We start from the raw sequence: 57671 nt of genomic DNA on the forward strand, positions 1-57671 counted from the left end.
TTATCTGCAAATTCAGTAATGAGAGGACGTGTAAACGCAATAAGGACGTTCAAGGGCTTAGTTGCGGATTTGAGGTTTTTGTTATTTCATGAACTATTTTTCAGTTATCTTTGTTGCAACTTAATTTAAAAGCAAAGCGAAAGATGGATATTTCAGCTTTATATAAGTGTTTTACGGAATGTGGCAAGGTAACTACCGACAGCCGTAACTGCCCCGAGGGTTCTATGTTCATAGCTCTGAAAGGGGAAACATTCAATGGAAATGCATACGCGCTTCAGGCGCTGGAAAAGGGTTGCCAGTATGCCGTAGTAGATGAAAAAGAATATGCCGCCGATGGGCATCCGCGTATCTTGTTAGTAGACGATTGCTTGAAAGCATTGCAGGAACTGGCTAATTATCACCGGCATAAAATGGGTACCCGAATCATCGGCATCACGGGAACCAATGGGAAGACTACTACCAAGGAATTGATAGCCTCAGTGCTGCAAAAAAGATATGAAGTGCTTTATACACAGGGTAACTTGAATAACCATATCGGTGTTCCTCTGACTTTGCTGAGGCTGACTCCCGAGCATGAACTGGCTGTCATCGAGATGGGAGCGAACCATCCGGGTGAAATCAAGGCACTGACCCGTATTGTAGAACCAGATTACGGTATGATCACTAATGTGGGTAAGGCGCATTTGGAAGGCTTCGGGTCTTTTGAAGGGGTCATCAAGACTAAAGGTGAGTTGTATGAGCATCTGCGTTACAATGGCAAGCATATTATTTTCATAGACAAGGACAATGAGTATCTCACAGCTATCTCTCAGGGCCTTACCCGTATTTGTTATGGTATGGAAGGAGGAGAGGGACTTTATATCAGCGGCAAGCTGGGCGCTTGTGCTCCGTTTCTTTCGTTTGAGTGGGAACACGAGGGACAGAAGTTCGAAGTGAATACCCACCTTATCGGCAGTTATAACATGAAGAATGCATTGGCCGCCATTACGGTGGGCCGGTTCTTCAGTGTACCGTCCCGGCAGATTTGTGAGGCACTGGAGGCGTATGTTCCTCATAATAACCGCTCGCAATTGACAGAAACCACGGATAATAAACTGATAGTTGATGCATACAATGCGAATCCTACCAGTATGATGGCGGCTTTGGAGAATTTCCGGTTGATGAATGTCGCTCATAAAATGGTTATTCTGGGTGATATGAAAGAACTGGGAGAAACCAGTCATGAGGAACATCAGAAGATTGCGGATTATCTGGATGAATGTAAATTTGACCGGGTACTTCTGGCAGGAGAGGAGTTTGGCAAAGTGATTCCGTCCTTTGAACATTTTCAAGATGTGGTTGCATTGAAAGAGTCGTTGGAAAGATATAAGCCGAAAGGATATTATATTCTGATTAAAGGTTCCAACAGTATGAAGTTGGGCCAGCTTCAGGAAATATTATAGTTAACCGGTTGGCAGTTTCATTCACAGTAGGAGGATGAATGTGTCAAAAGTCCAAAGTAACTATTAAATGTGCTGTTTGCACCTGTATAGGTATATTGTCCCACCTGGGTGGAACTGCCATTTCACAAAGGTGGAACTACGCTCTCACCTAGGTGAAATGCCCATTCCACCCAGGTGGGATTTCTATATATACTGTATGGAAACATGAATGGTAAAGATCCTTTTGGAAATGATCCTTCACATAGTCTGCCTCTATGGTAAATGTAATTTGGGGCGTGATGGCGTGTAGTGCAACCTGCCTTGCCTTTTCATAGAATCTTTCTTCTTTATTATTTCTCTGAATTTTTCTTTAAAATAGATATAATAATCGGTTTTGACCGTTTTCTGACTCCTTCCTGCCGAATTATTATCCCGTGTTATTACAGAAATCAGTTACTTTTGCAATGTTATCAATAGAATTGCTATGAGGAACTTATTTCTACTAATCGCATTATGCTGTGTGGCTTTTTCTGTTCGTGCCCAACGTCTGGTTGAAGTGGGGAAAGGCTTTAGCAGTACTTCGGTAAATACTACTGTATTCCGTAATAACTCCATTGTGACGCATGGAAACACACAATACATTTCTTATTATGACGCTGAAGGATGGCTGATGTTAGGCAAACGCCGTCTGGGCACTGGGGAATGGATTTTGCACCGTACCCAATACAAAGGACATGTAAAAGATGCACATAACATTATCAGTATGATGGTGGACGGCGACGGCTATCTTCATCTTTCTTTTGACCACCACGGACATAAACTGAACTATTGCCGCAGCATTGCCCCCGATACACTTGTTTTGGGAGATAAAGAGCCGATGATAGGCAACGAAGAAGAGGATGTGACCTATCCTGAATTTCATTTGTTGGCTGATGGCGGTTTGCTTTTTGTATATCGCTCGGGCGCTTCCGGAAGAGGAAATATGGTAATGAACCGATATGATGTGAAATCCCGTAAGTGGGAGCGTGTGCAGGATGTCCTTGTAGATGGAGAAAACGAGCGGAATGCCTATTGGCAGTTGTATGTGGACCAATCAGGAACCATCCATCTTTCCTGGGTGTGGCGTGAAACCTGGCATGTGGAAACCAATCATGATTTATGCTACGCCCGTTCTTTTGACGGAGGTAAAACCTGGTATAAGACCAACGGACAGAAATATGAGCTTCCTATCCGCCTGGGCAATGCCGAATATGCCTGCCGTATTCCTCAGAATGCCGAACTGATAAACCAGACCAGTATGAGTACGGATGCCGGAGGTCATCCGTACATCGCTACCTACTGGCGCAATCCCGATAGTGATGTTCCCCAATACCGCATCGTTTGGCACGATGGTGTGAACTGGCACAACCGACAGGTTTCCGAACGCAAGACCCCTTTCTCGCTCAAAGGGGGAGGAACCAAGATGATTCCCATGTCCCGTCCCCGGATGGTGGTGGACAATGGAGAAGTGTACTATCTGTTCCGTGACCAGGAACGTGGAAGCAAAGTTTCCATATACTATACCAAAGACGTACAGTTTGGTGAATGGCACGTGAAAGACCTGACGGATTTTGCCGTAAATGCGTGGGAACCCAGTCATGACACGGAGTTATGGAAAATGAAGAAGCAACTTCATATTTATGTACAGGATACCCGACAGGGAGATGGCGAGAAGCAGGTGGAAACAGAACCGCAAATGGTTTATGTGTTGGAATTGTAAATAATGTGCTGATTTGCCAATGACCATGCGGCATATAGCGCAAGCACATTAGTACATTAGTAAATTGGCAAATTGATAAATTATTAATATGATGAACAAATTATTGAAACAAACCCTTGTTTGTGCAGGTACCTTGCTGCTTTCCATGCAGGTTGTCGCCAAACCTTCTTCCGAAGCCAAGGAAGTACGGGGGATTATAGACAAGGTAAACACTTATTGGCAAACGCATAACAAGCCCGAAGTCCGTTCGTTTTGGGACAATGCCGCTTACCACACCGGAAACATGGAGGCATACTTTCTGACCGGTAATGAAAACTACCGTGCATATTCTGAAACCTGGGCTATACACAATGAATGGAAGGGAGCCAAGGAAAAGGATAAGTCTAAATGGAAATACTCTTACGGTGAGAGTGATGAATATGTATTGTTCGGAGATTATCAGGTTTGTTTTCAGACGTATATCGACCTTTATAATATTCTTCCGGACAACTATAAGATAGCCCGTGCCCGCGAAGTGATGGAGTATGAGATGAGTACACCCAATCATGATTACTGGTGGTGGAGCGACGGTCTGTATATGGTAATGCCTGTCATGACCAAACTGTATAAGGTGACGGGCAATCATCTCTATTTGGATAAATTGTATGAATATATTGTATATTCGGATAGTATCATGCTCGACCGGGAAACCGGCCTGTATTATCGGGATGCCAAATATGTTTATCCTAAACACAAGACTTCCAGCGGAAAGAAGGACTTTTGGGCACGTGGTGACGGATGGGTGCTTGCCGGACTGGCGAAGGTGCTGAAAGATCTTCCCGCTGATTACGAGCATCGTTCTTTTTTCGTAAACAAGTATGTGAAACTGGCCGAAGCAGTCGCAGCTATCCAGCAACCGGAAGGCTATTGGACCCGTAGCATGATGGATCCCACTCATGCTCCCGGACCGGAAACCAGCGGAACGGCTTTCTTTACTTACGGCTTCCTTTGGGGAATCAATAATGGCTATCTGGATGAGGCAGTGTATAAACCGGTGATAAATAAAGCATGGAACTATTTGGCAAAGACTGCTTTGCAGAAGAATGGCAAGATTGGTTACGTACAGCCGATTGGTGAGAAGGCTATTCCGGGACAAGTAGTCGATGCTGATTCTGAAGCTAATTTCGGGGTAGGCGCTTTTCTGTTGGCTGCTTGTGAATATGTTCGTTATCTGGAAGCTCCTGAAAATCAGGATCGTGCCTACTGGTGCAATCTGCTTTATAAGATGGCAGCTCCCGTACTGAGCAATATGGCGGAAGGTAATCTGAAAAAGAATATGCTGGTAGAGGTGAGTCCTAATTGGGATGGACGTAACAAAGGAGTGACTTATATGGAAACCTTCGGACGCCTTATGGCAGGTGTCGCTCCCTGGCTGACACTTCCCGATGATGATACGGAGGAAGGCCGGATGCGCAAGCAACTTCGTGAATGGGCTTTGAAAAGCTATGCCAATGCAGTAGACCCTGCCAATCCCGACTATCTGTTGTGGAGAGGACACGGCCAAGCTTTGGTAGATGCGGCATACGTGGCCGAAAGCTTTCTGCGTGCTTACGACCAACTCTGGATGCCTTTGGATGATACTACCAAGAAACGTTATTTTGAAGAATTTACCCAATTGCGCCGGGTAGATCCGCCTTACACCAACTGGTTGCTGTTTTCTTCTACCATCGAGAGTTTCCTGGCAAAGGCAGGGACGGAATGTGACGAATACCGTATCAATTCGGCTATCCGCAAGGTGGAGGAATGGTACACGGGAGATGGCTGGTATGCGGACGGCCCTTCTTTCGCTTTCGACTATTATAGCAGTTATGTCTTCCATCCCATGTATCTGGAAACGTTGCAGGGCATGAAGGATGCAGGGAAATACACTCGTATTCATTATAAAAAATATTATGACCGCGCCTTGAAACGTGCTAGGAAATTCAGCCTTGTACTGGAACGCTTGATTTCTCCTGAGGGTACTTTCCCGGTATTCGGCCGTTCCATTCCTTACCGTTTGGCCACTATGCAACCCTTGGCGCTGATGGCTTGGTATCAGCAGTTGCCCGAAGGGGTGAGCAACGGACAGGCGCGTGCCGCACTGACTTCTGTGATGCACCGGATGTATGACAACACCGAGAACTTCAATGAGGCGGGCTTCCTGACCATAGGTTTTGCAGGCCGTCAGCCCAATGTGGCGGATTGGTACACCAATAACGGCAGTCTTTATATGACATCACTGGCATTCCTTCCGCTGGGGCTTCCTGCCGCACATCCGTTCTGGACAGATGCCGCACAACCTTGCACACAAGCCAAGGCATGGGGCGGACAGCCTTTCCCGAAAGACCATCACTGGAGTGATGATATACGCACTTGGGATTTATTCTGATTGTTTTCAGATGCGAATGACGCAGAGGTGATACGAAGTTGTTTTTTATACTTATCCGTATCATCTGCGTTGTTCGTGTTTAAAAAATAAAAGCTTTGTGTCATCTGTATCTGAAAATGGCAAAAAGATAGTAGCTTTGTATCCATGAAAACAAAACTTCTCCCTATTCTGAGATATATAGTACTTGCATTGCTTCTTCTGTGCATTGTACTTTGCCGTTTTTTTCCCGTCATGGCCGAAGGGTATGCTCGTCATATTTATCCGTGGCTGTCGGCGGCGTTGTCCGCTATAGCTTCTGTTTTCCCTTTTTCTTTAGAGGAGGTGCTGGTGGTCGTAATCATTTTATGGATGATTATTTATCCTTTTCTTAAACGCCGGAAGAAGAAAAGCTGGAGATTCATTGTGGGCAGGGAAGTGGAGTTGCTGGCATGGGTCTATATCTGGTTTTATCTGGGGTGGGGTTTGAATTATTTCCGTTACGATATTTACTGGCGGATGGAGGTGGAACCTGCCGGTTACGATGAACAGGCATTCCGTCGTTTCCTTGCTTCCTATACAGATAGTCTGAATCAGTCCTATACGGCTGAGGTGAAAACGGATCCTGAAAGGATGCGGCAGGAGATAAAGGAGATTTACCGGCAGGTTCCGTCTATGTATGGTTTGGCTCTTCCCCAGGATTATCAGCATCCCAAGCAAGTGTGGTTCAATCCGCTTTATTCGGGTGTGGGAGTATTGGGATATATGGGACCTTTTTTTGCGGAGTCGCAATTGAATGAAGAATTGCTTCCTGTACAATTGCCATTTACGTATGCCCATGAACTGTCTCACCTGTTGGGGGTAAGTAATGAGGCGGAAGCGAATTATTGGGCTTACAGGGTTTGTCGCTCTTCAAAGCGGCCGGCGGTGCGTTATAGTGCCTATTTCGGTCTGTTGCCCTATGTGCTGGTCAATGCATCTTCTGTGTTGACGGAAGAGGAATTTCGTGAATGGATTAAGACGATCCGTCCCGAAGTGGTGAAGGATTATGAATATAAACGTATGTATTGGAATGAGCGTTATAGTACCCTGTTGGGTGAAGTGCAGAATAAAATTTATAACCTGTTTTTAAAGGGTAACAACATTCCTTCCGGTAGAAAGAATTATGCGGAAGTGATCGGGATACTGCTTTCTTTGGAAGAAAAATAGAAACAGAATGTTCAGGCTGGACTTGAATTCGATTGTGACAGTTATAACTTGATCCAAGAGTTCTATAACAAACGAGCTTTATATTGTTGCTCCACTGCTACCACTTTTCATCGGCATTTCAGCAGGAAGGGTGGTAGCAGTGGCAGCAGAAATATAAAACTCTAAAGAAGAACTGCTCAGGATGATTCCAAGCAATGATCAGAATCCGCCAGGGAGTCTACTGTTTCTGTTTCACATAATCCGAAGGCGACATTCCGTATTCGTCCTTGAAACATTGGCGGAAATAGGCCACACTGCTGAATCCTATCATATAGGCTATTTCTGAAATAGTATATTGTCCGGACATCAGCAGTTCCACTCCCTTGCGCATTTTTACCTTACGGATAAATTCGTTGGCGGACATATCTGTCAGTCCTTTTATCTTGCGGTAAAGGGTGGAGTGACTCATGCACATCTTGTCGGCAATGAAAGCGATATCCATCTTTTCCATTTCCAGATTCTCTTCGATTATTTGCGTGATTTTCTGCAGGAATTCATTATCCAGTTTGTTTAACGAACTCACGGCACTTTCCTGTTTGGGCTGCGTATCGGCCAGTGCCAGCAGAGAGGCTATTTTCTTACGGGTTTCCAACAGGTTGTTGATGCGACTGTGCAGCAGCTTGGCACTGAACGGTTTGGTAAGATAGGAATCTGCTCCGGATGCATATCCTTCTTCCTTGTCTTGTAAAGAATCTTTAGCCGTCAGTAAGATTACAGGGATATGGCTGGTGCGCATATCCTCTTTTATTCGCTTGCAAAGTTCGATACCGTCCATGACCGGCATCATGATATCACTGACAATGATGTTGGGAATTCGTGCCTGTGCCAGTTCCCAGCCTTCTTTACCATCCTTGGCAGTGATTACTTCATAGATATCTGTAAAAGAGCTCCGGATGTATTCCCGTATGTCGGCATTGTCCTCTACCACCAGTACAATGGGATGATTTTCGGTTGGTGTATCGGTAATGGTGGTTTCCTCTGCATCTATCGGCTTCTTTTCCATATCATGTTGGGCATGGATAGCGTTGGGATACGTATTCTCGGTGAGCAGGCGCAGCGTGAATGTGGTTCCCGTATCCACTGCGCTTTCTACTTTCAGGATTCCTTCGTGCAATTCGCTCAAACCTTTGACCAGAGCAAGCCCGATGCCCGAACCCGATGCCTGATATTTGCTTTTTGCCTGATAATAGCGATCGAAAATGTGTGGTAACGCTTCGGCGTCAATGCCATGGCCGGTATCACTGACACTGATTTCCGTGTATTTTATCTGGTTCTCTTCTACTGAACGGAGTGATAAGGTGATATCTCCCTCGGAAGTATATTTGGCAGCATTGCTCATCAGGTTGTCCAGTATGATGGTGATCATGTCCGCGTCATAGAAGATTTCCGTATCTTCTGTTTCGATATGAATGTGATAATTTACCTTGTTATTGGGATTCAACTCTTTGTAACGTAATCCCACTTCCTGTACCAATTGTCCCAGATCTCCCTTGGCCACAGATAATTTACGGTTCTGGGTCTCGGTCTTGCGGAATTCCAGTATGCGGTTTATCAGATTCAGCAGACGGGTGGCGCTATCATGAATGATGCTGATTTTGTTGGCGTGTTTGGGAGATAAGGTGGCATCACTCAACAGGTCTTCCAATGGACCTAGAATCAGCGTGAGCGGAGTACGCAGTTCATGGGTGATGTTGGTGTAGAAGCGCAGGCGTTCTTCATTCAGTTCTTGTTTGTTCAGACTTTGCTTGCGCTCCACTTCTAGTGAACTCTCTAAGTCCAGTTTACGTTTATAAAAACGGAGCAATGCATATAATGCGAAGATAAACAATATGACATAACCCAATTTGGCATACCAGGTAAGCCAAAGGGGAGGAGCAATTACCACTGTCAGTTGTGCTGCATTCTCGTTCCATTCCTGATTGCGAAATCGGGTTTTCACTTTAAACACATAGTTGCCGTGCGGTATGTTACGGAAGGTGACCTGATTATCTCCTTGGGTGCTGTACCATGCATTCTCAAGTCCTTCCAGCATATATGAAAATTCTACTTGTGAACTTTGTGTATAATCCAACACATTGAAAGATATGTTGAAAGTGTTTTGATTATAAGGTAGCTCAACAATTCTGTTACTGATTGGAACCGGTAACCGGGTATCCCTGCTTTCTGTCTGTTTATTATAGATAAAGAATTGGGTGATGGTAACAGGGGAAACTTCGCGTGGTGATGATAGTTCACGCGGATTGAAATAACATGCCCCGTTTTGGGAGCCGAAAAACAGAGTACCGTCTGGAGTGATGCAAGTGGAACCATCCATGAAATCACCCATAGGTATACCGTCATGATAATTATAATTGTAGAATCTTTTGTTTTTTTCATCTAGACGAGAAATGCCACCATTGGTGCTTATCCATATATAGCCGTCATGGTCTTCCTGTATGGCACGTACCTGTGTGTTTTCCAAACCTTCCTTTGCACCGAATGACACAAAGACATTAGGTTGACTTACATTTTTAAAAATAATAATACCTTCCCGGGTGGCAACAAGAATGCGTTTGCGAGAATCTTCCATCATATAATTCACGGCATTGGATGGAAATGAATGGTCTGTTGTGAAATTATAAAGCTTTTTATCATCTTCATCAAACACACATACTCCTTTGCCGAATGTTCCTACCCATAATTTCCCGTTTTTGTCCCGTATGATACCGTGTACCATAATATCGGGTAACTGGGCGTTTAATTCTTTCTCGTACGACAATTGGTTATTAAAATAAGAATAAATTCCCGTTTGGGTACCTATCCATATCTTGCCGTTTATATCCTCACTGAAGGAGCAGATATCGAGGAACTCCGAGCCTTTATCTCCTATCCGGGTGATACGTCCGTCTTTGGGAGTATAAAGCAATATGCCATTTTTATAAGTGCCTAGCCACAGTCGTTCTTGTTTGTCTTGGTAAATCACATTGATATGTGTTTGTGGGTGCAGCCGGCATTCGTGTAAAGAGAAGTTTTTGGTTTTCTTTCCTTTTTCATAAATTCCTAATTCACCTTCTCCTCCCAGCCATATTTGGTGATTATCTGCCCATAATCCCCATACTTGTTTATTATTGATCTTACCTTGTTTTTCAATAGTATAGGCAATGGTGTTGAATAATGGCTGTGCATAACTGATAAAATCCACTCCACCGCGGTAGTTGCCAATCCAAATATTTCCGAATGAATCTTGTATGATGCTTCGTGCATTGGGTCCGGATAATCCATGGTTGTCATTCGTTACCGTAATATTGGAGAATGTAATCTTTTCTGGAGATATAAATGTATTTTCCCTGAGATTGAGAATACTCACTCCTCCCATGTTGGTACATATCCATAGAGTGCCGTCTTTCATTTGTTTGATATCAAGAATCTGATCTGACAATAATGAGTTTTCATTTCCTTCTATGTGTTTGAATGTGATGAATTTTTCGCTTTGCGGATTGAAAAGTGCCAGACCGTTGTTGGTGCCTACCCATACATTCTTATTCTTGTCTATGCATAGAGCGCGTACTTCATTATCGGGAATGCTATAAGGATTATTGGGGTCATGCTGATAATTTTTTGCAGTACGGTCTTTAAGGGATACAATGCTTAATCCTCTGAGATGATGGCCAATGTACAGATTGCCGTTACCGTCTTCTTTTGATACCCAGTTATTACCTTCCAGACCTTTTACATTCTTAGAAGAATAGGGGGTAAACAGTTTGGTTTTCCGATCATAGTAATCAACTCCGAAATGATAATGTGTGATCCATAAGCCGCTGTCGGCAGCAACAGATAAGTCTGTGATATCATTACTGAGCATATAATTGCCCGTGGCAGGAATGCGTGATATGGTTTCTGTTTCATAATCAAAATAACAAAGTCCATCTCGTTGTGTGCCTATCCAGACTTTGTTTTCATAGGGGTCTGCAAGTACGACATTCAGTTCGTTACCACTCAATCCTGAATTATTCTTGGTATAGATGTTGAATTGACGTCCATCAAACCTGTTAAGACCAGATTCGGTTGCTATCCATAAGTAACCCTTTTTATCTTGAGTGACACTGACTACATAATTGCTGGACATACCGTCTTCCACTCCTAGGCGTTTGATAACATAAGGTTGTGCAGATGCATGGAACAGATAAATAAAACTTAATAATAATGAGATTGAAAATGAATATGTGTGTTTCATATAAAGGTACTTTTATGAGTACAAATATATAGTATTTTCTAAAATATTTCTGTTAATGTACATGACATATTCAGCATACGACAACTAAAAACTCGTTATGAACGATTTTTATATCCTTCTTGCTCAGTTTTTCTCTACTTGTCTTTTACAATATTTTTATATTTGTCTCGGGAAAATAAAACAGATTAAAAATTCTAATGCTTATGAAAACATAGACTTAGGTTCTTTGCAGGTTTGGTCCGGATGCCTTTATATACAATTCGGAGTTAGGAATGAGAGTTTATTACCTTAATTAAATCTAATTATAAAAGAAAGACGATGAAAGAAAATTCGTTTAAAAGAAATCGAAAGGCTATGATGGCTTTGCTGCTTTGCACAGGTTTCATTGTAACTCAGCCAATTAGTGTTATGGCTGAAGAGATTATGATTTTTGCTCAAACTGCTCAGCAACAAAAACAATCCGTTTCAGGAGTTATTAAAGATGCTACGGGGGAACCTGTAATTGGTGCTAGTGTGCTAGAGAAGGGGACTACGAATGGTACAATTACCGATTTTGATGGTAGATTTACGTTGAATGTAATTCCTGGCACTACACTAATAATCTCTTATATTGGTTATAAGACGATAGAAATGAAAACTGTAGCAGGACAACCAATAAATTTAACATTGATTGAGGACAGCGAAATGTTGGAAGAAGTGGTAGTGGTAGGTTACGGTACAATGCGTAAGAAAGACTTGACAGGTTCGGTAGTACAAATTAACCCTTCCAAGATTGCTGATCAAAATCCGACTTCTGTTCAAGATGTTTTGCGCGGTACACCAGGATTGCAAATAGGTTATGATGCATCGGCTAAAGGTAGTGATGCTTCTATTTTGCTACGTGGACAGAATTCTTTAGGTACCAATGCAAGCCCAATGATTGTATTGGACGGTATGGCTTTTTATGGTGAACTTTCTGAAATTAATCCTGATGATATTGCACAAATTGATGTGTTGAAGGATGCTTCTTCTGCTGCTATTTATGGTGCTAAAGCTGCTGCCGGTGTCATTATTATCACGACAAAGAAAGGTAAGGAGGGTAAGCCGGTTATTAATGTAGGTGCTAATCTTTCGGTTTCTAGAAAATCAGATTATCGCGATTATTTTGATGCGGCTGGTTATTTGAAATTTCATCAGGACTGGCGTAAAATGTATTATACGTATGGACAGGGTGAGGATGGTTTGTATGACTACTATCAAGCAAAAGATGGTAGTGGTAATTTGTTATATCCAGCTGGTTATTATGATGACCCCCGTACCTTGACAGAAGCAGAACAGAAAGCATGGGCTTCCAATATAGGTGTCAGTGGTATTGGTCTTAGTGAAGGTGAATCCATGCTTGGTCTGTTTGCCCGTCGTTTAGAATTCAATAATTCTCCGATGATGATGGAAAATTTTTTGAATGGTCGTATGGTTGATTGGAATGATGCTACTTTCCGCACTGGTTTCAATCAAGATTATAATGCAAGTATTTCGGGAGCTACTGAACGTGTGAATTATTACTTTTCATTAGGTTACATTAATAATGAAGGAGCTGTACAGGGTAATGAATACAATGCTTTCCGTTCTAACATGAAAATCAATGCGAAGATTACAGATTGGTTGGAGGTAGGAGCGAATGTTAATTTCCAGGACCGTTCGGATGGAGATATTCAAGTATCTCTTGGAAGTAATTATTGGGATAATAATATGTTGCGTAATTCTCCATATGCTTCCATGTATGATAACAATGGTAATTATGAGCAATATCCTATGTCTGGTTTGCCTACCAATGGTGGGTACAATTACTACTTTGATCGTCAGTATTACGATTTGGAAAAGGGGTATACCGTATTAAATACTATTTTTAATGCAAAAATTACTTTGCCAGCAGGTTTTTCTTATCAATTCAATATTGCTCCTCGTTATCAGTGGTTCTATGACCGTTATTGGATGTCTGCTGATTTGCCTAATGCATCTGCTGCTGATCGAGGTGTGAATCGTGGTTGGTCGAAAAATTTTGATTGGAATTTGAACAACACCATTACATGGGACAAGATATTTGGCGAGCATCATTTCACCGCAACCTTAGTACAAGAGGCTGAAGAACACCGATATTGGAGTGACAATGTTAATGCACGTAACATCACGCCGAGTGATGCTCTAGGTTTCCATTATACGCAAGGGGCTAACAAGACTCAGAGTGGCTTTAGTACTAATGATACTCATTATACTGCTGCTTCCTATTTGGGGCGTTTATTCTATAGCTTCAAGGATCGTTATATGTTTACAGGAACATTCCGTCGTGACGGTTATTCCGGTTTCGGTTCTAATAATCCTTGGGGTAACTTTGGATCTGTTGGGCTTAGCTGGGTATTCTCTGAAGAAAACTTTATGTCTGATGCTCACGATTGGATGGATATGGGTAAGTTGCGTTTGTCTTGGGGAACTAATGGTAACCGTGAATTTGGAGATGTTTACTCTACGTTGTCTAATTTGTCACTGGCAGGTGGAAGTATGGTATATTACCAAAATGGTAACTCGAACGTTGTCAATCCACTTTATATGAGTCGTTTGGCTGCACCTAATTTAGAATGGGAAAAGACTAAAGCGTGGAATATCGGTTTGGATTTTTCATTTTTGAATGGAAGACTTACTGCTAACATGGATTATTATTTGAAGAAAACAACAGACATGATAATGAGCCAGCGTTTGCCGAGTTTTTCTGGCTTCGGTTCCATCATGGCCAATTTGGGTGAAGTACAGAACCAAGGCTTTGAAATCGCTTTGAATTCTACAAATATTCAAAATAGGAATTTTACATGGAATACTTCCGTAGGATTTTCTATTAATAAGAATAAAATTAACCATATCTACTATGATTATGACGAGAATGGTGTAGAGAAGGATGATACCTCCAATGGTTGGTTCATCGGTCAGGCAATCGGTACTATATGGTATTATGAAACCGATGGAGTTTGGCAGAATACTCCTGAAGACATTGCTTCTGCTGCTTTGGTAGGGCAGAAACCGGGTGATCCGAAAGTGGTGAATCACTATACTGAAGATGACCGGATTTTGGAAGATGGTACTCGCATACCTGTCTACAATGATAATGATAAGGTTTATCAAGGGACTACAGCTCCTCCTGTTTACTGGAATTTACGTAACGATTTCACTTTGTGGAAGGATTTGACTCTTTCTGTTTCATTATACTCTTATATGGGACACAAGAGCCGTGCTGGTTATTGGTTGAATCAGGAGAACGGAGGGTCACAGGTAACTAACGGCTTTAATGTGGCAGCTCGTAAATATTGGACTCCTGATAATCCGACTAATGATTATTGTCGTTTGAATGCTGCAGGTCCCAATACGGGGCTGGCTAATGGTGTAGATAAAGTTTACAACCGTAGTTTCGTTCGTTTGGATGACATAACTTTGGGTTATACTTTGCCACAGAAATGGACTAGGAAATTTATGATAGACCGCATCCGTCTTACTGCAAGTTGTAAAAACGTCTGCACCTTTGATAATTGGGAATATGGTGATCCCGAAACTGGCGGATTGGCTACACGCACTTTTAACTTTGGTATTAATGTAACACTCTAATTTCTGAAAAATATTATGAAAACAAGCAATATGATATTTACAAAAGCATGTATGGTACTGGCTGCGACTGCTTTGGTGAACGTTAGCTGTACGGATGATTTTTTGAAACAGGACCCTTTATCGTTTTACAATCCCGAAAATACTTACACAACAGAATCTGGTTTGCAATCAGCCTTGGCTATGTGTGATTATGGCTTGAAAGAAATGCTGATGGACGGAAATAGTAACGTGATGCCTATGGCTTCCCTTTATTTCATGACAGATATTGGTCTGTATGGGAAAACCGATGCGGGCGATATGCAAGACGATTTTGCCAATAAGATAACTCCGACATCCGGTATGAAAGGTGGTGGGGATGAGAATGCTATGTCACGTTTCTGGGACCGCACATGGAATAGTGTGACTTTTGCAAATACTATTATCTCCAATGTAGGTAAAGTAGAAGGGTTGGATCCCACTTTGCGCGATGAATATTTAGGACGTGCTTACTTTCATCGCGCCTATGCCTACTATCACGGTGTATTATTGTTTGGCGATATACCTTTAATTACGAAGCTGATTGAAGTACCTAAACAAAACTATAAATCCACGAGTAAAGAGGCAATCTTCCAAATGTTGGTGCATGATTTGGAATTCGCTGTAAAACATGTGTCTCCACAGAAAGAGATCGGTTATATAGGTACTGTCAACCAAGAAGCATGTAAGCAATTGCTTATCAAGTGTTATTTAGTTGTAGGTGAATATCAGAAAGCTGAACAATTAGCTACCGATTTGATTAACAATCATGGTTTGGCTTTAATGAATGCTCCGTTTGGAACGAATGTTTCTTCTGGTAATCCGGAAACATGGCCGGTAGAACGTAATGTAATTTGGGATTTGCATCGTGGAGTAAATATAACTGATGCTTCTAATACGGAAATGATTATGCCTATTTTGAATTATTATGCTGAAGGTTTCATCTCCTATCCGCAGATGCGAGCTATGTGTGTGCATTGGAGTAATGGTATTATCCGTGATCCTCATAACTTAGGATCTCCAACTTATAATTATGCACGTACTGCTGGGGAATATGATGCGAAATTAGATTGGGTACGCGCTATGGGACGTGGTATTGGTTGTTTCCGCACTTCTTATCATTATAATCAGACCATTTGGAATTATGATGGTGAAACAGATTGGCAGGATATGCGTCATAATCGAGAAATAGGTAATTGGATGGAAATGACGGATCTTAAATACAATAATCCAAATTCTGCTTATTATGGGAAAAACATGATGCTTTATGCACCAGAAGATTATTATGATCCGGAATCAGGTGATTTGTTGGTGAGAAAAGGGGATTTGCTTTGTTCTGATACTATTCGTAGTTGGTTCCCGACCCCATTGTACAAAGTATATATACTTGATCAAAATGCTGAAGAAAATATGGGGGCTAATCAGTTTAATGGAGCAACCAAGGGCAATAGTGTGTCTAATGGTAATCTATACTTGTTCCGTTTGGCAGAAACTTACTTACTTCGCGCTGAGGCTAAGTTCTACCAAGGTAACCCGATTGGCGCTGCAGAGGATGTGAACGTAGTTCGTCGTCGTGCTAATGCCAAAAAGATGTTTACTACTGTAACTATCGGTGACATTGCTGATGAACGTGCTCGGGAATTGTATTTGGAAGAATGGAGACAGCCTGAATTGACTCGTATTTCTTGGTGTCTTGCTCGCAGTGGTCAGCCGGATGAATGGGGAGAAACTTATAATCTGTCTACTTGGGATAAGCAGAGTGGTACGGATTTGAATGGAGGAAGCTACTGGTATAAGCGTACTACGCGCTACAATATTTTCAATCATGGGCCTATTGTTTCCAACAAGGAATTGAATTATCAAGTAGATAAACGTAATCTGTTTTGGCCGATTCCCAACTCGGCTATTACTGCTAATACAGGTGCGCGGTTGCGGCAAAATTATGGATATGACGGCTATGATGAAGCGATTCCGATGTTTACTAATTGGGAAGAAGCAGTGGCTGATGAAGAATTGACAAAATAATGATAGTTTTCAACAGGCGTTGTTGATACTGATAAAGCAAGTCTGATTAACTTGCGAATTAGATTATAGGAGGACTACGGCTTGAAGTGATTTTAACCCGTAGTCCGTTTTTATCCCTTTTAAGTAGAGGAATATAAAATTTCGGAATTCACTATAGAAAAATCGTTCATGCTTAATTTTTCTACTACTCTTGATTATTTTTTAGCCTTTTTTATTCTTTTAAAGCTTTAAGTTTGCAATGTGAAAAATAGATAAAACGAACTTTAAATATAATGCTTATGAGGAATAAATCTGCTCCCGATTAATATTGGGAATGTGACAAAATTCAGCCCAAGGAGTTTCTAATCACAACTCTATTCGGATAATATTATTACCTATAATCTAATTTAATAAGAAAAACGATGAAATCGAACTCGTTCTTAAGAAATCGAAAGGCTTTGACTGCCTTATTGCTTTGTACAGGTTTCGTTGCGACCCAGCCGTTCAGTGTGATGGCTGAAGAAATTGTGACTGCCGTACAAACTGTCCAGCAACAGAAACAATCCGTTTCAGGTACTATTAAAGATCCGGCAGGGGAACCGGTTATTGGTGCCAGTATTTTAGAGAAAGGTACTACCAATGGTACAATTACTGATTTCGATGGTAATTTTACATTGAATGTGGCTCCAGGAGCTACATTGGTTATTTCTTATATAGGATATAAGAATCAAGAAATGAAAGTTATTCCGGGAAAATCACTTAACATTATTTTGCAAGAGGATACAGAAACGTTGGAGGAAGTGGTGGTAGTCGGTTATGGTGTGCAGAAGAAATCAGATGTGACCGGTTCTGTTACTTCAGTAGGGAAGGAGCGTCTGGGAAAACTTCCTGTGACGAATGTATTACAAGCTGTTCAAGGTGCGGCAGCAGGTGTTACTATTACACAAACATCTTCCATTCCGGGCGATGCGCCGGATGCTTTGGTGCGTGGCCAGAATTCCATCAATGCTAATTCCGGGCCATATATTGTTGTGGATGGTGTGCCTATCAGCAAGTCGGGAGGTACATTGAATGATATCAATCCGAATGATATTGAATCTATGGAAATTTTGAAGGATGCTTCGGCCACTGCCATTTATGGTACAAACGGTGCGAATGGTGTTATTTTGATTACTACTAAGCGTGGTACTTCCGGCAAGCCGACCATTCGTTATAACGGATATTTCGGGGTGGAGGATTTTTCTCATAAACTAGATTTCTGTGATGGTTCGCAAATCACTCAACGTTATAGAGATTATGTGTCACAGAATCCCGGAGAAACCATGTACAATGACTATGTGAAGAATGCATACGAAGCAGAAAATCAGGCCAATGGTATAGAGAACGATTGGATTGACGCTGTATCGCAAACAGGTATCATCCAAGACCATAACGTAAGTATCGGCGGTGGGGCGGATAATGTGAAGTATTACGTTTCTGCCGACTATATGAGTCAGAAAGGTGTGTTGAAAGGGTTCAATTACAAACGTTACTCCATTCGTACCAACATTGATATGAGTGTGACTGATTATATGAAGGTAGGGACTAATTCATATATAGTATCTCATAACCGTGACGGTGGGCGTGTTAACTTTCTGATGGCTGAGGCTATGTCTCCTTATGCAAAAATGTATGAAGAAGACGGCAGCTATTGCATCAATCCGATGTACAGTGAAACTTTGTTTACCAATCCGTTGATGTGGACTACTACTAATCCCGAACGCCGTCAGTGGAATATTAATATAAACGGTTATGCCGAAATTGATTTCGAAAAATTGATTTCTCCTCTTAAAGGACTGACTTATAAATTCAATGGTGGTTATGCATATATGCCCAAACGTTATAATAATTATGAAGGTAAGTCGGTAAATAATCAGACTGGTTATGCTGAAATAAAGAATGAAGAAACACAAAGTTATACCATAGAGAATATCCTTGCTTATAATCGTGATTTTGGAAAGCATCATTTGGATTTGACAGCTTTGTATGCCGCTTCACGTAAGAAATATCAACGTTCGCAAGCTATGGCCAGCAAATTTATTAATGACGACCAGCAGTGGCATAACATGGGTAGTGCGGAAACACCTAGCGTAGCTTCATATACCGACCTTTATACTACTGTTTCACAAATGGGACGAATTAATTATTCTTATGACAGCCGTTACTTGTTTACATTTACAGTGCGTCGGGACGGTTCTTCTGTTTTCGGTGATAATAACAAATACGGTGTATTCCCTTCTGTCGCTTTAGGTTGGAATATTGCCCGTGAATCATTTATGGAATCTTCCAGTAATTGGTTGAATACATTAAAGCTGCGTGCGTCTTATGGTAAAGCGGGTAACGAGGCCATCGGAGTATATCAGTCACGTGTGAAGATGGATTCGGGCATGTTGGCTTTAGGCGGAGCTTCGAATGCAGGTTTATGGCCCAATGATTTGATGGGGAATGCGGATCTGACTTGGGAAACCACAAAGAGTTTCAATGTCGGTCTGGACTTCGGACTTTGGAATAACCGTTTGACAGGTAATATTGATGTCTATTTCTCAAAGACCAACGATTTGCTTCTGAAACGTAATTTACCTAAAGTAACTGGTTACAACACCGTGTACTCCAATATGGGTGAAACAGCTAATAAAGGTGTGGAATTGACATTGAATTCTCGTAATATTGTTTCAGGCGACTTTACATGGAGTTCCAATTTGGTCTTTTCATGGAATAAGAATGAGATAAAGGACCTTTATGGGGACGGCCAGAATGACTTGGGTAACCGTTGGTTCCTTGGACATCCGATAGGCGTGATTTATGATTATACAATGGTTGGAATCTGGCAGGAAGATGAGATAGCCCGTGGCGACCATTTGAATTGGGACCCGATTGCAGAAGCTGGTGATGTGAAGTTGGCGGATATCAGTGGCCCTGACGGAGTACCTGATGGCAAGATTGATGACAATGACCGTACCATCAAAGGGCAGACAACACCGAAATGGATTGGTGGTCTGACGAATACGTTCACTTATAAGGATTTTACATTGAGTATCTTTATCCAGACTACACAAGGATTGAAAAAGAACAATTCATTGATCGGTATGGCAGGTGATGAAATGGGACGTCGTAATACCACTACTGAAATAGGTTATTGGACTCCGGAAAACAAGAGTAACGAATGGCGTTCATTGCGTAAGAACTCAAACAAACATGGATATGGTTTCCCTTGTGATGCCAGTTATACACGTATCAAAGACATCACATTAAGTTATACTTTCCCACAGCGCATGATTCAGAAGATGGGTATCGGTGGTTTGCAGCTTTATGTGAGCGGACGTAACCTGTTTACTTTCACGGATTGGGTAGGTTGGGATCCTGAAGCTCGTCAGGTAGCTCGTGGTAATAGTTCATGGGATAGTACAAGAGGTGAAACTGTATATGACAGCAGTAACTACCCGATGACTAAGAGTTGTGTATTTGGAGTTAATTTAACATTCTAAAAACGAAGAACTATGAAATTTAGAAATATATTATTAACAACTTTTGCTGCATCGGCATTTGTTATTGGGACTACATCATGCAGCGATAGTTTTCTGGATGAGAAAATGTACTCTAGTTATGGTCCGGAAGTATCAGATGTAAATGCGAAATTGGTAGGTCTGCACCGTCAATATGCTGCTATATGGGGAATGTCCAGTCAGCAGGGATTTGTAGGATGCTGGCAGGTAGGTACGGATGTAGGTGCTCCCGGTGACACTCAGGGGGTAGAGGTTCCTTTTTACAGATATCAGGAATTGAATGCAGAGAATGCAGGGGTAAGTTTCCTTTGGGAAAAATTATATGAGCTCATTAATAGTGCGAATCAGATTATCGCTTCACAAGCTGAAGGCGGTGATGCGGCGGCAACAGCCGAAGCCATGTTCTTTCGTGCTTATGCATACAATATGTTGGTGACATTATGGGGAGATGTACCTTTGGTGACAGAATCTACTAGTATTCCGCGTACAGATTATACCCGTAATGCGGTTGCCGAGGTGGATGGAGTCATTGATTCTGACTTGGTTTATGCCATGTCTAATCTTCCGGTAGTGGGAGCTGCCAAAAATGAAAGCCGTATAAATCAGGACATGGCAAGACAGTTGGCAGGAGAAGCCTATCTTCGGATGGGTATGCGTGATGCTTCCTATTTCAAGAAGGCGGAAGATGTGGTGACGCCTATTATAACAGGTGGTAAATATGAACTGATTTCAGCAAGATATGGTAAATATGCGGCCGAGCCGGGTGATTATTATCATGATATGTTCCGTTGGGGGAATCAGCGTCGTTCACAGGGGAATATGGAGGCTATCTGGACTTTCGAAATGGAGTATAACCGTGATGTGAATGGCGGTACGATTGACAATCCGCAACAACGTCGTAACTGGGTTCCTGCTTTCCATAAACTGGATGGTATGGTGAATGCGGATTCCATAGGCGGTCGTGGTAATGGCCGTTTGCGTATCAGCAATTTTGTGAAATACGGATTGTATGAGAAAGGTGATATCCGTAATTCTAATTATAATATCCGTCGTGTAATGTGGTATAACAAGCCCGGTTTTTCAAAAGAAGTTGGTATTGATGCTAAAGGGTTCTTGGTGGATAAAGACAAAGGTGTAAGAAATGTGACATTAAAAACGGGCGACCAGGTCATCCCTCACGAGGGAGATTCATTGAACGTATTTTATCCTCATCCCACTAAATGGGGGGCTTATGATGAAACCGATGATTTTGGTTATGCTGTAGTGAAGGACTGGCCTGTGATGCGTTTGGGAGAAACTTACTTGCTTCGTGCAGAGGCTCGTTTCCGTCAGGGGAATACACAGGGGGCGGCTGATGACATCAATGTGTTGCGCGACCGTGCCTTTAAAGACTATCGTGCGGTGGCTCCGGGTGCTGGTAAAGTAACGGCTGATCAGATTGACATTGACTTCATTTTGGATGAACGTGCCCGTGAATTGATTAGTGAGGAGAACCGTCGTATGACTTTAGTTCGGACCAATACGTTGGCCGAACGTATCAAACTGAATGGGGATGTGGAACCTGCTGCACCAAGCAATAAGGTGATTACAGGTTTTGATGCCAATATCCATACACTGCTTCCGATACCTCTCACCGAGATTCAATTGAACAAAGATGGAAATTTGAAACAGAATCCAGGTTATTGATTCTGTCGGATATAAGTAAGATATATATAAAATATTGAAAGAGCATGAAGGGCATATCTCTCAAAGAGAATGCCCTCATTTTATTTCCTCCAGTTTGGGAAATTCGACGTGATTTATTTCTTTAGAAAGAATAAAAAGCGACTTTTGGCTGATTTCTGTCCCATTTTGCACGAATTATACCCCCTTTTTTATTAGCAGAATATGTATTTTTGAAGAATAAAAAACAGCTGTATCGGGTTGGGACTCGATGACAGGTAATGAATAACCCCATAAAATACTATGATGCGACTTTTATTATCCCTTTTATTGCTTTTGTCATTCTTGCAGATGAATGCACAGACTTATCCTAAAGTGATTCTTCCGGGTGATTATCCTGACCCTTCCATTATGCGTGACGGCAAGGATTACTACATGACTCATTCTCCTTTCTATTACGCTCCCGGATTCTTAATCTGGCACTCGCAGGATTTAATGAACTGGGAGCCGTTATGTCGTGTCATGCCTCAATATGAAGGTTCTGCCATGGCGCCTGATTTGTTGAAATACAAGGATACTTATTACATCTATTATCCTGCCGCAGGAACCAATTGGGTGATGTGGGCGAAAAACATCCGTGGTCCGTGGAGCCGCCCCGTTGACTTGAAGGTGGGAGGGATTGACCCCGGTCATGTGGTGGATAAGGAGGGTAACCGCTATCTTTATTTGGATAAAGGGGAAATGATCCGATTGACAGAGGACGGACTTGCCACCGTCGGGGAAAAGAAGAAAGTATATGACGGATGGAAATATCCTGACCATTGGGATACGGAATGTATGTGTCTGGAGTCCCCGAAACTGAATGAACACAACGGATATTATTATCTTACTTCCGCCCAAGGAGGGACTGCGGGACCCGCAACGAGCCACATGGTTGTGTCCGCCCGTTCAAAAAGTGTGATCGGCCCCTGGGAGAATTCACCTTACAATCCCATTGTGCATACATATAGTGTAACGGATAGTTGGTGGTCTAAAGGCCACGGCACGTTGATAGATGATGTGAACGGCAACTGGTGGATCGTTTATCATGCGTATGCCAATGACTATCACACGTTGGGACGCTCCACCCTGATTGAACCGGTAGAATGGACGGAGGATGGCTGGTACCGTACCGTATCTGCCGCTACCCCTGTCACTCCGGAGCAGGAAATCAAACATGGATTGGAACTGTCCGATGATTTCAAAGGTCCTCAATTGGGACTTCAGTGGACTTTCTGGAAAGAATATGCTCCTCAATCCCTGACTTTCAAGGAGGATATCTTATGGATGAAAGCCAAAGGCCGGACTCCTGCTGACGGACGGGTGTTGCTGACCACCGCTGAAGACAAGAATTACGAAACACAAGTGGAAATCCGGACAGGGAATGGAAATGTGGCCGGGCTTATCCTGTATTATAATGAAAAGGCTTACGCCGGAGTCGTTTCCGATGGAAAGACATTCTATATTTACCGGGATGCGGAGCACAAGACGGAACTTCCCAACCGCATTGGGAAACATTTCTTTGCCAGACTGCACAATTGCGGTAACCGTCTGTCCGTCGAGGTGAGTAAGGATGGGAAAGAATGGACTCTTCTAACTGGTGATATGGATGTTTCCTCCTTGCATCACAATAATTATGGCGGTTTTTATGCTTTGCGTGTCGGTCTGTTTTCTGCCGGAAAAGGAAGTGCGGGTTTCAGCCGCTTCCGTTATCGGAATGCGGTTCCGCAAGAGAAAGATATGAGCGCCTATCTGATGGTCTTCCACAAAGACGAGGACCATGGACTTCACATGGCAATCAGTCCCGACGGCTACACTTTTACCGCCTTGAACGAAGGAAAGCCCGTCATAGCCGGAGATACGATAGCCGAACAGAAAGGTATCCGCGATCCGCATATCTTCCGCGGTCCGGATGGAGCATTCTATCTGTCGATGACCGATTTGCATATTTATGCGCAGCGTGACGGATATCGTGATACAGAGTGGGAACGCGACGGAAAAGAGTACGGATGGGGTAACAACCGGGGGCTGGTATTGATGAAATCCTGGGATCTGATTCACTGGAAGCGTACCAATCTGCGCTTTGACAAGTTGTCTGCCGTTTTTAGTGAGATTGGTTGTGCCTGGGCTCCCGAAGTGACCTATGATGATAAAAAAGGAAAGCTGATGATGTACTTCACCATGCGCTTCAAGAATGAGGCGAACAAGCTTTACTATGTATATGTCAATGACGACTTTGACAGGTTGGAGACTTTACCCCAGCTTCTGTTTCAATACCCCGACGAGAAGATCTCTGCTATTGATGCGGATATTACCCGTATAGGAGATAAGTATCACATGTTTTACGTTTCACACGACGGGGGAGCTGGTATCAAGCAGGCTGTTTCGGACAGGGTAAACAGTGATTACGAGTATAATGCCCGTTGGTATGATCCTGAACCCACGGCGTGCGAAGCTCCGAACTTGTGGAAACGCATCGGTGAGGATAGATGGGTGTTGATGTATGATGTGTACGGGCAGAAGGTTCATAATTTCGGATTCAGTGAAACTTCCGACTTCGTACATTTCACTTCTTTGGGACAGTTTAACCAAGGAGTAATGAGGACTACTAACTTCACTTCTCCCAAACATGGGGCAATCATTCATCTTACCCGCCAGGAAGCGGAACGCCTGGCAGAACATTGGGGGATGTCTTACGATGCTTTGCTTCCATCTGAATAAGAAACATTTTATATAAAAATAATTTATGATGAGTAAACTGAGAAACAGCTTGTGTGAGTTGTGCACAGCTTTGATTTTCCTTTGCGGATGCAGCAATGAACCGTTGCAACCCATTCGTTCAGGCGAGATGTGGCCTGATAACAACGGAGAGCATATCAATGCCCATGGGGGCGGAGTAATGTACTATGACGGAACATACTACTGGTTCGGCGAGAATAAATGTGATACTACCAGCAGTGCCATGGTGGGAGTAATGTGTTATTCTTCTCGGAATCTTACTGACTGGAAGAACGAAGGCGTAGCGCTTTCTGTTGTTGATAACGACAGCAGCGACATAGCGCGTGGATGTATATTGGAACGTCCTAAAGTGATATATAATGCGAAAACAGGGAAGTTTGTGATGTGGTTCCATCTGGAATTGAAAGGAAAAGGTTATGCAGCCGCCCGTGCCGGGGTGGCAGTCAGTGATACCCCTGCCGGTCCTTACCGTTTCATCCGTTCGGGACGTGTCAATGCTGGTAAGCTGCCTGTTAATATGGACGGGCAGGCTGTTGCAGTGCTGGATACTCTGAATGCCAAGAATTATGAGAAATGGTGGACTCCCGAATGGACGGATGCTGTGAACAAAGGCTTGATAGTAAAGCGTGATTTGGATGGCGGACAGATGTCTCGCGATATGACCCTTTATGTAGATGAGGATGGTAAAGCCTACCATATTTACTCTTCTGAAGAAAACCTTACACTTCAAATAGCGGAATTGAGTGATGACTATCTTTCACACACAGGGAATTATGTGCGTGTGGCTCCGGCAGGACACAATGAGGCACCTGCTATCTTCAAAAAAGACGGAACCTACTGGATGATCACTTCCGGTTGTACCGGTTGGGCTCCCAATGAGGCCCGTATGTTCTCGTCTTCTTCCATCTTCGGACCATGGTCTCAGCATCCCAACCCTTGTGTGGGACCGAAGTCGGAACTTACGTTCGGTGGACAGAGCACTTATATTCTGAAGGTGGAGGGGAAGAAAGATGCTTTTATATTTATGGCAGATATCTGGCGTCCGGAGCATCCCAGTGATGCCCGTTACATTTGGTTACCTGTTCAATTTAAGGAAGGAGTTCCATACGTGGAGTGGATGGACAACTGGACACTGGATTTCTTTCAGTAATCCCTGTTGAAAATAGTCCTGAAGGATGGAAAATAGTGCAATAGTCTGTTCTTGACCGATTATTGCATCCATCTTGCTCGATTTTACCTCTATGGTTGTCAATTAGATTTTTTATCTTTGCTATCGGTAAAAAGAGATAATAGGTATTAAAGATAGGGTTTTAGGAAGAAGGTTAACATACTGTGATGTGATAATAGAATTTTAGGTTAGGTTAAGTTAGAATTGAAGGCATATTTCGTGAGGAAATGTGCCTTTCTGTTTTCATAGCCCTTCTAGGTTCGTATATTTGTAATGTTGAATTTGTGAAACTTAAAATAGAATATGCATGAAAAAGATTGGATTGTTTTTATTGTTAGGTGTTTCTCTTTCATGGTTGGTGTCTGCTTGCCAAGGACGTCAGCTGGAAGTGCGGAAGGAAGTGCCTTTGGATTCTATTGTGCTGAGTGACCCTTGCATTCTAGCAGACAGGAAGACGGCTATGTATTATATGACTGGAACCGGAGGTATGCTTTGGAAAAGCAAGGATTTGAAACTTTGGGAAGGACCGTTCCATGTGGCAAAGACTGACTCTAACTCATGGATGGGACCTGATCCCATGGTCTGGGCCGCTGAGTTGCATCCATATAAAGGCAAGTATTATTATTTTGCCACTTTCACCAATCAGGCGGTGAAGATTGATACGGTACAAGGGAATGTAATAGAGCGTCGTGCCAGCCATGTTTTGGTAAGCGATAAGCCGGACGGACCTTACGTTCCGATGAAGGACTCTACTTATTTGCCTGCTGATAAACCGACCTTGGACGGAACTTTTTGGGTGGATAAAGACGGAAAGCCTTATATGGTATATTGTTATGAATGGTTGCAAGCCTTGGATGGTACGATAGAGAAAATAGAACTGAAGCCTGACTTAAGTGGAACCATAGGCGAAGGGAAATTACTGTTCCGTGCCAGCGAATCGCCGTGGAGCCGTGAAAAAGATGTGGATGGCAAGGATAAACCGAATAAAGTCACTGACGGTCCGTATCTGTTCCGTACAGGAACAGGTAGACTTGGTATGATTTGGACTAGTTGGATTTATAATGTGTACACTCAGGGAGTGGCTTATTCTGAAAGCGGAACCTTGGATGGACCATGGATACAGGAGAAAGACCCGATTACTCCTCCCGATTTCGGTCATGGGATGTTGTTTCAGACCTTGGACGGTAAATGGTTGATGTCTGTACATCGTCATAAGGATGTAAACGGACGTTATATTCGTATTCCTCGCTTGTTTGAAGTCGATTTTTCCGGAGATAAATTGATGGTGGGAAAACCATATATTCCTTGAAAGTGCTTTATCTTTTTTCGAGAGGAAAGGTAATTACTTTTGCCTTCAATGAAAAGAGATGTGTAGAAAGAGTTGGAGGGACAGCTTTATGAGCCTGTCCCTCCAAATAAATGGCCGGGTTAATCCCAACCCGGATTCTGTTTCAGTGCACCCTGAGCCAGGTCTACCTCTTCCAAGGGGATAGCCCACAGATAGTCACGGTTGGCATTGAATTTGCGGGTTTCAATAAAAATGCTTTCTCCTTTTGCATTTATCCCGTATACTGGTTTAGTAACATCCTTTTCGGTTGTTTTATAGCTACGGGTATCAAACAGGTGCATTCCCTCGAAAGCAAATTCCAAACGACGTTCCAAACGGATAGCTTCGCGCATTTGGTCTTTGGACAAGCCGGAGGGCAGAGGAGGAAGACCTACGCTGGGACGCTGACGGATTTGATTGACCGCATCATATACTTCCGTATCCGGAGCAGACAGATTTTCGTTACGAGCCTCGGCGAAAGTTAGCAGCACTTCTGCATAGCGGATATAGATAAAGTTGGTCCAGTCGTAATTATTGATACCGTCATTGTCCGGATTGATATACTTTTTCATGCTATATCCTGTACGGGTATGGCTGCCATCTCCCATATTGTTCAGGTTGAAAGTCTTTCCTGCTATTTGCGAACCGTTCCACAGTACGGAGAAGCCTAGACGGGGGTCACGGTCGGCAAAAGGATCTTCCGGATTATAGAAAGGAGACTCTCTGATTGATTTGCCATCCTTACATGGATAGGAGTCTATCAAGTCTTGAGTAGGTGATAAAGCTTCCCACCCTCCCATCATGACGGGAGCGAAGAACTGTCCTATATAACTGCCTTCATTGGAGTTTTTCGGGTTTTCCAGATATTCGCGATCAAAGATGATTTCATTACATAACTCTGCTACAGGTTGGAACAAGTCACCATAGTTATCATACAGTCCATACACATTCATGCCCATTACTTTGCGTGCGGCGGCTTCCGCCACATCATATTTGTGTGCGTAGAAAGCAACTCTGGCTTTCAGTGCGTAGCAGGCTCCGGCACTCGGTTTTCCGTGGTCACTGTTGCTGCGGATATCGGGCAAGCTGGCTGCTGCTTTATCCAATAATCCTACTATATGATTATAAGTCTCCTCTTCAGAACTGCGTGAAGGAAGTTTCTCGTTCAGTTCCAACGGATGATCCAGCAGGGAGGCGCCACCCATATATTTTAATATGTTAGCGTATGAGAAAGCTTCGAGAAACTGTACTTCGGCTGTCAGTTGCGCTTTTTCTTTTTCATCCATCGGCACATCGCCTATATGCTCGTAAAATACCAGGCATCTGCGGATGCATTGATAGGCATTTTTCCATAATTGTAGGAAATGTGGATTGCTGGAAGTAGCCGTACCAGCAGACAACTGCCCCTGTTCGGCTGTGACATGTACCGGAATAGCATTGTCGGTGTAGCAATCTGTCATGATAGTATGGTTCTCCGGTTCTATCAGATACAGATAGATTCCGGTTGCGAATTTCTGGGCATCTTCTGCGTTTTTCCAGAAAGATGCGTCGGATAATTGGTCTTTTGGATTTCTGTCCAGAAAACTGTCATTGCAAGAGCTCAGACCAAGGCCACATGCCAATATTAATCCTATAAAGTTATATTTTAGTTTCATAGTTGTCAGTGTTTAGAATGTTACATTCAGACCGAATGAATAATTTCGGGTCAATGGATAATAGTTGCCGCTGATGGCTTCGGGGTCTACACCGTCGAAGCCGGAAATCATAAAGAGATTGTCGATACTGCAATACACTCTCAGACGGCTGATTCCGTATTTGGATATCAGCTGTTTGGGCAGGCTGTAACCTACTTGCAGGTTTCTCAGCTTGGCATAAGAGGCATCCTGCATCCAGAAACTGGAAGTCACGCGGTTTTTGGAGTCACTCATGGACAATCGGGGATAAGTGGCATTCGGGTTTTCCGGAGTCCAACGGTCCAGATGCTGTTCCGTTACTTTACCGCCATTGTAGAAGGCGTATCTGATTTCGGCTACAGGAGCGCTCTTTACATCAGCCGCACCTTGCAGCAGTGCACTTAGGTCGAAATCTTTATATTGAACTGAAAGATTCAGACCGAAGTTGATTTTCGGAAAGTAGGAACCCAATACTTGCCGGTCTTTGCTGTCTACCACTTTGTCCCCGTTCAGGTCGCGGTATTTTAAGTCACCCGGAACCGGAGTACCCATGCTCTGTGTAGGATGATTCTTGATCTCTTCTTCGTTTTGGAAGATGCCGTCGCATACGTAGCCGTAATATGCCCACAGTGGATCGCCTACAGATTGTCCTGGTGTGTCACCGCCTTTCAAATCTATAATTTTGGTAGTTACATAACTGAAATTGGCTCCGATAGAATAGCTCCAATCATTGATACGGTTGTTATGTCCTAGTTGCAGTTCGATACCAGTATTGCGCACTACGCCGGCGTTTTGCATCGGAGCACTGACTCCCATCATGTTGGGAACGGGAAGTTGCAGTAATATGTCCCGTGTTTCCTTGCGGAACCAGTCTGCGCCCAAGGTCAGTTTATTGCTCCAAAAAGCGGCGTCCACACCTACGTTCCATTGGTCTGTTTTTTCCCACGTAATGTCTTGGTTGGCCATCGGGCTGGAAATGGAGATACCTGGAGTCAAAGTGTTTCCGAAACTGTAGTCATAACCGAATAGATAGGTGTTCTGGTACGGATAATAGTTGGAACTGTTGTCTGAGTTTACGGTTTCCTGATTACCCAGCAATCCCCATGATGCACGTAGTTTCAAATTATCCACCCAATCAACTTTGAAGAACTCTTCTTCTGAGATTCTCCATCCGATGGAGAAAGAGGGAAATGCGCCGAAGCGGTTGTTCTTAGGGAAGCGTGAAGTACCGTCATAACGCAGGTTGGCTTCCAGTAGATAACGGTTATCGTATGAATAATTCACGCGTCCGAAAACTGAGCGAAGAGCGTATTCTATTTCTGTACCGTATGTTGTCTGTCCCGTCACTTCGCCGGCGTTGATCTGGTCCAGCGAATTGGAGTTGGGCAGGTTCTTACGGTAAGCTTGCAGGTAGCGTGTCTGTTTATAAATTTGTGAATAACCCAGTAAAGCTCCTACAGTGTGTTTACCGAAGGTTTTGTTATAGTCCAGATAAGCTTGCAGGTTTAGTTCCATACTTTTGATATCATACTCTGTGATGGAGTTGGTGGTTTTCTTTACCGGAGTGTCTGAACCTGCTTGATAGAATGTCATGGTATTGACGTGGGTGGGATTGTCGGTCAGGTTGAAAGTCGAAGCGGCAATCCCTCTCAGTTTCAGTCCGTCTATAATGTCTAGTTCCATTCCTACGTTACCTTGAAAATTGCTGTTTGTTTCTTTGTAGGTTCCTCCTTCACGTGCATAGGCTACGGAGTTGTGCTCGTTTTTGAACAAAGCATAGTTGCCGTTGCTCAGTTGGATGGGAGTAACCGGAGTTTCACGGAAAGCATAGTGCATCAGGTTACTGATACCTGCTGCTGGAGCAGTCATATTACTGCGGTATACTGCCATATTTGTAGTCAATTTCAGACGACTGTTTATCTGAGCGTCAATGTTGGCGCGTACATTGAACTTGTTGTAGTTAGTATTGACTATCAATCCGTCTTTATCGTGATAGTTGAATGCCAGCGAGTAAGTTACTTTGTCTCCACCGCCTTTGATACTCAAATGATGGTTGTTGAACAGGCCGTTTTCACTTAGTAGTGTACCCAGCCAGTCGGAATTGGGATAAAAGTCGGGATCACTTCCGTCTTTGAACTTTTGCAAGGCTGTTTCGTCATACGGACCTTTCAAACCGTCATTGGTGTAAGCTTCATTCATCAGCACTGCATAATTGTAAGAATCCAAAAAAATGGGCATACGTGAGGCACTTTGCCAGCCTGCATATCCATCGTAAGATACAATGGCACGTCCTTTGGTTCCCTTTTTGGTTGTGATAAGAATAACACCATTGGCAGCACGTACACCATAAATGGCTGAGGCGGCTGCATCTTTTAATATAGAGATGTTTTCAATATCGTTGGGGTCCACGCTACTCATGGTAGACTCTACTCCATCCACCACAACCATGGCACTGGCATCTCCCATGGTTCCTAGACCACGTACACGCAGTACTCCGGCATCAGCTCCTGGCTGACCGGTATTTTGGATAATGGTGACACCCGGCATTTGTCCTGCCAGCATGTTGGTGACATTGGCACTAGTGCGGTTGACTAGTTTATCGGATGAGATGGTTGCCACAGAACCTGTCAGGTTTACTTTTTTTTGAGTACCGTATCCCACTACTACCACTTCATCTAAAGATTCAGTATCTTCTTTCAAGATAATGGTGTAACTGTTGCTGTTACTTACGGTAATTTGTTGGTCGTTGTAACCGATATACGAAACTTTCAGTTTAGCCCCTACGGATACATTCAACGTGAATTTGCCATCCACATCTGTAATGGTACCGTTGGTGCTTCCCACTTGTACTACATTGGCACCGATTACAGGATCTCCGTTTGCATCTTTTACGATACCCGTAATTTGTTTAACATGCTGTTGTACGATGGCAGTTGACAGCGAAGCCCACAAAGGCATTGGGAAAGCCATTCCGGCAAATAGTGTAAGACATGCGTAAAAAGAGGCTTTTTTCAGAATTACATGTGTCTTTACACAATTTTCCCTTGTTTTTTGGTAGAATTGCATAGATTAATAAGGTTAAATTAGTAAATAGTTTGGTTTAGGGATTTTATTCCCTTTCTATTTCGGTCGCTGCAAATGTATTATTTTATAATAATATAATGCTATCTTTTCTTTTCTTTTTTTTTGTTATTCTTAATAAATTACAAGTTATGAAACACTCATGGTGGCGCTTTTAAGAGAGAATGCATGTTATTTTGTACGTTCTTTATAAATGGAATATCGCATATTGCTCAAAAAAACAAATAACATGATTCAGTGGGATAAAGATGTTAAATATCAGTTTCAAGGATCATTTTTCCTAATCGGTTTATGAAAGGCTCTTCCTTTCCCCTCCTTTTTCTTGTTAAGTAGCCATTCACAATAATTTCATCTATTCACAAATCTCCTTATCATCTTTCTCATCCGGATAGTCACTTTCATGTAGCAAAACAAGTAAGTGTACTTACTTCGTCATTTAAGTATACTTACTTGTTTTATGAAATGCACTTACTTTTTGGGACTTCAATATGAGTGAAATTTATGCCGGTATATGTTTTTTATATACTTCAAAGACAAAACGTATTTCATCGTAAGAAGCATATTCGCCTAACTTTTCTTTTATTTCCTTCACTCCTTGTGGCAGAGAGGGGAGTTTCTGGAGATGAGCTGTAATATAATTTATTTTTTCTTGGTCGACTAATTCTTGTAGTTTGATATCTCCAGTCTGGACATAGTGTAAAAGGTGGTTGCTGATGGTACCGGTAGTCAATTCCCGGAATTCAGCGATTTCCTTTACCTTCATCCCTTCTTTAAATAATCTGAAACTGACCTTTTTGGTGTCTTCTTTATTTTTTTTATTTTCCCGGGGGACAAATACGGTTCTTATTTCAGGGCGTTGCAGATTTTGTTCTTTCATATAATTCCGGATAATTTCCAGAAGTTCCAAACCATAATTCTCTACCCCCTTATGTCCGAAATAAGGGACAGCTTCCAATGATTCTGCATCATTAGGCAATAGATTGACCATTCCCAACAGAGCTTTTTGCTGGATAATGACATAGGCCGGCATACCGGTTTCTTTTGCTTTAGTTCCACGCCATTCGGTGATTTTCCGATAAAGTTCTGGGTGGAGTATGTCGTTGGGAACTTCAATTCTCTTCCGTTCCCTGGATGCGCGTTCTCTGGGGGTGCGCTCTTTTCTGTCGTGTGCCGTTGTACCTGAGGAGTTTTCATTATCGGTTCCGCTTAAAAGGATATATGCTTTTTTACGTAGATAGTCGCTGGCGTGAAAACCATTATCTTCTACATATTGTAGCAAGGAAAGTTTCTGTGTCAAAGTGTTTAAGAACTCTTCCAAGGTGTTGTTCGTTTTCTTTCTTAGTTCTTTATTGTCCGTGGGAAGATTAGTCGCTTCAGCCAGTTTATGGAAAGGGCGTAGTTTTTGTTCAAAATAGGCGGCTCCTTTTATGATGCGTATTTGCAGGTTGTTATTCGTATTATAATCAGTAGATTGTGTTACCAGACGTTCATATTGTTTGTGGAAACGATAGGATACATCCACTATTTCAGTAGTGAATATTTGTATCTGCTTTTTATATTCTGCCAGTAACTGAGGGAAGAGTTTGTAGAAATGTTCGTCAATCAGTCGGGCTTGCTCATTGAATGAACGGGCTATCGGTGAGAAATCGAATAGTTCGCTAACGAGATTGAGAAAATAAGTTTGTTGCATGGCACAGAGCAATTCTTCATTGGGGGTATGTGTTTCTATATACTGATTATAATCATCGATTATTGTATCGCTGATAATGGCGTTGACGGAAAGTGGGGAACTGAGAACCATCCCTTCCAATGTTTTGCATCGGCTCAAGGCAACGTATGCCTGTCCGTGGGCGAAAGCGGAGCGAGCGTCAATAATGGCGTGTTCAAAAGTCAGTCCTTGGCTTTTATGAATAGTGATGCCCCATGCCAGTTTTACAGGGTATTGCTTGAAGACTCCTTCTTGTTCTTCGGTTATTTCTTTTGTTTCTTCATTTAGCACATATTTGCTGTTTGTCCATTCCTCGGGTTGGACAATGATTTTTTCATTCTTTTCTTTGGTGTGGACGGTAAATCCATCCTCATCTATAGAGGTGATTTCGCCAATCATACCATTATAATAACGTTTTTCCGGTGAGGGGTCATTTTTAACGAACATGATTTGCGCTCCTTTTTTCAGCATCAATGTTTCATCTGTAGGATAAGAATATTCAGGAAAAATTCCGGTGACTTCTGCCTTGTAACTGAAAACCGGTTCTTTGATGAGTGAAAGCTCGTGATCATTAATCTGTTGTGCTTGGTAATTGTGAGTGGTGAGTTGGATATATCCTTTTTCTTTGGCAGGATGGAAATTGGGAATATATCTTTGGTTCAATTCTGCGAGTGTCTGTTCGTCGGCTTTATTCTCCCGGACTTTGTTCAGTAGGGAAAGGAAATAGGGATCATTTTGGCGGTAGACTTGTTTTAGCTCGATGGTGGCGTAGGTGGTTTTTTTTAAGGCGAGGCTTCCAAAGAAATAGGAGGTATCATAATAGTGGTTCAGCATATTCCATTCCGTTTCTTTCACTACGGGGGCAAGTTGTTGCAGGTCGCCTATCATTAGCAGTTGTACGCCTCCAAAAGGTTTATACCGGTCCCGGTACCGGCGGAGTACAGAGTCGATGGCATCTAGCAGATCTGCTCTTACCATACTTATTTCATCAATAATCAGCAGATCCATGCTTCGGATGATGTTAATTTTTTCTTTGCTGAACCGGAAATGTTTTTGTTCGGTATTGAACGTGGTATCGGGGATGAAAGGTGCAAATGGCAGTTGGAAAAAGGAGTGGATGGTAACGCCTCCCGCATTGATGGCAGCTATTCCGGTGGGGGCGACTATGACTGTGCGTTTGGGAGATTCTTTCTTCAGATTGCGTAGGAAGGTTGTTTTTCCGGTTCCTGCTTTTCCGGTGAGGAAGAGATGGGTGCCAGTATTCTCTATTATTTGCCAGGCACGCTGTAGTTCTGGGTTATTCATTATTTCCTAATGTTAGTATATTATTTGGTAAAGTTACTGCTTTTATTTAAGGCGGGGAAACTTTGGAGGAATATTTTCTTTGTTTGGTGGATTGCTATCGTTGTTGGAGGCATAAAATTTGAGGCAGCTTTCATTTGCTTTTAAAAGTAAAAATGTATATTTGTACCATTATTCTCCTTTTATTTAATACGGTTTGATAGGCAATGAGCATTGATTTGAATGCATTTAATAAATTCTTTATAGACTACCAGCAACGTTTTGTCCACTTTGCCTGTACCTATGTGCATGATGAAGCTGTTGCCGAAGATTTTGTTGTGGAATCAATGATGTACTATTGGGAGAACAAAGATCGTTTGTCTGCTGATACTAATATTCCGGCTTATGTCTTGACCACGATAAAGCATAAGTGTATTGACTATTTGCGCCATCAACAAGTCTATCAGGATGCTTCTGACGAAATAGCCCGAATCTATGCATGGGAATTGTCGGGCAGAATCATGACTTTGGAAGATTTCGAGCCCTATGAGGTTTTTACAAAGGAAATACAGGAGATTGTTGATAGGACACTGGATGCTTTGCCCGAACAGACTCGGAAAATCTTTGTGATGAGCCGTAATGAAAATAAATCCCATAAAGAAATAGCAGAACTATTGGATATTACAACCAAGGGAGTGGAATTTCATATATCGAAAGCTACCAGGACGTTACGTCTTGCATTGAAGGATTATCTGCCGGTATCCTTACTTTTTTTCTATTTGCATTAAAAAAAACAGTTTTTCACTAGGGAATGTTCTTTCCCATCCGCTATTACTATAAATACGTAAAACAAAAGTGTTTATGGATAAGGATTTGTTATACCGTTTTTTTGAAGGTCATGCTTCTTTGGAAGATATGAAAGTGGTTAAAGAATGGGCCGGTGCTTCTGAGGAGAATGCCGGGCTGTTGCGTAGGGAACGCAAACTGTTTAATGCTATGATTCTTGCAGGTCATTCCCGACGGACTGATATACAGAGAATGAGGAACAGGAGGAACTATTTTATCAGGGAATTCCTGAAAATAGCTTCTGTAATAGTGATAACGGTGAGTGTGACGGTTGTATTATTTTCAATAGGTAAAGATAATGGAGGTATGTATTTAGCGATGCAGACCATTACCGTACCGGCCGGCCAGCGTGTTAACCTCGATTTGCCCGATGGGTCAAACGTTTGGCTGAATGCCGGAACTACAATGCAATATCCTGTTTCTTTTATGACAGACAAACGGGAGGTGATATTAGATGGAGAGGCTTACTTTGAGGTGGCTCATAATGAAAAGAGTCCGTTTGTGGTACATACAAGTACATTGGATGTAGAAGTATTGGGAACAAAATTCAATGTGGAAGCTTATTCAGCACGAAAAATATTCGAAACGTCTTTGATGGAAGGCAGAGTAAAGGTAAAATTACCTCACGATGAAAAGAATTCCGTCATCTTGGCACCCAATCAGAAAACGACTTTGATAGACGGCCGATTGGTGGTGAGTAAAATTGATGATTATAATGTATATCGTTGGAAAGAGGGGTTATATTGTTTCAGAAATAAACCTTTTGCTGATATTATAAAAGACTTGGAGAAATATTATGATTTGAAAATACAGATGGATAAAAAGGAAATAGCAAAGGTTGCATTAACTGGGAAATTTAGGATTTCTGATGGATTGGACTATGCGCTGCGTGTCCTGCAAAACGATGTAGCCTTTATTTATCAAAGAAATCGGGATAATGACGTCATTCATATAAAGTAAGAAATGTATTAACCTTCTAAAATGGAAAATCAGCCTATGAAGCAATCCTTATGAAAAACAACTAAAGAGCCGATGGGTGTTTGCACCACCCACCGACCCGACTAACACAATTATTTTTAATAAATCGTATTAATAACCATTTGCAAAGATATGAAAAACATTCCTTTGCCGGATCTTTATTATCTTGAAAATCCGGATTTAAAACAATTATTTAGAATTATGCGATTATCAATATTCTTATTGTTCCTCTGCCTGTTCAGCCTGATGGCCGAAAATAGTCACTCACAGAATGCGAGGGTAACTATCAATAGAAGCGATGCCCCGTTGGAATCTATATTGAATGAGATAGAGTCTCAAACGGACTATCTTTTTATATACAAGGAAGATGTGAACGTAAAGATGCGTAAAAGCATTCATGTAAGCAGCAAGCCGGTAGCGGAAGTCTTATCGATTTTACTTGCAGAGTCATCTGTTGCATACAAGATGGCGGGAAATCATATTATTCTTACCCGGAATGCTGCATTGGCGGCACAGCAGCAAAAATTGGGAATAGCTGGTACTGTAACTGATGCATCCGGAGAAGTTTTAATAGGTGTTTCGGTATTGATAAAAGGATCGGGTCAAGGTACCGTAACAGATCTTGATGGTAATTTCTCTTTGGCAGCGAATATGGGTGATATACTTCAATTCAGCTATACAGGATATATTCCGCAAGAAATCAAACTGAAAGACAATCATTCATTGAGCATTGTCTTGAAAGAAGATGTGAAGTCGCTGGATGAAGTAGTAGTGGTAGCTTATGGCACCCAGACCAAACGAGCTGTTACTGGTGCTATGGAAACATTGGATTTTGATAAACTTTCTGATGTTCCTGTAGCGCAGTTTACCCAAAAGATGCAAGGACAAATTGCAGGTGTACAAGTGAATCAGGGAACGGGAGTACCAGGACAAGGAATGAACGTCCGTATTCGTGGAGCTGCATCACTTTCTACAGGATCAAATCCTCTTTATGTAGTGGATGGATTTCCTATTGTGGGTGATATCAATGATATTAATCCGAATGAGATAGAGTCAATGACTATACTTAAAGATGCAGCTGCAACTTCTTTGTATGGTTCCCGTGCAGCTTTTGGTGTAGTACTTATTCAAACTAAAGGTGCGAAAGCTGGAAAGACGAATATTAGCTTCAATGCATATATGGGAGTTCAGAATGTGCCTCAAAAAGGCAGACCTGAAATGATGAATGGAACAGAGTGGGCGCAATTCAAGAAAGAGAGCTATGAAGACTTGGGGCAAAGTGTTCCTACCGCTTTTCAGAATCCTTCACAATATGGTAAAGGACATGACTGGTATGATGCTATGCTGCGTAGTGCCATGATACAAGATTATAATGTATCTGTTAGTACAGGGAAAGATAAATTTACAAGCTCTTTTGTACTGGGGTATTTCAATCAGGATGGTGTTTTGTTGAACTCCGATTACCAACGTATTTCAGCAAGGGCTAACTCTACTTACCGGATTTCCGACAATTTGAAGCTAGCTTTCAATCTGGCTCCGACTTATAGTTTTGAAAACCGACCGTCATCAGATGGAGCATTCTTTAGTGGGGGAGGTTTACTTGCTAACGCTACATTGACTCCTCCTATTCTTGACTATCGAAACGAAGATGGAACCTATCCCGTAGTAGTGACAACACCCGGTGTCACTGCCTTTGAGACCCCGAATTGGGTGCGTTCCATACAAGATATCGTCAACAAGCGGGAAGCGAAAAGATTGCTTGCAAATGCGAGTCTGCAATATGAACCACTTAAAGGTCTTGTCTTGAAGACGAGTCTGAATGGAGATATAGGTTCTAATTATCAGCACAATTTCCAACCTTCTACTGCCGGACGGGCATTTGCAGCTGCACCAAGTGCCATTGCAGCTAATCTTTACGAAGCGAATAACCGATATTGGTCTTGGTTGTCCGAAACCACTGCTAATTATTCAAAAGAAATAGGTAATCATACGTTTGAACTGTTGCTTGGATATACTACACAAAGATTTCGTAGTGACTATAGTGCCATAAGTGGTTCGAACTTTTCGGACGATAGAATACAGACTATTGATGCGGCATTGGTGAAGAACAATCCGACTATGGATATTCAAGAGTGGAGTATGATTTCATATTTAAGTCGTGTCAATTACAGTTATAAAGGTAAATATCTGATTGGAGCAAGTATTCGTAGGGATGGTTCATCCCGTTTCGGAAGTAATAATAAGTGGGGTAACTTTCCATCGGTATCTTTAGGATGGATTGTGAGTGATGAGGCTTTTATGGGCAAACTTAAGAGTGTGTCTTTGCTGAAAGTACGTGGAAGTTATGGTATGATAGGGAATAACAATATAGGAAATTATACTCATTACAATACGGTAAGTGGTAACACGAATGCTGTGTTTGGTAGTACTGTCGCAAGCGGAAGTGCTGTTACGAATCTTGGAAACGATGATCTGGGATGGGAAAAAACTCGCCAATTGGACTTTGGAGTCGATCTTGGTTTCTTCAATAATCGTATTACTTTTACATATGACTACTATAACAAGATAACATCCAATATGCTTTATTCACTACCTGTACCCGAAGAATCAGGCTTCTCTACACTGATAGGGAATGTTGGTAAACTTAAATTCTGGGGACATGAGTTTAGTATTAATTCCCATAATATTGTAGGAACATTTAATTGGAGCACGAATTTCAATATTTCTTTCAGTGATAACCGTGTGCTGGCATTAAGTGATTTGAGTAATCAGTTGGTGGCTTATTCGGGCATTGTAAGTACGATTTCACGTGTAGGAGGGCGTATCGGGCAATTCTATGGAATGGTTCAGGATGGAATTTATGTAAACCAGTCAGATTATGACCAGTCGCCTAAAGCTGTGGATTCCCAAGTAGGTACTATCAAATTCCACGATGTTAATGACGATAAACAAATTACTTATGGCGATGATGAAAGTGGTGATAAGGCGGAAATCGGTAATCCTCTTCCTAAATTCACATTTGGTTTAACGAACAATTTTGAATACAAAAATTTTGATCTGACTATAGTTGCCACAGGCACTTACGGAAATAAGATTGCCGCTGCTGTAGAGCAAGGTATGGCCAACCTTGACGGCCCTTTTAATGTAATGAAAGAGGTGAAGGACCGGTGGCGCTCCCCTGACAATCCCGGTGCCGGACTTTATGGTAAGACTACTAGTGGGACTTCACGTGAAAGGGATATCTTTCATTCCCGTTTTGTATACGATGGAAGTAACCTGACCATTAAGAACATTACATTAGGATATACCTTGCCAGCTAATCTCATTAAGTTTGTCAGCAGACTGCGTGTGTACGCCAGTGTCCAGCAGGCATTTGTATTCAGCAAGTACAAATATGGAAATCCCGAAGTGGGTGTGGACTTTAATGGCAACTCACCGGGAGCATTATTGCAAGGTATAGATTATTCTACATATCCCGTACCAAGGACATTCACTTTTGGCTTGAATATAAACTTTTAACTTTTAAAATTGAATACCATTATGAAGAATCATAAATATATGTTGGCGATGTTGCTGTCATCTAGCCTATTGGTAGGATGTCAGGGCGATTTCTTGAATTTACCATCTGAGACATCTTTGAGTACTGCTGTTTATTACAAATCACAAAGTGACTTTGAGCAGGCAATCAATGGTGCTTATGCTCCTTTACGCGATTTGTATAACGGGACGTATGGAGCATGGGCGATGGGCGAAATGCGCAGTGATAATACCACTTATAAATATAACCCCAATGACCGGGGAACGATAGAGGCTGAGTTCGTGAAAAACTTTTTGGACGATGCGACGAATGGAGTGCCACGTTCCAAATACGTGATTGACTATCGTATTATTTCACGGGTTAATCATCTGTTGGAACCGATAGATGCCGTCAGTTTTGATCAGAAGATAAAAGATAATATTAAAGGTCAGGCCTACTTTCTTCGGGCATTGGCTTATTTCGATCTTGTACAGTATTTCGGTAGTGTACCCATACACTTGAAACCGGCCAAGACACAAGCTGATACTTCACAGCCATTGGCAAGTGTGGAAGATGTGTATAAACAGATCATTGCAGATGCCGGACAGGCCGTTTCTCTTTTGCCATCCAAAGCGGATCAAGAGCCTGGTAGGGCAACGAAGGGAGCGGCAAACACTCTTTTGGGTAATGTATATATAGTGCAGAAACGATGGGCGGAAGCCGAACAGGTATTAAAAGAAGTAACGGGTTATGAGTTGATGCCACGCTATGCGGATGTTTTTGAACTTGCTAATAAGAATGGTCCGGAATCCATTTTCGAGATTCAATTTAAGGATGGTAATGAAGGATTGCATAGCTCCTTCTTTTATACCTTCTTGGTGCAGCCGATAACAGCCGAAGAGACAACAGCTATTACGGGTATTCCTGAGGTAGCACGTACAATAGAAGGTTATAATATACCTACGCCTGATATTATGGAAGCTTATGAACCAGGAGATGTGCGTAAAGATGTTTCCGTGGGCTTTGTTACCGCCCATGGTATCTCTTATCCTTATATCAAGAAATATTGCCATGCTCATACACAAAGTGGGAAAACCGGTGATAACTGGCCGGTTTACCGCTATGCTGAGGTCTTGCTTTTTATTGCTGAAGCTTTGAATGAGCAAGGCAAGACGGAGGAGGCATTAGTATATTTGAATAGAGTAAGATCAAGAGCGTTGTTGCCTGTAAGCAGTGCTTCGACTCAATCAGATGTACGCGAGGCTATTATTAAGGAACGGCGTGTGGAACTAGCTTTTGAGAACAAACGTTGGCTTGACCTTGTACGTACCGGAAGTGCAGAACAGGTTATGAAATCTTATGGAGAGCGGGTAAAAGCTAATCCTTCGGCTTATTATTTTCCCGAGGGATTTTCGGTGGCTCCTACTGCTTTTACTGATATCCGTATTTTGTTTCCATTGCCCGCATCAGAGGCTGCGCTTAGCCCTTATTTTTAAGGTTTAGGGTATATTGTAACTTGGCGGAATGACATTGAATAATTCTAGTCTTGGTAAAAATGTCGTTCCGTAAAGTCTTTATTCATAAATATATGTCAATAACTTAATCAATATAAACTAGTATATATGAAGAATTGTAAACTTCTTGTTTTGCTTCTTTCTGTTTGTATTGCTTGCCATGCAACGTTGCAATCTGGTAATGCTCATTTCATAGTCAAGAATTTAAAGACCGAATATGCTGTTACACCTCTAGGTCTTGATGTTGAACTTCCCCGTTTTAGTTGGCAGATGGAATCCCTAGGTGCTGAACGCGGTCTGCAGCAGACAGCCTATCAAATTATCGTTTCAGATGAAAAAGGAAACATTGTGTGGGATAGTGGAAAAACACAAAATGGATTCTCTTTAAATGTAGTGTATAATGGCACTTCTCTGCAACCCTCTACTCGTTATTCATGGACTGTAACGGTTTGGAATCAAAGAGGCGAACAAATGTCGGAAACTTCTTGGTTTGAAACAGGATTAATGAGTTGTGATTCCACTTATCAAGGTTGGAAGGATGCCAAATGGATTGGAGGCAGTGATCAGGATATGGTTTTGTATTCGCATTATCTTCCGGTTTTCAGATTGGAATATACAATTCAATTAAATGAAATATTAAAAAGTACTTGTGCAGGTCTTGTTTATGGAGCTAATGATGCACGTCTGATGGACAAAAATAAGAACTTGTATCATTTGGAAAACGGGAAGAATGAATCTTACATCAAAGTGGAATTGGATATTGCTCCAATATCCATGAAAAAAGAAGCGATATTGAATGTCTATCGGGTGGGCTACCATCCTAATGACAAGCCGGACATGCCTTTTGCTAGTTTCTCCATTCCTAAGAATCTGATTCATAAAGACAATATGTATGGTTGTCATACGATAATATTAAGTTCTGATTTAGGTTTCACTAAGTTCTATATTGATAATGTAGAAAAGGAGATTGGCGTTGTCAATCTAAATCCGTTGGGGAGAGGAGGTGATTTCATTGCTTTTCCGGTAGTCGGTGATATGGGCTTTATTGTCCCGGCTGAACAGGCTGTTTCTTTTTCAAAAGTGAAAATCATGAATTTTAGAAGTCCTCAAAATGTAATAACGACAGTGAAGGATGAAGCGTATCAGATCTTTGGTGGAACGAATGGTGCTTTAGAAATTTTCACTCCGAAAGGAAAATCATCTCCTATGCTCCGTACAGTTTTTACTTCTCCAGATGCTGGGGTGGTAAAAGCGCGTCTATATGTTACGGCACGCGGAATTTATGAAATTTATATAAATGGACAGCGTGTTGGAGAGGATTATTTCAATCCTGGAGTTACTCAATATAATAAAACTCATTTATATCAGACCTTTGATGTTACAGACTATGTACAAATAGGTCAGAATGCTATCGGAGCTTTCCTTGCAGAAGGTTGGTGGAGTGGAGGTGCTACATTTACTGGAGAAAATTGGAATTTCTTCGGCGATCGGCAATCTTTATTGGCTAAATTAGTTATCACCTATAAAGATGGGCATGAAAAAGTGATTGTTACGGATCCTTCTACTTGGCAGTATTGTAATAATGGTCCTGTTCTGTATGGCAGTCTCTTTCAAGGAGAAGTTTATGATGCTCTGAAAGACTCGGAAATGGAAGGGTGGAATACAGCTTTATACACTCCAAACGAAAGTTGGAAACCAGCTGTTGAAGTAGCTTTGAACGGACATATAAGTACATCAGGAAATCCAAATATGCCTTGGGTGGATGATTATTCTAATTATAAACTGGTAGGGCAGTTCGGGCAAACAGTAAAGGCGGTCAATGAGCTGACTGCAATCTCTGTAGAAGAAGTCCGTCCAAAAGTCTTTGTATATGATATGGGACAAAATATGGTAGGTGTACCTCAAATCCAACTTTCAGGAATGAAACCAGGAACAAAAATCTGTCTGCGTTATGCCGAAGTAAAGTATCCTGATTTGCCCGAATATGAAGGAAGTATTGGTATGATTATGCTTGAAAATATCCGTGCCGCCATGGCTCAAGATATCTATATAACGAGAGGCGGTCGGGAAACTATTCATCCGCGTTTTACTTACCACGGTTATCGTTTTGTGGAGATAACCGGTATAGATGCTCCTTTGGCGACAGAAGCGGTGAAAGGAATAGTGCTTAGTTCCATCCATAACTTTGCCTCTTCCTACGAAACATCCAATACATTGGTTAATAAATTGTGGAAAAATATTACGTGGTCTTCTTCCGGTAACTTCTTGTCTATTCCCACAGATTGTCCTCAACGCAACGAGCGTTTGGGATGGGCGGGAGATATTTCTGTCTTCTCTCGTACAGCGACTTACCTGGCTGATGTCTCTCAATTCCTTAGAAGATATGTACAATCTATGCGTGACGTACAACGATCTGACGGACGTTTTCCCGATATAGCTCCACTGGGAGGAGGGTTTGGTGGGCTGTTATGGGGAAGTGCCGGAATCACAGTGCCTTGGGAGTGTTATCAGCAATATGGAGATAAAAGATTGTTGAACGAACACTATGATGCTATGAGTCAGTACATACAGTATATACTTGATAAAATGATTGAGAAGGAGACAGGCTTGCTAGTTCAGAACAGAGCATGGGGTGACTTGGGTGACTGGTTGGGATTGGAAGATGAGAAAAATGATAAATCACTCTTATGGGAAGCATATTTCATCTACGACTTGGAATTGATGAATAAGATAGCTACCATTTTGGGCAAGCAAATGGATGCAGAAAGATTCAGTAAATTATATGCTGAGCGGAAAACTTTCTTTAATAAAACCTATATTCGCCCCAATGATGGTAAGACTATCTTTTCCTCCTTTCTTCCTAAAAAACGAGGTACATCAATTGATATTCAAACTTCTTATGTGCTTCCGTTGGCATTCAATATTATTAATGATGAGCAGAAAGAAAAAGCCATAAAGAACTTGTTGGAAACCATTACACGGGAGAATACAACTGATTGTGGCAAGTTATGTCCATCTTATTCGTTAATGACTGGTTTTATAGGCACTGCATGGATTGGTAAGGCACTGTCAGATAATGGTTATTCTGATATTGCTTATAGATTATTGCAACAAACAAGCTATCCTTCTTGGCTATATTCCGTAGAACAGGGTGCGACGACTATTTGGGAACGCTTGAATTCTTATACCCATTTGGATGGGTTTGGCGGGAATAACCGTATGAATTCATTTAATCATTATTCATTTGGTGCAGTAGGAAGTTGGATGTATAATTATTCTTTGGGTATACAGCGGGATGAGGCTTTTCCCGGATTTAAACATTTCATCTTAAAGCCGGCGATAGATTTGGCTGGTAAAATGAAGTATGCAAAAGGATATTACGATTCTATGTATGGACGCATTGAAAGTGGTTGGGAAATAGAGAATGAAATCATTCGATATACTTTCAATATTCCTGGCAATACTTCCGCTTTATTATATCTACCTGCTTCATCTGTAAAAGATGTGAAGGAGAACGGAAAGGGTATTTTAAAAAAAAGTACTGGAATCAAGTTTATCGGTGAAAATAATGGAAAGGTTATTTTGGAGTTGGAATCGGGTAGTTATCAATTTGAGGTGAAAAAATGAAATACTGAATGGTTTGTATTCTATGATAGCATTCGGAATAATAATATTTGAGTCTTCAATCAATGATTTTGTTCTTCTAATTAATTTCTATTTGCAAGATGGAAAATGTTCTATTCTTAGAAATAGAGATTGCTGTATTTTTTCTATTTTCCCCCATTTGACCGAATAAAGTCCCTCTTTTGAAAGATTTATATACCTATCGTTAGGATTGTATTTTCTATCTTTGCATCAAACAATTTTTGAACTAATTATTATGAAACACAAAATCCTTACTTTCTTTTTGGCTTGTCTTGTGCCCTGGCTGGCAGGAGCACAGCAATCTGCCAATAGTCAAAATAATGTAGCCGAAAAAGATTACATAGCTTATCTCTTTACCTATTTTACAGGTAACCACATCAGCGAGGAAGCCGTATGCTATGCGGTAAGTACGGACGGATATACCTATTGGGCATTGAATGACAACAAACCTGTCATTGATTCCAAAATCATCAGTTCTACCGGTGGTGTGCGCGACCCGCATATCCTGCGTTGCAAAGACGGAAAGACATTCTATATGGTGGTTACCGATATGGTTTCTGACAATGGATGGGATTCCAATCGTGCCATGGTGTTGCTGAAATCTACAGACTTGGTGAACTGGAACCATTCTGTCATCAATATGCAGAAACGTTATGCCGGACAGGAAAAACTGAAACGGGTATGGGCGCCTCAGACTATCTTCGATGCGGAAGCCGGAAAATACTTGGTCTATTGGTCAATGAAATATGGTGATGAGGCAGATGTGATTTATTATGCTTATGCCAATAAAGAATTTACCGACCTGGAAGGTGAACCGAAACCGCTTTTCATCCCTGAAAACAAGAAATCTTGCATAGACGGTGATATCGTATATAAAGATGGAATCTACCACCTGTTTTATAAAACCGAAGGACATGGAAACGGCATCCGGGTAGCAACTACCCGTTCGCTGACTTCGGGACAATGGGAGGAAGAACCCGACTACAAGCAGCAGACCCCGGAAGCGGTGGAAGGTGCGGGAACTTTCAAACTGATAGGTCAGAATAAATACATCTTGATGTATGATGTCTATATGAAAGGTAAATACCAGTTTACCGAAACGACCGATTTGAAAAACTTTAAAGTGATAGACAGTGAGGTGAAGATGAATTTTCATCCGCGTCACGGAACTATCATCCCCATTACCCATGCCGAGCTGAAGCGTATCACTGACAAGTGGCCTTCAAAGGAAATGGGTAATATGACTATCCCCAACAATCCGGTGCTGCAAGGGTTTCACGCCGACCCTGAAATATTGTATTCTCATCAGACTAAAAAATATTATATCTATTCTACCACCGACGGACAGTCCGGATGGGGAGGGTGGTACTTTACGGTCTTTTCCTCAGATAATTTGAAAGACTGGAAGGACGAAGGCGTGATGCTTGACCTGAAGTCCGACCAGGTGATATGGGCGGATGGAAACGCGTGGGCTCCATGTATTGAAGAAAAAATAGTGGACGGAAAGTATAAATATTTTTTCTATTTCAGTGGTAACCCTACAGCCGGAGGCGGCAAGCAGATCGGGGTGGCGGTAGCCGATTCTCCCACCGGTCCGTTCAAAGACTTGGGACATCCCATCCTCACCGAATCTCCTGTGGGCCACGGACAGCAGATTGATGTGGATGTGTTTACCGATCCGGTTTCGGGAAAATCCTATCTGTATTGGGGTAATGGCTATATGGCAGGCGCCGAGCTGAATGAGGATATGCTTTCCATCAAGGAGAATACCCTGACCGTATTGACTCCGAAAGGGGGAAGCCTGAAGGATTATGCTTTCCGTGAAGCGGCGTATGTGTTCTATCGTAACGGACTTTACTATTTTATGTGGTCTGTGGACGATACCGGTTCGCCTAACTATCATGTGGCATACGGTACGTCAAAATCTCCGTTGGGTCCCATAAAGGTGGCCAAGAAGCCGGTGGTGCTGATTCAGGACCCTGCAAAGGAAATCTATGGGCCTGCCCACAATGCGGTGCTGCAAATTCCGGGTACGGATGAGTGGTACATTGTATATCATCGTATTAATAAGAACTTTATAGACCGTGAGAAGGGTCCTGGCGTGCATCGTGAAGTATGTATAGACCGTATGGAATTTAATCCGGACGGAACCATCAGGAAGGTTGTTCCCACGTTATAAAAGAAACATAACAATAAAGTATATACCATGAAAAAGACCTTATTATCTCTGGCAATCGCCTCATTGGCAGCAGGCCAATCCGTCTGTGCTGCCGTGGAAAAAGTATATAATGAGCCCGATTCGGTCTACATCTTCTCTTACGCCCATCCGGAAGACGAGGGACGCAGCGGACTGAAATTCGCATGGAGCCCCGATGGCGACAAGTGGCTGAGTGTATCCGATGGCTTTGCCTATCTGAAATGTGACTTCGGACGTTGGGGGTCGGAAAAGAGAATGATTAAACCTCTTCTGGAAAAAGCGGAAGACGGACGTTGGTATTGCCGGTGGCAGCTCACCCCCAGCGGAAAAGTATGGGGTACTTCCCATTCTTCCGACTTGTTGAAGTGGGCTCCCCAACAATATGTCAATGCGGAGAAGCCTGCTGTGCCCCGACTGGTCACTGCCCGGCAGATTGTCCTTGATAAAGATACTTTGAACGGCTATATGCAGAAAGTTCCTTATGCGGATATAGAACAGTTGATTCGTTTTGCCGAGCATAAGAAATTCCGCGATATACAGAATAATGAGCGTACCGAACAGGACGCCGTTCGTTTTGCCGGACTGAAACCGGTCACTGCCACCATCCGGGTGGATGCCGGACGGGTAAAGCCCATCAGCGAGCATTTAATAGGTATTTTCTTTGAGGATATTAACTATGGGGCCGATGGCGGGTTGTATGCGGAGCTGGTTCAGAACCGTGATTTTGAATATTCTGCTAAAGACGGCGCAAGAGATAAGAACTGGAACAGCACGTATGCGTGGAGCATACAGGGAACTAATGCGGAACTGTCTGTCAGTGAGGACAGTCCCATTCATGCTAACAATGCCCACTATGCAGTGTTGGAGGTACACCGCCCGGGTGCTGCCCTGGTGAATAACGGTTTTGACGGTATTGCCGTGAAAAAAGGTGAGAAGTATGACTTCTCTGTGTTTTCCAAAGTGCTGGATGATACGAAAGGTGGAAAAGTGCTTGTGAGACTGACTACCAAAGACGGCAAGGAGATTGCGCAGGCTGCTATTCGGGTTTCATCTACAGAGTGGAAAAAACAAAAGGCTGTACTGACGGCAACAGCGGATGCTGCGGATGCCGTGCTGTCCGTTTGTCCGCAGATGGCTGGGAAGTATGCCTTGGATATGGTTTCTCTTTTCCCACAGAATACATTTAAAGGCAGAAAGAACGGGCTGCGTGCCGATTTGGCGCAGACCTTGGCCGACCTTCATCCCCGTTTTGTCCGTTTCCCCGGCGGATGTGTGGCTCACGGAGATGGTGTGGACAATATTTATGATTGGAAAGGCTCTATAGGAGCGTTGGAGGAACGCAAGCCTCTGCGCAATTTGTGGGGCTATCATCAGACACGTGGTTTGGGATATCATGAATATTTCTTGTTCTGCGAGGACATGGGTGCTGAACCTGTTCCCGTGGTGGCAGCCGGAGTGCCTTGTCAGAACTCGGGAACTTGCAGCCATCACTCGGTAGGCGAACTGGGTTGCGGCGGTCAGCAAGGCGGAATCCCGATGGAGGAAATGCCGCAGTACGTGCAGGATGTATTGGACTTGATAGAATATGCGAATGGAGATGCGAAGAAGACCGTATGGGGAAAGAAGCGTGCACAAGCCGGACACCCCAAGCCCTTCAATCTGAAATACATCGGCATTGGTAACGAGGACCTGATTACCGATATCTTTGAAGAACGTTTCACTATGATTTTCAATGCGGTGAAGGAGAAATATCCCGAAGTGACCGTTATCGGAACCGTAGGTCCGTTCTATGAGGGCAGTGATTATGAGGAAGGATGGAAATTTGCTACCAAAATGGGTATTCCGATGGTGGACGAGCATTATTACAATACTCCGGGATGGTTTATCAACAACCAGGATTTCTATGACCGTTATGACCGCAACAAGGCAAAAGTGTATCTGGGAGAGTATGCGGCTCACCTGCCGGGACGCCCCAACAACATGGAAACAGCATTGGCTGAGGCCTTGTACCTGACTTCCGTGGAACGTAATGCTGATGTGGTGACCATGACTTCATACGCTCCTCTGTTGGCCAAGGAGGGACATACCCAGTGGAATCCGGATTTGATTTATTTCAATAATACGGAGGTGAAACCCACCGTAGGTTACTATGCGCAGCAGATGTACGGACAAAATGTGGGCAGTGAATACATCGCTTCTTCCGTGACTTTGGATAATGCACAAGATGCGGTGAAGAAACGGGTAGGTGTGTCGGTAGTCCGCGACGGAAAGACAGGAGATATGATCGTGAAACTGGTGAATCTGCTGCCGGTAGCGGTGAATGCGAAGGTGGAGCTCCCATCTTTGGAAGGAATGAACACCACTGCCGTAAAGACGGTTCTGGCAGGCAAGCCGACCGACAAGCAGGCTCGTCCTGTAGCCGGTACAATGGAAGTAAGCGAGAAATTCGGATATGAATTGCCGGCTTATTCATTTACGGTAATCCGGATAAACAAGAATGAAAAATAACAATAGATAAATAAACATGAAGAAATTACTGACTTTATTGCTGGCAGTCCTGCTGCTGGCGGGATGTGCCGGCAATAAGTCCGGAACATTCGAAGCGGGCAAGAATACCTTTCTGCTGAATGGGAAACCGTTCGTGGTCAAAGCGGCAGAGGTGCATTATCCACGCATTCCCCGTGAATACTGGGAACATCGTATCGAAATGTGTAAAGCCTTGGGCATGAATACGCTCTGTCTATATGTCTTTTGGAATTTGCATGAGGAAACTCCCGGCAATTATGACTTTACAGGCAACAAGGATATTGCGGCTTTCTGTAAATTGGCTCAGAAGCATGGCATGTACGTCATTGTGCGTCCCGGCCCGTATGTATGTGCGGAATGGGAAATGGGCGGTCTGCCTTGGTGGCTGCTGAAGAACGACAGCGTGCAGCTTCGCACTCTCGATCCTTTCTATATGCAGCACGTGGGAGCCTTTATGCATGAAGTGGGCAAGCAATTGCAGGATTTGCAGATTACCCGTGGCGGTAACATCATCATGGTGCAGGTGGAAAACGAATATGGTTCGTATGGCACGGACAAGCCCTATGTGTCTGCCATCCGTGACACGGTACGCGCCGCAGGCTTCACCGAAGTGCCTTTGTTCCAATGTGACTGGAGTTCTAATTTCCTGAATAACGGTTTGGATGATTTGCTTTGGACTGTAAACTTCGGTACGGGAGCCGATATCGACAAGCAGTTTGCCAAACTGAAAGAAGTACGTCCTGACGCTCCACTGATGTGCAGTGAATTCTGGAGTGGATGGTTTGACCACTGGGGACGTAAGCACGAAACCCGTGACGGACAAATCATGGTGGATGGTCTGAAAGAGATGATGGACAAAGGCATTTCCTTCAGTCTGTACATGACTCACGGAGGAACGACCTTTGGCTGGTGGGGCGGTGCTAATAATCCGGCTTATTCGGCTATGTGCAGCAGTTATGACTATGATGCTCCTATCAGCGAAGCGGGCTGGACCACCGACAAATATTTCGCCTTGCGCAATATGTTGAAGGATTACATGGACGAAGGCCAGACATTGCCCGAAGTTCCCGAAGCCTTACCGGTAATGGAAGTTCCGGCTATCAAATTCACTCAAGTGGCTCCGCTGATCAACAACCTTCCCGAACCGAAGCAGACAGAGGAGATCCGGCCGATGGAGAAATTTGACCAGGGTTGGGGAAGTATTCTGTATCGTACCCGTCTGCCGGAAGATGTGAAAGCAGGAACCATTTTGAAAATTACCGAACAACATGACTGGACACAGATCTTTGCCGACGGGAAACTGTTGGGGCGTCTGGACCGCCGTGGCGGAGAGCAGGAGTTGACATTACCTGCATTGAAAGCCGGAACTCAGCTTGATTTATTGGTGGAAGCCATGGGACGTGTGAACTTTGACAAATCCATTCACGACCGTAAGGGAATCACCGAAAAAGTGGAACTGGTGAACGGTAAGAATGCTGAAACGTTGAAAGGCTGGACTGTTTATAATCTTCCCGTAGATTATGAATTTGTATCTTCCCGGAATTTTCAGGATATGAACTCGTCTGCCGCCTGTGGCATAGAAAAAAATGATGAAAGTGTTCCGGCCTACTATCGCGCCACTTTTACCTTGGATAAGGTGGCTGATACATTCCTGAATATGGAGTCATGGGGAAAAGGTATGGTATGGGTGAATGGCCGTGCCATGGGACGTTTCTGGGAGATCGGTCCTCAGCAGACTCTGTTCATGCCGGGGTGCTGGCTGAAAAAAGGAGTGAACGAAATCATTGTTCTTGACTTGAAAGGTCCGAAAGAGGCGACCATCGTCGGATTGGACAAACCTATCTTGGATATGCTTCGCGTAGCTGTTCCAGAAACGCATCGTAAACAGGGGCAAACCATTAAACTGGAGAAGGAAACACCGGTAGCTGCCGGTACTTTCAAACCAGGTAACGGTTGGCAGGAAGTGAAAGTACCTGCTACGAAAGGACGTTACTTCTGTCTGGAAGGCTTGGCTTCCTTTGATAATACCAATATTGCTGCTATTGCGGAGTTTGACGTGTTGGATGAGAAAGGACAGAAAATCTCTCGTGAAAACTGGAAGATTGTTTATGCCGACAGCGAGGAGACCCGTAGCGGCAACCGCACAGCCGATAAGATCTATGACCTGCAGGAAAGTACTTTCTGGCAGACGGTGGACAATACAGCTTATCCCCATCAGGTGGTGATAGATCTCGGCAAGGAATATAACGTGACTGGTTTTCGTATCCTGCCGCGTGCGGAACAAGGAGCTCCAGGCATGATTAAAGATTATAAGGTATATGTAAAAACAACCGGTTTCGGTTATTAAAATGAAGGTGCTACAGAAGAAAAATAAAACACAGATGTAAGGAGAAGATTCCAAAAGTAGGAAACTTGCAGATAGAACAGTTATCGGATACTTTAGCAAATTTTAAAAATTACTAGAGTATCCGATTTCTTTTTTATAATTTTGTAGCGGTCTATGATTCTAATAGAAAGCACAATGAAATATATATTGACCTTTATACTATCTTTTCTCTCTTTCTTGGTGTGTTCTCAGAACATAACTATTACAGATATTCCTACCATTGACCAGTTGCCGGTAAATGCTATTCATCGTGTTTTCAGAGACAGTGAAGGATATATGTGGTATGGCACGGTGAACGGATTATGTCGTGACGACGGCTATCATGTAAAGGTGTTTCGTTCGGACATTGATACTCCGGGGCTATTAGAGGACAACTTGGTAGAATGTATCGCTGAGGATAAGAAAGGAAATATATGGTTCGGTACAGACAAAGGGGCATATATTCTTAATAAATCGGATTACAGTGTACATCCTATAGATCCGAAGCGTCTGAAGAATATTCCAGTGATGTATCTTTATGCTACCAGTGACGGCTCTATGTGGCTGGGGTATCGCTCTGTATTGGCTAAATATGATACCAACGGGCAGTTGGTTAAAGAATATCCTATCCGGAATGAACACGGAGGAGCCTCCATCTCCGGATTTTGTGAGAGTCGCAACCATGAAATTATTATTTCTGTGTGGAATGGTCGGGTATATCATCTGGACAAAGAAAAAGATGAGTTTATCCCTTATCCCGATAAGATGAGAAGTCGAAATCCTACGGTGATGGTTCAGGATAATGAACAGGATTATTTTTGGTTGGCTACCTGGGGGGATGGCGTGGTACGTTTCGATCCTTCGGCCCCAGGGGATTCCATGTTTGTATACTCTGAAATACCGGTCAATGCGGCCGGTGAGGAGGACGGACTCATCCTCAGTCTGGCACAGGATGATAAACTGGGATATATCTGGTTGACTACCGGCCACGATTTCATGGCTTTGCAAATTCAACCGGACCGGACGTTGAAGCAGTTGAAATTTCCGGCAGGACTTTTGCCTGTCAACCACATGCTGGTAGAGGTCTTGAAAGGAAAGGAATGTTTGTGGGTATCAGCTTTTGACCGTCCTAGTTTCATCCTACATCTGATGGATAATATAACCAAAGATTATGCTTTGCCCGCTTTGGCGGACAGGGTAAACCGCAGTCCGGCCATAATGGCTTTGTGTGATGATGGAGATGGCATGATGTGGATGATGCAGGAACGAACTGGTCTTGCACTGTATGACTTGAAACAGGATAAAGTGAAAATCTATTCGGATTTTCCCGCACTTGCTTCTTTGCCTTTGAATAATGGACGAGAGATGACGAGAGCACGCATCAATAACGGGGTCTGGGTGGCGAAGGATTTGAATAGATGGGTCTATGGCATGGCTCGTCAGGGAATGGAGATGCATCTGAAAGATGTTATCGACTTGAACGGACAGGTGGAACAGAATGCTACAGTGACAAAATTATATGAAGACTCGCATGGAATCTTGTGGATAGGCTTGAGCAAAGGACTTTGTAGCTATGATGTTCGTCAGAAAAGAGTCAAACGGGTTTATCCGGATGTGGGTCATGTGATGGGGATAGTCGAAAATAAGGAAGGACTGATATGGATTTGTACTCAGGACAACGGTTTGTTTCAGACAACGGCAGATGAAAAACTGCGTTCTTTTAAATTAGAAAAGAACTTCTCCTGTCTGTCTATCGCTCCTGATGGGATTTTGTGGTTGGGAACTTGTGACGGAGGGGTCTACTCTTATGACCCTTCAGAGAATAAGTTGCTTTGTTATAATGGGGCCTGCGGCATGAATGGTAATCAGGTGAACCAGATAGTGGCTGATGCATATAATCATATTTGGATTGATACGAACCAGAAACTGATAGAATTTAATCCTCGTAACGGTTCGTTCCGCATCTATCTTACCACGGATGGTTCTATCTTGTTGCATCGCTTTCTTCCCACTGCTGTTTGTCAAGCAAAAGATGGCAATATTTATTGGGGCGGCATTCCGGGTATTTGCATGGTTACTCCATCAAACGGGTTGGAAAGAAAGGCTAGTGCAGTGAAGACCAAGATAACTGATATAAAGTTGCAAGGAGAATCATTGATATTCGGAGATAGAAAGAGTAGCAATTCCATTAACCGGATAGAATTGCATCCCGATGATCAGAATTTGGAAATTAGTTTTTCTTCTCTTAACCACCGTTATGCTTCAAAGATACGCTATGCTTATCGGTTGATAGGAGTGGACAAAGCGTGGGTATATGTGGAAGGTGGAAAAAACTCGGCTTTTTATAATCATCTGAGTAAGGGCACTTATACTTTTCAGGTGAAAGCGACGGATGAAAATGGTCTTTGGAGTAAAGAGGTAACTGAACTGACTATCCGACGCCTTCCTGCTTTTTATGAAACTTGGTGGGCGTATTTGTTCTATGTATTGATAGTGATGGGTGTATCCGGTTATAGTCTGTATCTTTATCTGAAGCGCGTGGACCGTAAGAATAATGAAATGTGGGCGGACAGCAAGGAGATGATTAAAATGCGTATTTATTTGGATAGTAAGGTGAATTTGCCTGAACCTGAGTTTGTACAACTGGACAAACTTCTATTGGAGAAAGCGGTAAAAGCCGTGGAAGATAACCTTACTGAGCCTGATTTTGATGTGACAGCTCTAGCTGATGCCATGAATATGTCCCGTTCTACTTTGACCCGTAAATTGAAAGCCATAACAGGTCGAACTCCATTGGATTTTATCCGGAACATCAAGATGAAGCATGCCAGACACATGTTGGAAGATAAAGACAAAAGTGTAACAGAGGTTGCCGCTACGTTGGGGTATTTTAATCGGAAGTATTTCACCACTTGCTTTAAAGAGGAATTTGGAATGACTCCCAGTGAGTTCCAGAAATCACAACACGAAGAATAAACATCTTCCTGTCCTTTAATTGTTGCAAATAGGGGGTACAAATGCGTCAAGTTATAGCTAGAGCCATTTGTATCCCCTGTTAGCATGGTTCTTCACCTGTATTTCTATTTCCTATTTCATTCTTTTGCCACAACCTTTTACGGGGAGAAAAACACATCTTCTTCATTCATTCCCGCAGTAAAGGTATGTATAACTTTAAATTTAATATAGAATGAAACATTTGTTTTTGTTGCTTACTCTGTTAAGCTTTTCATTAATAGCCTTAGCCCAGCAAAAAGTGACGGGTAAGGTGAAGGATTCTTCCGGCGAGCCTGTCATAGGAGCCAGTGTTGTCGTAAAAGGCAATAATACCATGGGAACGATTACGGATTTTGATGGAAACTTTATGTTGGATGTTCCTACAAAGAGTGTATTGGTTATTTCCTATATTGGTTATGTCACTCAGGAAGTTCCGACAGCAGGAAAAAAATCATTAGAGATTATTTTAAAAGAGGATACCAAGACCTTGGACGAAGTGGTGGTGATTGGTTACGGTACACAGCGTAAAGGGGATGTAACCAGTTCTGTAGCTAGTGTGAAAGCCGATAACTTTGTAAAAGGAGCCGTGAAGGATGTGGGACAGCTGATTCAAGGAAAAGTAGCCGGTCTGGCTATCACAAATCCTAATGGTGACCCGACGGGAAGTACTCAGATACGTCTTCGTGGTACAAATACCATTGGTGGAGCCAATACAGCCCCCTTGGTGTTGATTGATGGAATTCCGGGCGAACTCGGCACTGTGGCTCCGGAAGATGTGGAGAGTGTGGATGTGCTGAAGGACGGTTCTGCTGCCGCTATCTATGGTACGCGCGGTACGAATGGTGTGATTTTGATTACTACCAAACAAGCTAAAGGAGTGGATATCAACCAGGTGGAGTATAATGGTTACGTCAGTACTTCTCTTATTGCCAAGAAATTGGATATGTTGAATGCGGATGAGTTCCGTACCCTTTATCCCGACCAGGATCATGGGGCTGATACGGACTGGATTGATGAGATTAGCCGTACGCCGATCAGCCACGTTCACAACTTGTCATTGATGGGTGGTAACTCAAAGACTAATTATATTGCCAATTTGAACTATGCTTCTCGTCAAGGGATCATGAAAAAATCAGATTTCGAAAGTTTTCAAGGACGTATTGAGGTGACTCACCGTATGTTTGATGATAAGTTGAAATTGAAATTCGGTTTGTTTGGTAAGAAAAATCAAATGGAATCTACAACTAGTGGGGGTAGCTTCAGAGGTTGGGTATATGGTCAGGCAACTCGTAGAAACCCGACTGATCCGGTAAGAAATGAGGATGGTACATGGAATGAGAATGTGAGCAAATTCGAATATGAGAATCCGTTGGCTTTGTTGTATGAGGCTGAAGGAAATGTAAAAAAGACTCAGTTGCGTTACAATGGAAATATTGTTTATAATCCTATCAAAGATTTGACTCTTTCTGCCGTATTCTCTTATATTCGTGACAATATGAACCGTGGCTACGGCGAGACTTTGAGCCATATTTCTGCTTTGCGTGATGGATTGGCAGGTTGGTCTTCGGTAGGTGCTTATACCAAGATGGAGAAGTTGATGGAACTTACTGCACAATATAACAAAGAAATCGGTGCGCATAAATTCAGTGTCTTGGGTGGTTATAGTTACAATGAAACAGATTTTGAAGAACTTTGGATTGATAACTATGGTTTTCAGGATGATTATTTTGGCGGATGGCATAATATTGGCATCGGTTCTGCTTTGAAAGACGGTAAAGCGAACATCGGCTCAAAGAAAACTCCTACAAATTTGATCGGCTTTTTCGGTCGTGCCACCTATTCATTCAAGAATCGTTATTTGTTGATGGGAGCCCTTCGTTATGAAGGAGCCAGTCAGTTATGGGGTACTGATAATGCATGGGGACTTTTCCCGTCCGTATCTGTAGGATGGAGAATTACCGAAGAAGCATTTATGAAGAATCAGAAGATTTTTGATGACTTGAAACTTCGTGTGGGATATGGTGTGACAGGTTCACAGCCTAAAGATCCTTTTCTGGGTGTGGCTATGTTGAAATACGGATCGTATGCTTTTGTAAATGGAAATTGGATACAGACCATCGTTCCGGCATCCAACCCGAATCCTGATTTGAAATGGGAGGAAAAGAAAGAAACTAATATTGGTTTGGACTTCGTTTCATG

At 42.7% G+C, this 57671-nt stretch carries 25 protein-coding genes (1 of these 25 running past the window's edge); 21 read left to right on the top strand and 4 right to left on the bottom strand.

The features are described from left to right. The first annotated feature begins 143 nt into the window (after positions 1–143). The 4 genes from AB5935_RS09150 to AB5935_RS09165 all read left to right on the top strand — a co-directional run bounded on the left by AB5935_RS09150 (position 144) and on the right by AB5935_RS09165 (position 6772). The gene (locus tag AB5935_RS09150; protein ID WP_008655962.1) at positions 144–1442 is read left to right on the top strand and encodes a UDP-N-acetylmuramoyl-tripeptide--D-alanyl-D-alanine ligase; all 1299 of its coding nucleotides are present in this window, start codon (positions 144–146) and stop codon (positions 1440–1442) included. A 463-nt stretch (positions 1443–1905) separates the two neighbouring features. Further along, the gene (locus AB5935_RS09155; protein WP_038611611.1) at positions 1906–3180 is read left to right on the top strand and encodes a BNR repeat-containing protein; all 1275 of its coding nucleotides are present in this window, start codon (positions 1906–1908) and stop codon (positions 3178–3180) included. A 91-nt stretch (positions 3181–3271) separates the two neighbouring features. Then, positions 3272–5587: a DUF2264 domain-containing protein gene (locus AB5935_RS09160; RefSeq protein WP_007856321.1), complete on the top strand. Its 2316-nt coding sequence runs from the start codon at positions 3272–3274 to the stop codon at positions 5585–5587. A 144-nt stretch (positions 5588–5731) separates the two neighbouring features. Further along, positions 5732–6772: a DUF3810 domain-containing protein gene (locus tag AB5935_RS09165; RefSeq protein ID WP_022185219.1), complete on the top strand. Its 1041-nt coding sequence runs from the start codon at positions 5732–5734 to the stop codon at positions 6770–6772. A gap of 217 nt (positions 6773–6989) precedes the next feature. Here AB5935_RS09165 and AB5935_RS09170 read toward each other — a convergent pair whose 3' ends face one another. After that, positions 6990–11024, bottom strand: coding sequence for a hybrid sensor histidine kinase/response regulator transcription factor (locus AB5935_RS09170; RefSeq protein WP_038611608.1), 4035 nt, complete (start codon positions 11022–11024; stop codon positions 6990–6992). Positions 11025–11342: 318 nt separating this feature from the next. Between AB5935_RS09170 and AB5935_RS09175 the strand changes: the two genes are divergently transcribed. From AB5935_RS09175 to AB5935_RS09205, 7 genes are all read left to right on the top strand, one after another. Further along, complete coding sequence (locus tag AB5935_RS09175) at positions 11343–14651, top strand: SusC/RagA family TonB-linked outer membrane protein (protein WP_038611605.1); 3309 nt, start codon at positions 11343–11345, stop codon at positions 14649–14651. Positions 14652–14666: 15 nt separating this feature from the next. Next, positions 14667–16691, top strand: a complete 2025-nt coding sequence (locus AB5935_RS09180; RefSeq protein WP_038611603.1) for a RagB/SusD family nutrient uptake outer membrane protein — start codon at positions 14667–14669, stop codon at positions 16689–16691. 401 nt (positions 16692–17092) lie between these two features. Continuing rightward, entirely contained in the window at positions 17093–20194 is a 3102-nt protein-coding gene (locus AB5935_RS09185; protein ID WP_007833074.1) for a SusC/RagA family TonB-linked outer membrane protein, read from the top strand. A gap of 12 nt (positions 20195–20206) precedes the next feature. Next, positions 20207–21898: a RagB/SusD family nutrient uptake outer membrane protein gene (locus AB5935_RS09190; RefSeq protein WP_038611601.1), complete on the top strand. Its 1692-nt coding sequence runs from the start codon at positions 20207–20209 to the stop codon at positions 21896–21898. Between the two features lie 279 nt (positions 21899–22177). Further along, a complete protein-coding gene (locus AB5935_RS09195) occupies positions 22178–24634 on the top strand; it encodes a family 43 glycosylhydrolase (RefSeq protein WP_038611599.1) in 2457 nt (818 codons plus the stop codon). A 25-nt stretch (positions 24635–24659) separates the two neighbouring features. Beyond that, on the top strand, positions 24660–25802 hold the full coding sequence (locus AB5935_RS09200; RefSeq protein ID WP_007840839.1) for a glycoside hydrolase family 43 protein: 1143 nt from the start codon (positions 24660–24662) through the stop codon (positions 25800–25802). A gap of 325 nt (positions 25803–26127) precedes the next feature. Continuing rightward, entirely contained in the window at positions 26128–27129 is a 1002-nt protein-coding gene (locus AB5935_RS09205; RefSeq protein WP_038611597.1) for a glycoside hydrolase family 43 protein, read from the top strand. A gap of 119 nt (positions 27130–27248) precedes the next feature. Here the strand turns inward: AB5935_RS09205 and AB5935_RS09210 are convergent, their stop codons facing one another. The 3 genes from AB5935_RS09210 to AB5935_RS09220 all read right to left on the bottom strand — a co-directional run bounded on the left by AB5935_RS09210 (position 27249) and on the right by AB5935_RS09220 (position 34914). Continuing rightward, the gene (locus tag AB5935_RS09210; protein WP_007856340.1) at positions 27249–28802 is read right to left on the bottom strand and encodes a RagB/SusD family nutrient uptake outer membrane protein; all 1554 of its coding nucleotides are present in this window, start codon (positions 28800–28802) and stop codon (positions 27249–27251) included. A gap of 12 nt (positions 28803–28814) precedes the next feature. Next, a complete protein-coding gene (locus AB5935_RS09215; RefSeq protein ID WP_038611595.1) occupies positions 28815–31886 on the bottom strand; it encodes a SusC/RagA family TonB-linked outer membrane protein in 3072 nt (1023 codons plus the stop codon). Between the two features lie 514 nt (positions 31887–32400). After that, positions 32401–34914 (bottom strand): helix-turn-helix domain-containing protein, encoded by a 2514-nt coding sequence (locus AB5935_RS09220; RefSeq protein ID WP_007840829.1) that lies wholly within the window; start codon positions 34912–34914, stop codon positions 32401–32403. A gap of 203 nt (positions 34915–35117) precedes the next feature. On the opposite strand from AB5935_RS09220, the gene AB5935_RS09225 reads away from it, so the two are divergent. The 10 genes from AB5935_RS09225 to AB5935_RS09270 form a co-directional block, all read left to right on the top strand. Then, a complete protein-coding gene (locus AB5935_RS09225) occupies positions 35118–35678 on the top strand; it encodes an RNA polymerase sigma-70 factor (RefSeq protein WP_005840733.1) in 561 nt (186 codons plus the stop codon). 73 nt (positions 35679–35751) lie between these two features. Further along, positions 35752–36696 carry a FecR family protein gene (locus AB5935_RS09230; protein ID WP_007848552.1) on the top strand — a complete coding sequence of 315 codons (945 nt, stop codon included), beginning with the start codon at positions 35752–35754 and terminating at the stop codon, positions 36694–36696. Between the two features lie 150 nt (positions 36697–36846). After that, a complete protein-coding gene (locus AB5935_RS09235; protein ID WP_368327405.1) occupies positions 36847–40233 on the top strand; it encodes a TonB-dependent receptor in 3387 nt (1128 codons plus the stop codon). 21 nt (positions 40234–40254) lie between these two features. Then, entirely contained in the window at positions 40255–41727 is a 1473-nt protein-coding gene (locus tag AB5935_RS09240) for a RagB/SusD family nutrient uptake outer membrane protein (protein WP_007833094.1), read from the top strand. A 126-nt stretch (positions 41728–41853) separates the two neighbouring features. Then, a complete protein-coding gene (locus AB5935_RS09245; RefSeq protein WP_038611586.1) occupies positions 41854–45372 on the top strand; it encodes an alpha-L-rhamnosidase in 3519 nt (1172 codons plus the stop codon). A gap of 253 nt (positions 45373–45625) precedes the next feature. Then, positions 45626–47569 (top strand): family 43 glycosylhydrolase, encoded by a 1944-nt coding sequence (locus tag AB5935_RS09250; protein ID WP_038611583.1) that lies wholly within the window; start codon positions 45626–45628, stop codon positions 47567–47569. Positions 47570–47596: 27 nt separating this feature from the next. Beyond that, complete coding sequence (locus AB5935_RS09255) at positions 47597–50095, top strand: alpha-L-arabinofuranosidase C-terminal domain-containing protein (RefSeq protein WP_008655848.1); 2499 nt, start codon at positions 47597–47599, stop codon at positions 50093–50095. 16 nt (positions 50096–50111) lie between these two features. Next, on the top strand, positions 50112–52460 hold the full coding sequence (locus AB5935_RS09260; protein ID WP_007833103.1) for a beta-galactosidase: 2349 nt from the start codon (positions 50112–50114) through the stop codon (positions 52458–52460). 153 nt (positions 52461–52613) lie between these two features. Further along, positions 52614–55454 (top strand): two-component regulator propeller domain-containing protein, encoded by a 2841-nt coding sequence (locus tag AB5935_RS09265; RefSeq protein ID WP_368327406.1) that lies wholly within the window; start codon positions 52614–52616, stop codon positions 55452–55454. A gap of 211 nt (positions 55455–55665) precedes the next feature. Beyond that, on the top strand, positions 55666–57671 hold the 5' portion of the coding sequence (locus tag AB5935_RS09270) for a SusC/RagA family TonB-linked outer membrane protein (protein ID WP_120053461.1). It continues 943 nt past the right edge of the window; 2006 of the gene's 2949 nt are visible here — the first part of the coding sequence; its start codon is at positions 55666–55668; the stop codon falls past the right edge of the window.

The organism is Phocaeicola sp. RTP21198st1_B8_RTP21198_201120 (assembly GCF_040929485.1).
Lineage (GTDB): Bacteria > Bacteroidota > Bacteroidia > Bacteroidales > Bacteroidaceae > Phocaeicola > Phocaeicola dorei.

Coding starts and splice junctions, on each gene's coding strand:
- AB5935_RS09245 (WP_038611586.1), top strand. CDS start 41,854: ATGAAGAATTGTAAACTTCTTGTTTTGCTTCTTTCTGTTTGTATTGCT.
- AB5935_RS09240 (WP_007833094.1), top strand. CDS start 40,255: ATGAAGAATCATAAATATATGTTGGCGATGTTGCTGTCATCTAGCCTA.
- AB5935_RS09195 (WP_038611599.1), top strand. CDS start 22,178: ATGATGCGACTTTTATTATCCCTTTTATTGCTTTTGTCATTCTTGCAG.
- AB5935_RS09225 (WP_005840733.1), top strand. CDS start 35,118: ATGAGCATTGATTTGAATGCATTTAATAAATTCTTTATAGACTACCAG.
- AB5935_RS09155 (WP_038611611.1), top strand. CDS start 1,906: ATGAGGAACTTATTTCTACTAATCGCATTATGCTGTGTGGCTTTTTCT.
- AB5935_RS09190 (WP_038611601.1), top strand. CDS start 20,207: ATGAAATTTAGAAATATATTATTAACAACTTTTGCTGCATCGGCATTT.
- AB5935_RS09185 (WP_007833074.1), top strand. CDS start 17,093: ATGAAATCGAACTCGTTCTTAAGAAATCGAAAGGCTTTGACTGCCTTA.
- AB5935_RS09210 (WP_007856340.1), bottom strand. CDS start 28,802: ATGAAACTAAAATATAACTTTATAGGATTAATATTGGCATGTGGCCTT.
- AB5935_RS09200 (WP_007840839.1), top strand. CDS start 24,660: ATGATGAGTAAACTGAGAAACAGCTTGTGTGAGTTGTGCACAGCTTTG.
- AB5935_RS09250 (WP_038611583.1), top strand. CDS start 45,626: ATGAAACACAAAATCCTTACTTTCTTTTTGGCTTGTCTTGTGCCCTGG.
- AB5935_RS09215 (WP_038611595.1), bottom strand. CDS start 31,886: ATGCAATTCTACCAAAAAACAAGGGAAAATTGTGTAAAGACACATGTA.
- AB5935_RS09160 (WP_007856321.1), top strand. CDS start 3,272: ATGAACAAATTATTGAAACAAACCCTTGTTTGTGCAGGTACCTTGCTG.
- AB5935_RS09150 (WP_008655962.1), top strand. CDS start 144: ATGGATATTTCAGCTTTATATAAGTGTTTTACGGAATGTGGCAAGGTA.
- AB5935_RS09175 (WP_038611605.1), top strand. CDS start 11,343: ATGAAAGAAAATTCGTTTAAAAGAAATCGAAAGGCTATGATGGCTTTG.
- AB5935_RS09255 (WP_008655848.1), top strand. CDS start 47,597: ATGAAAAAGACCTTATTATCTCTGGCAATCGCCTCATTGGCAGCAGGC.
- AB5935_RS09265 (WP_368327406.1), top strand. CDS start 52,614: ATGATTCTAATAGAAAGCACAATGAAATATATATTGACCTTTATACTA.
- AB5935_RS09235 (WP_368327405.1), top strand. CDS start 36,847: ATGAAAAACATTCCTTTGCCGGATCTTTATTATCTTGAAAATCCGGAT.
- AB5935_RS09170 (WP_038611608.1), bottom strand. CDS start 11,024: ATGAAACACACATATTCATTTTCAATCTCATTATTATTAAGTTTTATT.
- AB5935_RS09180 (WP_038611603.1), top strand. CDS start 14,667: ATGAAAACAAGCAATATGATATTTACAAAAGCATGTATGGTACTGGCT.
- AB5935_RS09220 (WP_007840829.1), bottom strand. CDS start 34,914: ATGAATAACCCAGAACTACAGCGTGCCTGGCAAATAATAGAGAATACT.
- AB5935_RS09230 (WP_007848552.1), top strand. CDS start 35,752: ATGGATAAGGATTTGTTATACCGTTTTTTTGAAGGTCATGCTTCTTTG.
- AB5935_RS09205 (WP_038611597.1), top strand. CDS start 26,128: ATGAAAAAGATTGGATTGTTTTTATTGTTAGGTGTTTCTCTTTCATGG.
- AB5935_RS09260 (WP_007833103.1), top strand. CDS start 50,112: ATGAAGAAATTACTGACTTTATTGCTGGCAGTCCTGCTGCTGGCGGGA.
- AB5935_RS09165 (WP_022185219.1), top strand. CDS start 5,732: ATGAAAACAAAACTTCTCCCTATTCTGAGATATATAGTACTTGCATTG.